Genomic DNA, 55,630 nt, shown 5'->3' with positions numbered 1-55,630 from the left:
GGTCGGATCCATGGCTGCAAGCGATCTGCGAAACCTTCTGGAACGTGCCCAGACTTGGCCTGAAGAGGCCCAGAAGGAGTTGGTTGCCATTGCCAGCGAAATCGAGAGTGAGCTGCTCGGCGGCGAGTATCTTGCAACGCAAGAGGAATTGCGAAGCATTGACGCGGCCTTGGCGTCGATAGATCGCGGCGAGGTCGCTACGGATGCCGAGGTTGCGGAGGCCTTCGCGAAATTTGCGCGGGGATGAAGATCGTCTGGACGCGAGGGGCGCTTGCTGATCTCGCGGACATCGCGACCTATTATGCCAGCAACGCCAGCCCTGTGATCGCGGAAGCTGTCGGCCAGAGATTCGTTGACGTCGTGGAACGTGTCCGTGTCGCGCCTTTCTCGGCGCTACGCGTTGCGCACCGTTCCGAGGTTCGTGTCGCAGCGGTCGTCCGCTACCCATTCCGGATATTTTACCGTGTCCGTGGCGACGTCATCCATATCGTCCACATCCGCCACACGTCACGGCGACCGGTCGCGGGGCTGAATGAGCCCGGAAGGCAATATGCCTAATCTAGAGCGTTATCGGTTCTGATTGAATGAGAACCGAAGCTCTGGATTCCGGTTTTGACGTCTAACCGAAATGTCCGTTTCGCGAGAGGGCGACGAATTGGAGAAAACGCCTCCGCTCCGCCCCCCTGCAGGAGGATTTTTCTTATTCGGTGCAAGCAGTTGCACCGCAGGGAAAGTTTATTCTACGTCATATTGCCCAACTGACGAGATGAACCTAAGATTCCCTGGACATGATCGATCCACTCTACGTCGCCTCGGGTTTCGGCGTCGGCCTGCTGGTCGGGATGACCGGCGTCGGCGGCGGTTCGCTGATGACGCCGCTGCTGATCCTGCTGTTCGGGATTCACCCATCGACCGCAGTCGGCACCGACCTGCTCTATGCCGCCGCCACCAAGACCGGCGGCAGCGTGGTGCATGGCTGGTCGCGCAGCGTGCACTGGCCGGCGGTGCTGCGGCTCGCCTGCGGCAGCCTTCCGGCGAGCGCGCTGACGCTGCTGGTGCTATGGAAGCTCGACCTCAAGAGCGATTCCGAGCGCAATCTCGTCAACCTCGTGCTCTGCTTCGCACTGCTGCTGACTGCGACCTCGCTGATCTTCCGCAGATCGATCATGGAGCGCTATCGCCGGCGCCTGGAGCAGGTCGATGACCGCACCACGGCGATCGCGACCGTCGTCACCGGAATCGTGCTCGGCGTGCTGGTTTCGATTTCATCGGTCGGCGCCGGCGCGGTCGGCGTCACCGTTCTGCTGCTGCTCTATCCGCGACTGCCGGTGGCGACCATCGTCGGCTCCGACATCGCCCATGCGGTCCCGCTGACGCTGATCGCTGGAATGGGGCATTGGGCGCTTGGCGACGTGGATTGGGCGCTGATGGGCGTGCTGCTGTTGGGCTCGCTGCCCGGCATCGTCGTCGGCAGCTTTAGCGCGACACGCGTGCCCGAGACGGTGCTGCGCCTGACACTTGCCTGCGTGCTGTTCGTGGTCGCCGGCAAGATCATGTTCGCGGAGCTGCACCTGTCCTCGGCATTCGAGACGGCGCTGGCCTGGACACACTGAACGGAGAACGGCGTCGTCCGATATCATCTTGTAGGGTGGGCAAAGCGAAGCGTGCCCACCACTTTTTTCCTCATTCGAACAAACGATGGTGGGCACGGCGCTGACGCGCCTTTGCCCACCCTACGGCACCGCCGAACTACTCCGCGGTCCAACCGCCGTCGATCGACAAATTCGTGCCGGTGATCTGCGCGGCATCGTCGCCGCACAGGAACAGCGCGAGGGCCGCGACCTGCTCGGAGGTGACGAACTCCTTGGTCGGCTGCGCGTCGAGCAGCACGTCGTTGATGACCTGCTCGCGCGTGAGATTGCGGGCCTTCATGGTGTCGGGGATCTGCTTCTCCACCAGCGGCGTCCAGACATAGCCCGGGCTGATGCAGTTGCAGGTGATCTTGCTGGTCGCGACCTCCAGCGCCACGGTCTTGGTCAGGCCGGCGATGCCGTGCTTGGCCGACACATAGGCCGACTTGAAGGGCGAGGCGACCAGCGAGTGCGCGGAAGCAGTATTGATGATGCGGCCCCAACCCTTCTTCTTCATGCCCGGGACGGCGGCGCGAATGGCATGGAAGGCCGAGGACAGGTTGATCGCGATGATCTGGTCCCATTTCTCCGGCGGGAATTCCTCGATCGGCGAGACGAACTGGATGCCCGCATTGTTGACGAGGATGTCGACCGAACCAAAACTCTTCTCGCCGAGCGCGATCATCCCGGCGATTTCGGCGGGCTTGGTCATGTCGGCGGGCGAATAGACCGCCTTCACGCCGAAATCGGACTCGATCTTGGTGCGCTCCTTCTCGATGTCCTCCGGCGAGCCGAAGCCGTTGATGACGACGTTGGCGCCGGCGGCGGCGAAGGCGCGCGCATAGGCGAGCCCGATGCCGCTGGTCGACCCGGTCACGACGGCGTTCTTGCCTGACAGACTACCCATATTACTCGCTCCTTTTTGGCGGGGGCACAGTGACGTCCCCCGTGAGATCGTAGGTCACCATGGTCTCGCCGGATTGCGGCCGCTCGAGCCAATCCTTGTGGCGCATCGACAGATGCACGTCACGCACGCCGGCTTCCCAATGCTCGACCATGGCGACATGCGAGAAATCGTAATCCTTGGACGAGGATTCGTAATTCTTGCTGCGGTAGATCAGGTGCACCACAGTAACGGTACTTTCGCGCGATACCTTGGCAAGGAATTCCACGGAAGGGTCGTTCTTGAGATAATCGGGCAATTTGGAAATCAGGTCGCGCACGGCCCTGCGGGCGTTGTGCACCTGCTTGTTCTTGTCGGTGTTCATCCGCGTGCGGCTCGAGAAGCGGATGTCCTTCTCGCGCTCGGTCGCCTCGAGCAGCGAGGTCGGCAGATCGCCGCGAGCGCTGAAAAGGTCGATCTGGAAGATGAGAAGATCGCGGTCGGTCTCGGCGTCCAGCACGTAGTCGAGCGGCGTGTTGGAGGCGATGCCGCCATCCCAATAATGCTCGCCCTCGATCACAACGGACGGAAAGCCGGGCGGCAGCGCGCCGGAGGCCATGATGTGCTCGGGGCCGATTTTCTTGCCGAGCTTCCTGAACTCGAAATTGTCGAAATATTTGAAGTTGCCGGAAGTGACGCCGACGGCACCGACCGACAGCCGCGTCTTCAGATCATTGATGCGGTCGAAATCGACCAGACGCTCCAGCGTCTTCTTCAGCGGTGCGGTGTCGTAATAGCTCTCGGCCTGCGGGCTGCCGGGCGGCCAGAGCGGCGCGGGCGGAATGCGCGGCGTGAAGAAGCCGGGCACGCCGAAGGTCGCGATCAATGCGGCGCTGGTCGAGTTGAACAGCTCGCGGCTGTGGTCGCTCTTGCCGATCGGCTTCCACGGCACCGGCGCGGAGACCATCTCCCAGAATTCCTTGAGCCGCTTGACGCGCGTCTGCCCTTCGTTGCCGGCGATGATCGCGGCATTGACCGCGCCGATCGAGATGCCGGCGACCCAGTCCGGCTCGAAGCCGGCATGGCAGAGCGACTGAAAGGCGCCGGCCTGATAGGAGCCGAGCGCGCCGCCGCCCTGGAGGACCAGGACACGTTGCGCGTTCGCGGGGATTGTTGCGACTTCTGGACTATGATCAATCATGCGGGAACAGTAGCAGATGGCGAGCGACCGTGGCGACAGTCTGCCGCGGCGTCAATGCATCCCGGGATCAAGTCTGGCTTATCGGGCGTCCGTCGAGGCCAGGATCATGGTCCAGAACACCTTGTATTTGGTGCCGGGAGCATAGCCCGCCGCGATGCCCAATTTTGTGACACCGCTCTTGAGCATGTTGGCGCGGTGCGGGGGCGAGTCGCGCCAGCCGGAAAACGCTTCCGCCAGCGTATGATAGCCGGCCGAGACGTTCTCGACCGCAACGGTCGCCGGATAGCCGCCGGCGCTGAGGCGCTTAGCCAGCGGCGCGCGGACGTCGTGGTCCATCTTGTTGGCGGCAGCCATGGCCTGGGACTGAGATTCGGCGAGACTCATCAGGGCAGGATCGATCACGACGGTGCCGAGCCCGTTGTTCTGGCGGTATTGCGAGATCATGATCGCTGCCGCCTGCGCATCGAGCTTTGCGCCCGGGACAGCCATATCGGCATACATCGAGGGCTGCTGGACCGGTGCCTCGTTGCCGGCACAGCCGGCGAGCAGCAAAAGGATGAGTATCGCGGCCGCGACGCGCATGAACAGGAGCCCCCAAATCAGGCGCCGTTGTTGCATACCAACCGTGGCTGAAAGGTGAATATTGAGGAAAAATTGACCCGTTGAGTGCGCTCAGGTGCCCGCAAAGATCCGGTAGCGGCGGGGCTCCAGGCCGATCGTGTCGCCGGCGCGCAGTTCCCTGTCGCGGGGAGCGTCAATCTCGATGGTTTCTCCGCCTGATAGTGCCACCTCGGCCCGCTGCACGGGACCGAAATTCCGGACATGCCGCACGGCGCCCTCAAAGGCACCGCTGCCGGGCGGGCCAACCAACATGTCGTGTCGCCGCACGAACAGTCTTGACGCGCCAGGCGCATGCCCGTCTGCCGCGAGCCGAAGCGGCCGGTCGCCGAGCGTGATGAGACCGTCCGCGATCAGGACCGGAAGCTCGATGGATTCGCCGATGAAGCTGTGGACGAAGGCGGTCGCCGGGCTCTCATAGACGTCATCGGGCGAGCCGATCTGCTCGATCTTGCCCTTGTCCATCACCACCACGCGGTTGGCGACTTCGAGCGCCTCCTCCTGATCATGGGTGACGAAGATCGAGGTGACGTTGATCTCGTGGTGCAGCGAACGCAACCATTTGCGCAGCTCCTTGCGCACCTTGGCATCAAGCGCGCCGAAGGGTTCGTCGAGCAGCAGGATGCGCGGCTCGATCGCGAGCGCGCGGGCCAGCGCGATGCGCTGGCGCTGGCCGCCGGAGAGCTGGCTCGGATAACGGTCGGCGAGCCAGTCGAGCTGCACGAGATCGAGCAGCTCCTTGACGCGCGCGCGGATGGTCGCTTCGTCCTTGCGGATCGCGCGCGGCTGCACGCGCAGCCCGAAGGCCACGTTCTCGAACACCGTCATGTGGCGGAACAGCGCGTAGTGCTGAAATACGAATCCGACGTGCCGCTCGCGCGCGCCCTGCGCCAACGCATCCTCGCCGTTGAAGGACACCTCGCCGGAATCGGGCCAGTCGAGCCCGGCGATGATCCGCAGCAGCGTTGTTTTGCCCGAGCCGGACGGCCCGAGCAGCGCGAGCAGCTCGCCGTCATTGACCTTGAGGTCGACGCCGTCGAGGGCTTTGAAACTGCCGAACTTCTTGACGAGATTCCTGACTTCAATGCTCACTTGCGTCATGTCCTTCGTCGAGGTGATTTTCCAGAACGGTCTTGGCGATCAGCGTGATCAGCGCCAGCATCGCCAGCATCGAGGCGATCGCGAACGCCGCGACGAACTGGTATTCGTTGTAGAGAATCTCGACCAGCAGCGGCATGGTGTTGGTCTCGCCGCGGATATGGCCGGAGACGACGGAGACCGCGCCGAACTCGCCCATCGCGCGCGCGTTGCAGAGCAGGACGCCGTAGAGCACGCCCCATTTGATATTGGGCAGCGTGACGCGGAAGAAGGTCTGCAGGCCCGAGGCGCCGAGCGAGATCGCGGCCTCCTCCTCCTGCGTGCCCTGCTCCTGCATCAGCGGGATCAACGCCCGCGCCACGAAGGGGAAGGTCACGAAGGTGGTCGCAAGCGCGATGCCGGGCACCGCGAACAGGATCTGGATGTCGTGATCGCGCAGCCAGCCGCCGAAATAGCCCTGCGCGCCGAACAGCAGCACGAAGACGAGACCCGAGATCACCGGGCTGACCGAGAACGGCAAATCGATCAGCGTGATCAGGAAGGTCTTGCCCGAGAATTCGAATTTTGCAATCGCCCAGGCCGCGACGAGACCGAACACGAGATTGAGACCAACCGAGATGGCCGCCACCACGAGCGTCAGCTTGATCGCGGACAACGCTTCCGGGTCGGCGAGCGCGGAGAGATAGGCGAGGACGCCCCTTGAGAAAGCTTGTGCGAAGACCAGGGCCAGCGGCAGCACGACGAACATGGTGAGAAAGATCACCGCCAGCGCGATGATGACGATGCGGACCGCCTTTGGCTCGGTGCGGAGATTGTTGCGTGCGGCCGCGGCATGCGCGCGTGCCCTGGCGTCCGGAGCCGAAAGTGAGACGGAATCTGCGATCTGCATCGTCATCGCATCCTCCTCAGCGCACAGGTATCCGGCTCTGCGCCCAGCGCTGGAGCCGGTTGACGGCGAAGATGATGACGAAGGAGACGACGAGCATGACGACGGCGATCGCGGTCGCATCGGCATAGCGGAATTCGGACAGCCGGATCACGATCAGCAATGGCGCGATCTCGGAGACATTCGGCAGATTGCCGGCGATGAAGATCACCGAGCCGTATTCGCCGACCGCGCGCGCAAAGGCGAGCGCGAGCCCGGTGAGCAGCGCCGGCCCGAGCGAGGGCAGGATCACGCGAATGATGGTCTGCCAGCGGCTGGCGCCGAGACTGCCCGCGGCTTCCTCGATCTCGGGATCGAGGTCCTGCAGCACCGGCTGCACCGTGCGCACCACGAAGGGAATGCCGATGAAGATCATGGCAACGAAGATGCCGACCGGCGTGAACGCCACCTTGATGCCGAGCGCGGCAAGCGGCGCACCCAGCCAGCCCTTCTCGGCGAACAGGGCGGTCAGCGCGACGCCGGCAACGGCCGTCGGCAGTGCGAACGGCACATCAACGATGGCATCGAAGAGGCGCCGGCCCGGAAAGCGGTAGCGCACCAGCGCCCAGACGATGATGCTGCCCATTACCAGATTGACGCAGGCCGCCGCGAAAGCGAGTCCGAACGACACCCGCAGCGCGTTCAGGGTGCGGCGGCTGGAGAGGATGTTCCAGAATTGCTCGGGGCTCAGCTCAAGCGATTTCAGGAACAGCCCGGCGAGCGGAATCAGGATGATCAGGGTCAGCCAGGAAAGCGTCAGTCCCATGGTGAGACCGAAGCCCGGCAATGTCCGGCGTCGTGCTGCGATTACGCTCACCAGGCCCCCTGCTAAACCCCTCCGACGGCGCCCGATCAGTTCTTGTAAATCTGGTCGAAGACGCCGCCGTCGGCAAAATGTTCCTTCTGCGCCTTGGTCCAACCACCGAAAACGTTGTCGATCGTGAATAGTTCGACCTTGGCGAAGGCGTTTTCGTATTTTTTCGCGATCTCGGCATCGCGCGGACGATAGAAATTGCGCGCGGCGATCTCCTGACCTTCCTTGGTGTACCAGTACTGAAGGTAGGCGTCGGCAGCGTTGCGGGTGCCTTTTTTATCGGCGACCTTGTCGACAATCGTAACCGGCGGCTCGGCGAGGATCGACAGCGGCGGCGCGACGATCTCGAACTTTTCGGGGCCGAATTCCTTAAGCGCGAGATACGCCTCGTTCTCCCAGGCGAGCAGCACGTCGCCGACGCCGCGCTCGACGAAGGTCACGGTGGCGCCGCGCGCGCCGGTATCCAGCACCGGAACCTGCTGGTAGAGTTTTCCGATGAAGTCCTTGGCCTTGTCGGCCGAGCCGTATTTCTTCTGCGCAAAGCCCCAGGCGGCAAGATAATTCCAGCGCGCACCACCCGACGTCTTCGGGTTCGGCGTGATCACGGCAACGCCCGGCTTGAGCAGATCGTCCCAGTCCTTGATAGCCTTGGGATTGCCCTTCCGCACCAGGAACACGATGGTGGAGGTATAGGGCGATGAATTCTGCGGCAGTCGCTTCTGCCAGTCGGCTGCGGTGAGCCCTTTCCCAGCGATGGCGTCGATATCGTAGGCAAGCGCCAGCGTCACCACGTCGGCCTGCAATCCGTCGATCACCGCGCGCGCCTGCGATCCGCTGCCGCCATGCGACTGCTTGATCTCGACGCTCTTGCCGGTTTCCTTCTGATAGGCAGCCGCGAACGACTTGTTGAACTCGGCATAGAGCTCGCGCGTCGGATCGTACGACACGTTCAGCAGATTGATGTCAGCAGCGAGAGCCGAGCTTGCCAAAGAAGCCGTCACGAGGAGGCCTGCCGCGAGCGGGACGATACGGCGCATCATGTCCATCTCCATTTACCTCGACGACATCTGTGTCATCGATGGCATGCGGGCATAACTCGGGTCGAAACGCGCTCAAGTCAACGGAACCGGATTTCCTTGTTCGTAGCCGGGCAGCGCGACTGTGCTACGAAATCTTCATCGTATGGATGCCGCATTCTGTCTTCGCTCGGCCGCGCCAGCGACCGGCGCGTGCGTCCTCGCCTTCGGCCGTTCTGCTGGTGCAAGGCATACACCCAACCGACAGAAAACCGGAGGCGGCCAGTGGATGACGCGGCAATTTGGCGCGGACGAAAATCGCTTCGAGTTCCTCACGCGAGACATTGGCGAAGGGGTTGAACTTCAACCTTGTGCCATCGTCTTCGACCACAGGAATGTCGGCGCGGGTACTGCCCTGGAAGCGCTTGCGACCGTTGAGCCATGCATCGAACGGTTTCAGCGCACGCGCCAGCGGCTCGACCTTGCGAATACGGCAGCAGGCATCCGGATCGGAGAACCAGAGGTCGCGATCGCCATCCTCGCGCGCCAGCGTCTCCTCCGCCGGCTTGATCGAGCGGACATCCTTCAGGCCGAGCATCGCAATCAGCGTATCGCGATAGGCAAGCGTCTCCTCAAACAGCCAGCCGGTGTCGAGAAAAATCACCGGGATCGCCGGATCGACGTCGGCCATGACCTTCAGCAGCGTCGCCGATTCTGTGCCGAAGGACGACACCAGCGCAAGCTTGTCGCGCCCGACCGTCTTCAGCGCAGCGGCGATGATTTCGGCGGGCGAGGCATCGCGCAAGGCGCGATCGAGCTCCTCCGCCGAAGGCAGCGCAGAGGCGGAGATTGACGAAACTGAAGACGCGATTGCGTTCACGTGCCGACACCCTCGGAATGACGCAGCTGCATGCGCCGGTGCAGCGCGGTGATGCGGCCATCGCCGGTCGGCTGGTAGAACACCGAATAGCGCTTCGCGGTCTGCATGAAGGCTTCCGCGTCGGCCTGCTTCTTGACCTCGAAGGAATCGAAGCCGGCGCGCAGCATGAACACGAACTGGTCGCGCAGCACCTGGCCCGTGGCCCGCAATTCGCCGCGGTAGTTGTAACGCTCGCGCAGCAGCCGCGCCTGGCTGTAGGCGCGCCCGTCGCGGAAGGTCGGGAAGACCAGCGCGACCACGGCGATCTTGCCGAGGTAGGGCACCAGTTCGGCGATGTCGCGATTGTTCGGCCAGATCACGCCGACCTTGCCGGCCCGCTTGAGCAGCGTATCCACCTCGCCGATGAAACGCTCGGCCGGGACCAGGACATCGCCGCTCTCGGGTAGCGGCGTGTCGACGGCGAGCTTGACGAAGCTGTCGTCGGCGATCTTTCCGCCGTTAACGAGTGGCATAGACGCGCTCCTTGAAGGGTTCGACGCCGAGGCGCTTCACCGTGTCCATGAACAGCTCTTCGGGCCGCTCGCGCAGCGCCAGATAAGCTTCCACGATGTCCTCGACCACGTCGGCGACCTCGTCGAACTTGACGCCTGGACCGATCAGATTGCCCAGCGCGGCGCTCTCGTCGGCGCGGCCGCCGATGGTGATCTGGTAGACTTCCTCGCCGTTCTTCTCGACGCCGAGAATGCCGATATGGCCGACATGGTGATGGCCGCAGGCATTGATACAGCCGGAGATGTTGATGTGGAGCCGGCCGATCAGATTGGCGAGTTCGTGGTTGGCGAAGCGCCGCGTCAGCTCCTGCGCGATCGGAATCGAGCGCGCATTCGCCAGCGAGCAATAGTCGAGGCCCGGACAGGCGATGATGTCGGTGATCAGATTGACGTTCGGGGTTGCCAGCCCGAGCTTGTCGAGCGCCTTCCACAAGCCCGGCAGGTCGCGCTTGGCGACATGCGGCAGCGCCAGGTTCTGCTCGTGGCCCACGCGAATCTCACCGAAGGAATATTTGTCGGCGAGATCGGCGAGCGCATCCATCTGCTCGGCGGTGGCATCGCCCGGAGGCGCGCCGATCGGCTTCAGCGAGATCGTGACGATGGAATATCCCGGGTTCTTGTGCGGGGCGACCGAGTTCTTGCGCCATGCCTCGAAATCCGGATCGGCCGCGGCCTGGCGCAGTTCGTCCGGATTGTGCGGCAGCTTCTCGTAAGCGGGGTAGGTGAAACGCGAGCGGATGTCCTCGATCACCTCGTCGTCGATCTGGAGCGAGGAGTTGCGGATATGCTGCCACTCCTCCTCGACCTCGCGCGAGAATTTTTCGATGCCGAGCTCGTGCACCAGGATCTTGATGCGCGCCTTGTAGATGTTGTCGCGGCGGCCGTACTGGTTATAGACCCGCAGGATCGCCTCGATGTAGCTGAGGATGTCGCGGCCGTGGACGAAGTGCTTGATGGTCTTGGCGATGAACGGCGTGCGGCCGAGACCGCCGCCGACCAGCACCTCGAAGCCGGTTTCGCCCTTCTCGTTCTTGATCAGACGCAGGCCGATATCGTGGATCTTGATCGCGGCGCGATCGTGATCCGACGCGGTGATCGCGATCTTGAACTTGCGCGGCAGGAACGAGAATTCCGGATGCAGCGTGGTGTGCTGGCGGATCAGCTCCGACCAGATACGGGGATCCTCGATCTCGCCGGGCGCGACGCCGGCCCACTGGTCCGAGGTGACGTTGCGCATGTTGTTGCCGGAGGTCTGCATCGCATGGATGCCGACCTCGGCGAGATCAGCCAGCGCGTCCGGCAGTTCGGCGAGCTTGATCCAGTTGAACTGGATGTTCTGCCGCGTGGTGAAATGGCCGTAGCCGCGGTCGCATTTGCGCGCGACGTGGGCCAGCGCCCGCAACTGGTTCGACGCCAGCGTCCCGTAGGGGATCGCGACACGGAACATGTAGGCGTGCAGTTGCAGATAGACGCCGTTCTGAAGCCGCAGGATCTTGAACTCGTCTTCGGTGAGCTCGCCGGAGAGGCGGCGCTTCACCTGGTCGCGGAATTCCGAGACGCGCTCGTTGACGAGCGTGCGATCGATTTCGTCGTAAGCGTACATGGGAGAATGCCTTAAACCTGGACCGGCTGTCCGATGGTCACGCCGGTGCGGCGGATCTGTTCGCGCAGATTGCCGGGTTCGACCTTGCCGTCGGCGCCGACCTGTACCGGGGCGATATAGGGACCGATCGCGCCGACGTCATCGGCCACGGACTCGGCAAGCAACGCTTTCGCCTCGTCGGAGTTGCGCACGATCGCAGCTTCCGACAGGTCCGCGGACCAGCTCTTGGCGGCGGTACGGTACACCACGATGCCGTCCCAGGTGCGATTGGCGGTCACGACCGAGGGGCCGGCGATCTTGATCTTCTTCTGTTCAAGCGGGGAGGTCATTCGGCTGCATCCAATAGGTCAGAGATGATTTGCTTTGGGGTTTTCTCGGCGGTTTCGCGGCGAAGCGAGCCGGCATGCCGGACCACGTCGCCGATGATGAGAATGGCGGGACCGCCATGGGTCCGGCGCACCAGTTCGGGCAGGTCGCGCAGCGTGCCGATCGCGCCTTGCGCATCGGGACGCGTGACGCGGGCGAACACGCCGACGGGCGTCTCCGGCGAACGGCCGGCGGCCAGGAGACCGGCGCGTATGGCCGGCGCAGCCGTCATGCCCATGTAGACCACGACGGTCATCCTGGTGTCGGTCAGCGTCGACCAGTCCACGACTTCCGCGTCGCGCGCCTTGTGCGCGGTGAGGAAGGTGATGCGGGTGGCTTCATGACGGTAGGTGAGCGGCACCTCGAAATCGGCGGCGCCGCCGAGCCCTGCGGTGATGCCGGGAATGATCGAATAGGCAACGCCGGCGGCACGCAGGGCTTCGACTTCTTCGCCGCCGCGACCGAACACGAAGGGATCCCCGCCCTTCAGCCGCACCACGCGCTGGCCGGATTGCGCGGCCTCAATCATGCGCTTGTTGATGGCGTCCTGCCCGATGCCGGGCTTGCCGACGCGGCGTCCGACCGGCACGCGCGTGGTGTCGCGGCGGATGCGATCGAGAATCTCGGGCGAGACCAGCTCGTCATGGAAGACGATATCGGCGTCCTGGAGCGCGCGCAGCGCCTTGATGGTGAGCAGATCCGGATCACCCGGACCGGCGCCGACCAGCGCGACCGAGCCTTCCGGCTTGTCGGCCCGCGCGAACGCGGATGGATCGGAGATCGCCTTGAGCGCAGCGTCCGCCTCGCTTTTGCGGCCGGCCAGAACGGCGGCGCCGATCGGGCCGTCGATGATGCGCTCCCAGAAGCGGCGGCGCAGCGGAAACTCGGCAATACGTTCGTTGATGGATTTGCGGAAGCCGCCGATGAATTCGGCCAGCTCGCCGATGCGCGCCGGCAGCAGCGCCTCGATCTTTTCGCGCACGCGCCGCGCCACCACCGGCGACGTGCCGCCGGTGCCGACGGCGACGACGACATCGCCGCGATCGACGATCGCCGGGAAGATGAAGCTCGAATGCGCGAGATCGTCCATGACATTGACCGGCAGGCCGAGTGCCTTGGCGCGGGCCGACATCGCCACGCCGACATCGCCGGCGCCGGCGCAAACGACGGCGATGATGCCCGAGAGATCGGCGGTCAGCGGGTCGGCGGCCGCGATGTTGATACGCGCCGCGTCCTCGGAGCTCAGACCCAGGTCCTGATTGCCGTCGATCGCATGCACGCGGATGCGCGCACCGGCAGCGGCCAGAACGCGCAGCTTGGCGCGCAGAAGCTCACCCGCACCGATGAGGACCACCGGACCGGCCTTGAGATCGAGGAACACCGGCAAGAACCGCATACGATACTCGCTCCCCCCAGATCCGGGGTTGACTGGAATTATTTTCTATATATGTGTCGTTTCTAGCGCGCAAAGAGAAAATTTTTTCTTCTCTCTTGCACCGCAACTATAGAATTTTCGCCTCCAAACGCAAAGTGGCAGAGATGCATCTTCTCAAGGACAATTCCACCGCTGGCGGGCTGAGCAGCCCCGCTCTCGCCGAGCGCGTGCCCGCGCAAGAATTTTCTGCCGACCTGGCACCGAGCATGGACCATCTCGACCAGCTCGAGGCCCAGAGCATCTATATCTTCCGCGAAGCCTTCGGCCGCCTCAAGAAGATTGCCCTGCTGTGGTCGCTCGGCAAGGACTCCAACGTCATGATCTGGCTGGCGCGCAAGGCGTTCTTCGGCCGTCTGCCGTTCCCGGCCCTCCATGTCGACACCGGCAAGAAGTTTCCGGAGATGTATCGCTTCCGCGATCACTACGGCAAGGAATGGGATCTCGATCTACGCGTCGAGCCCTGCCCGCCGATTGATGCCGTCGACCCAACGTTGCCGCCGGCTGCCCGTTCCGCCGCGCGCAAGACCGAGGGCCTCAAGATGGCGCTCGCCAAATACGGTTTCGACGGACTGATCGCCGGCATCCGCCGCGACGAGGAGGCAACGCGCGCCAAGGAGCGCGTGTTCTCGCCGCGCGGCTTGGAGGGCAATTGGGACGTGCGCGATCAGCCGCCGGAGTTCTGGGACCATTTCAATGCGTCGCCGCCGCAAGGCGCGCATTTGCGCATCCATCCGATCCTGCATTGGACCGAGTCCGATATCTGGGCCTACACCAAGCGCGAGAACATCCCGATCATCCCGCTGTATCTGTCGCAAAACGGCAAGCGCTATCGCTCGCTGGGTGATCAGGACATCACCAATCCGGTCGCCTCAAACGCGTCGACCATCGACGAGATCCTGATCGAACTCGAGCAGACCAAGGTGCCGGAACGTTCCGGCCGCGCGCTCGATCACGAGACCGAGGACGCTTTCGAGCGCCTGCGTGTCGCCGGCTATCTCTGATCAAGGACGCGAGCGTCGTATGAACATGATCGTCACCCCCGCTTCGCCCGCCACCCCGAACGGCACCACGCGTCCGCAGGTCCGCATCGTCATCGTCGGCCATGTCGACCACGGCAAGTCGACGCTGGTCGGCCGCCTGCTGCACGAGACCGGCAGCCTGCCCGACGGTAAGCTCGACATGCTCAAGGCCGTCAGCGCGCGGCGCGGCATGCCGTTCGAATGGTCGTTCCTGCTCGACGCGCTCCAGACCGAGCGCGACCAGGGCATCACCATCGACACCACGCAGATCCGCTTCCGCACCAATTCGCGCGACATCGTGCTGATCGACGCACCCGGCCACGCCGAATTCCTGCGCAACATGATCACCGGCGCCTCGCAGGCCGACGGCGCGGTGCTGATCATCGACGCGCTCGAAGGCGTGCGCGACCAGACAAGGCGGCACGGCTATCTCCTGCATCTGCTCGGCGTGAAGCAGGTCGCGGTCGTCGTCAACAAGATGGACCGCGTCGACTTCTCCGCCGAACGCTTCAAGGAGATCAGCGACGAGATCTCGGCGCATCTGCAAGGCCTCGGCGTGAAGCCCACGGCCGTGATCCCGATTTCCGCCCGTGACGGCGACGGCGTCGCCGAGCGCACCGACCGCATCGACTGGTACAAGGGTCCGACCGTGGTCGAGGCGCTCGACCGGCTCGAGCCGGCGCGGCCGCTGGAAGCGCTGGCGCTGCGCCTGCCGGTGCAGGCGATCTACAAATTCGACGATCGCCGCATTGTTGCGGGCCGGATCGAATCCGGCAGCCTGGTTGCCGGCGACGAAATCGTGATCATGCCGGCCGGCAAGATCGCCAGGATCAAGACGGTCGAGAGCTGGCCGGTGACGCCGGTCGCAGGACGTCAGGGCGCAGGCCGCTCGGTCGGCATCACGCTCGACCGCGAGCTGTTCCTCGAACGCGGCGATATCATCGCGCATACGAACAGCGCGCCGCGCGAGACGCGACGGCTGCGCGCGCGGATCTTCTGGCTGCACGACAAGCCGCTGGCCAAGGGCGACCAGCTCCTGGTTCGCTGCGGACCGAAGGAAACCCGCGCCACTGTCGTCGCAATCGAGAAGGCGGTCGATCCCGGCGAGCTGTCGAGCGTCGAGAACAAGGCGATCGGGCGCAACCATGTCGGCGAGATCGACATTTCCCTTTCGAATCCGATTGCCACCGATCCCTACACCGAGAATCCGCGCACCGGCCGTCTCGTGATCGAGGTGTCCGGGCGCATCGCCGGCGGCGGTCTCGTGCTGTCGGTCGACGCCGGTCAGCGCGCTCTGCCCGTCGACATCGTGCCGGTGGAATCCGCGCTGCGGCCCGACGAGCGCTCCGCGCGCTATCGTCACAACGGCGCCGTGGTCTGGCTCACCGGCCTCCCCGCCTCCGGCAAGTCGACTCTCGCAAAAGCGCTGGAGCGGCGGCTGTTCAGCAATGGCGGCTCGCCGATCCTGCTCGACGGCGATACGCTACGCGCCGGGCTCAACAGCGATCTCGGCTTCTCGGCCGCCGATCGCAGCGAGAACATCCGCCGTCTCGCCGAAGTCGCGACGCATCTCGCCCGCAACGGCCACATCGCCATTGTCGCCGCCGTCTCGCCCGCCCGCGAGGACCGCGCCACCGCGCGCCGCATCGCCGACACTGCGTTCCGCGAGATTCACGTCGCGACGCCGGCGGAAATTTGCGAGGAGCGCGACCCCAAGGGCCACTACAAGAAGGCCCGCGCCGGCACGCTCGCGTCGTTCACCGGCATCGGCAACGACTACGAGACGCCGCAAGCCGCTGAGCTCGTGATCGACACCTCGACGCGGACGGTCGCCGAGGCGGCGGACGAGATCGAACGGATGCTCAAGACGACCGGCGTGCTGTTCGACGAACTCGTGGACCTCGCCGCGAATATTTGAGCCGGGCTGCTGCCCCGACCCGTGCTGTCGTCCTGGCGAAGGCCAGGACCCATACCGCGTGATTTATCGGTTGGGACGGCAGCAGTACCGGGACGAGTCTTCGCCTAACTCCTCCCTGGGGTAATGGGTCCTGGCTTTCGCCAGGACGACGCCGGGGAGAGATCGCGCCGAATGCTTCAGCAGCGGGCATCAAGGGCACGGCGCGTCCGCGCTCCCCACCTCGTCTTGACATTTTGACAACTTTTGGGGGCCTTCTCACGGCCCCGATTTTGGGGCTAATAAGACCCCGAAAGCCGCTCCTTGGAGCGCATTTTGCTGCTGTCGGGTCAAAAGCAGCCAAAAACAGCCATTTCCAACAAGAAAGCCCATCATGAAACGCGTCGACGCCCACGGATTGAAGATCGCTCCCGTCCTGTTCGATTTCATCGCCAAGGAAGCGGCCCCGAAGACGGGGATCGCGCCGGATGCGTTCTGGGCCGGGCTCGCCGCCATCATCAAGGAGTTGGGGCCGAAGAACCGCACGCTGCTCGCGGTGCGCGACACGTTGCAGGCCAAGATCGACGACTGGCACCGCGCCAACAAGGGCAAGGCGTTCGACCTCAACGCCTATACGGCCTTCCTGAAGGAGATCGGCTATCTCGTCCCGGAGCCGGCGACGCAGAAGGTCGAGACCGAAAATGTGGACGAAGAGATCGGCAAGATCTGCGGCCCGCAGCTCGTCGTGCCCCTGACCAACGCACGCTACGCGCTGAACGCGGCGAATGCGCGCTGGGGCTCGCTCTATGACGCCTTCTACGGCACCGACGCGATCCCGCACGATTCATCCGAGAGCGGCAAGGGTTACAACAAGGCGCGCGGCGACAAGGTGATCGCCAAGGCCAAGGCCTTCCTCGATGCCGCCGTGCCGCTGGCGACCGGCAGTCACACCGACGTCACCGCCTATAGCGTGGTCGCGGGCCAGCTCGCGGTGAAGCTGAAGAGCGGCAACGCCACCGCGCTGAAGAACGCCGCGCAATTCGCGGGCTTCCAGGGCGACGCAGCCGCACCGAGCGCGGTGCTGCTCGCCAACAACGGCCTGCATGTCGAGGTGAAAATCGACCGCACCAGCGCGATCGGCAAGGACGATCCGGCCGGCGTCGCGGACATGGTCATGGAGTCCGCGGTCTCCACGATTCTCGACATGGAAGACTCGGTCGCTGCGGTCGATGCCGAGGACAAGGTGCTGGTCTACCGCAACACGCTCGGCCTGATGAACGGCACGCTGTCGGCCGATTTCGAGAAGGGCGGCAAGACGCTGACGCGCTCGCTCAATGCCGACCGCAGCTACAAGACGCCTGACGGCAAGGGCGAGGTCAAGCTGCACGGCCGCAGCCTGCTCTTGATGCGCAATTGCGGTCACCACATGTTCACCGACGCGGTGCTGGACGAAAAGGGCGAGGAGATTCCGGAAGGCCTGCTCGACGCTGCCGTCTCCGGGCTTCTTGCTGTCCATGACTTGAAAGGCAACTCCAAGGTCAAGAACAGCCGCACGGGATCTGCCTATATCGTCAAGCCGAAGATGCACGGTCCCGACGAGGTGTCGCTGACCTGCGAGATCTTCGACCGCGTCGAGAAGATGCTGTCGCTGCCCGAGAACACGCTCAAGGTCGGCATCATGGATGAGGAGCGGCGCACCACCGTCAACCTCAAGGCCTGCATTCAGCGCGCCTCCAAGCGCATCATGTTCATCAACACCGGCTTCCTGGACCGAACCGGCGACGAGATCCACACCTCGATGGAGGCGGGTCCGATGATCCGCAAGAACGAGATGAAGGCGCAGCCCTGGATCAAGTCCTATGAGGACTGGAACGTCGATATGGGCCTGACCTGTGGCCTGCCCGGCCATGCCCAGATCGGCAAAGGCATGTGGGCCGCGCCGGACAAGATGGCGGACATGCTGGCGCAGAAGCTCGCCCATCCGCAGGCCGGTGCCACCACCGCCTGGGTGCCCTCGCCGACCGCCGCGACGCTGCACGCGCTGCACTACCACCAGGTCAACGTCACCGCGCGCCAGCAGGAGCTCGCCAAGGGCGGCCCACGCGCAAACCTTTCCGACATCCTCACCATCCCGGTGTCGAAGTCGAACTGGGCGCCCGACGACGTCAAGCAGGAGATCGACAACAACTGCCAGGGCATCCTCGGTTACGTCGTGCGCTGGATCGACCAGGGCGTCGGCTGCTCCAAGGTGCCTGACATCCACGACGTCGGCTTGATGGAGGATCGTGCCACCTTGCGCATTTCCAGCCAGCACCTCGCCAACTGGCTGCACCAGGGCGTCATCACCGAAGCCCAGGTAATGGAATCGCTCAAGCGCATGGCGGTCGTGGTCGACAAGCAGAACGCGGGCGATCCCATCTACAAGCCGATGGCGCCCGGCTTCGACGGCACAGCCTTCAAGGCGGCTAGCGACCTCATCTTCAAGGGGCGCGAGCAGCCGAATGGCTACACCGAATACATCCTCACCGCCCGCCGCCGCGAGGCCAAAGGGGCGGGATAGGCCCGAATAGGCGAGCACCAAAAGCCCCGGCTCACGCCGGGGCTTTTTTGTTGGCGCAGCAGCCCGGATGGAGTGGAGCGTAATCCGAAGCCGCTATCGATTGGGGCAAGACCCGGATTGCGCTGCGCTCCATCCGGGCTACGAAAGCGCGGCTAGAACACGGCCAGATATTTCAGTAGCGACACGATGCCGATGATGATGACGACCACGCGCGCGATCTGCTTGGCGCGGCCGTCCATCGGCAGCATGTTGATGAGATAAAGTACGAGAATGACGACGAGAAAGGTGACGAGTACGCCGACCAGCATCGCTAGGACCCCCCTTTAGGCAAAATTGCTGACCCTCTCCTAACGCGCAACTCCCGGCTTGGTTCCATCGACGCAACCCTCTGCAACTTCTAGTAAATACGTACTTCTACGATCAGCCGGCCGGCCTAAAACTTTACCCTTTTCTTTGAGATGCGGAAACCGTTTGGGCCGTGAGCCGCAAACGGCATGCGATTGCCTCGTCTTACGGGCCCCTTTTTCTGTTGTTGCCGGGGCGACTTCACGAACTTTGTATTGGGAATTGGGGGGACTTCGATGCTGAATCGTCTGACCGTATCCGCGCTGCTGAAGGCGGTGATCGCGATCACGTCGGTCTGCGTGGTGATCGTGCTCTCCCTTACCGCCTACGAGTCCTGGGATCGCCTGAAGACCGCCAATCGCATCTCGCAGATCGCCGACACGTCCGCCGATCTGTTCAAGGCGATGCACAATCTGCGCACCGACCGCTCGACCACGGTCCGCCTGCTGAACGCGACCGAGCCGATGGACGGCGAAATCGAGAAATATCTGCGCGCCCTGCGCGATGCCCAAATGCCCGCCATGGCGCGCGCGCTCGCGCTGCTGCCGGCCATGGACTTTCCGCAATCGGGCACTCTGGTACCGGAGCTCGCGCGCCTCTATAAGCTGCTGATCGAGGAGCAGAAGCAGTTCTGGGAGGATGTCGCCAAGCCGAAGGACCAGCGCCGCGCCAGCCTGCCCAAGGAATACATGGAAACGACGCAGGGCCTGCTCGACACGCTCGACAAGCTCTCGAACACGTTGGCCGCCACCGTCAATCACCTGGACGCCGCGATCGACCAGTTGCTGTCGATCAAACAGAACGCCTGGCTGCTCCGCAACACAGCAGGCGAAGCTTCGCTGATCGTCTCGACCGGGCTGGCCGCCGGCAAGATCACGCCGGAGGGCCGCTACGCCTATACCCAACATGTCGGCGGCACGAGCGCGATGTGGAAGGCGCTGGAGTTGTCGACGGCCGGCATGCAGTTGCCGGCGGGGCTCGCCTCCGCGATGGCCTCCGCCAAGACCTCCTATTTCGAGCCGCAGTATCTGGCCTTGCGCGACCGTCTCGCGGACGCGCTGGTCAAGGGTGAGAAGCCCGAGATGACGGCGAACCAATGGAGCCCGCTCACGGTCGGCCGGATGGCGAGCGCGGTCGCAGTGGCAGAAGGTGCGCTCGATGCCGCCAAGATCCACACGCAGGAGCAGCGCGGCGCCGCAGAGCGCGCACTGATCGTGCAGCTTACGCTGCTGGCGCTCGCCGTGGGGCTTGCCGTCGGCGCGATCATGCTGGTCAGCCGCCGCGTCATCACTCCGCTCAACACCATCCGCGACGCCATGCTGAAGGTCGCCGGCGGCGACCTTGCCGTCGACAGCGGCTATCTCGATCGCAACGACGAGATCGGCGCGCTTGCCGGCGCGCTGGAGACCTTCAAGCAGCAGGCCAACGAGAAGCTCACGATCGAGGCGCAGGAGCGCGAACGCAATGCGGGCGCCTCCGCGCGCCAGCGCGCCGTCGAGACCTATGTCGGCGAGTTCGAGGGCGCGGTGCGCAAGACGCTCGGCGAGTTGAGCGAAGCCTCCGGCGAGATGCGCAAGACCTCGGGCGATCTCTCCGCGGTGTCGCGGCAGACCAACGACCGCGTTCAGGTCGCGGGCAAGGCCTCCAACGACGCCTCCATGAGCGTCGACAGCGTCGCCGCCGCAGCGGAAGAGCTCAGCGCCTCGATCAACGACATCAGCCAGCAGGCCGCGCATGCCGCGGGTATCGCCAGCCGCGCCGTGACCCAGGCCCGCGAGACCGACGGCACGGTGCAGGGACTTCAGAAGTCGGCCGGTCGCATCGGCGAGGTCGTGGGCCTGATCAACACCATTGCGCAGCAGACCAATTTGCTCGCGCTCAACGCCACGATCGAGGCCGCCCGCGCCGGAGAAGCCGGGCGTGGCTTTGCCGTGGTCGCCTCCGAGGTGAAGTCGCTGGCGAGCCAGACAGCCAAGGCGACCGAGGAGATCTCCGAGCAGATCGCCGACATCCAGAAGGTCGCGGGCGACGCCATCAGCGCGATCCAGACCATCGGTGGCATCATCGGCGAAGTGAACGAGGTCGCGACCGCAATCGCTGCCGCCGTGCAGGAGCAGGGTGCGGCCACGCAAGAGATCACCCGCAGCACTCAGTTTGCGGCGCAGGGCACCAAGAACGTCTCGGACAACATCACCGGCGTCAAATCCGATGCTGACGCTGCTGCCGCCGCCGCCGACAACGTGAAGCATGCCTCCGAGATGCTGGAGAGCCAGAGCCGCCAGCTCGGCCATGAGGTCAGCGACTTCCTCGGCAAGATACGCGCAGCGTAGCGTGGGTATATGGGAACGACGAGCCACACATGCCGGTGTCGTCCTGGCGAAAGCCAGGACCCATAGCCACCCCACTCTGCAAGGGGCAGGCTGGTGGTCAGCGGTGTGGGGGCAACACCGGCATTTGGGGTAATGGGTCCTGGCTTTCGCCAGGACGACCTTGAGGGCTACTCCTTCGCCACCACCGGCACTTGGCGGAATCTTGCGCGCACCGAATCCGGCAGCGGGGAGAAATTCATCGCGACACCGCGGCGGTCGTTGGCATTGCGGCTGGCGACCACCAGGCCGTCGGCGCCCGCGACGATGTCACCCTTGCGCAAGGTGGGATCGTCGTCGACCTTGACCTGAGCGAGCCCGACCGGATCCTTGCCGTTGCAGGTGCAGCCTGAGACAATCTCATTGCGATAGCGGAACGCGTTAGGCAGGTCGGAATAGGATTTCCCCTTCTCCGTCGTCGCGTCGTCGATGTTGCCGCCATAGACCAGCGAAGTCTCCGAGGCCGGGCAGAAGCTCTTGCAGGATTGCGCCTTGCTCTCGGAATCGTTTCCCTGCGCCGGGAAATAACGTCCGTCGCAGCCGCGCACGCAATAGGCCGTGCCGCCGCCATAGGACGCCCGCTGACGCGGCGTGTCGTAGCGTGGCGTGTCATCGGTCTGGAACGGCATGCGAATCTCGGGCGCCGGTCGCCCGCGGAAGCCGCCGAACAGCGCCGAGAAAAAGTCCTCCGCATGGGCCGATGGCGTGAGCGCGAGGCCGACGGAGGCAACGGCGACGAACGCCACCGCGCCACCGGCGAGTTTGCCGATCGAACGTCTCTTCATGTGACCTCACACGATCCTTAGTTCACGGCCGAATTCGAAACGTTCAGCGCCTGCCGGCCCGAGGGCAGCGCCGTCACGGCCGGGCGCTTGCGCACGGAATCGCTACCTTTCGCCATCAGCGGCGCGTTCTTCGGCAGCACGACGACCTTGGCGCCGACATTGACGCGGCCGAACAGGTCGGTGACGTCCTCATTGGTCATGCGGATGCAGCCGGACGAGACGAACTTACCGATCGTGGTGGGATCGTTGGTGCCATGGATGCGGTATTCGCTCGACCCGAGATACATCGCACGCGCGCCGAGCGGATTGCCGGGGCCGCCAGCGACGAAGCGAGGCAGATAAGGTTGTCGCGCAATCATCTCAGCCGGCGGATGCCAGTCCGGCCATTCCGCCTTGCGGCTGACGCTCTGCACACCCGACCAGGTAAAACCCTCGCGCCCGACGCCGACGCCATAACGGATGGCGCGGCCCTGGCCGAGCACGTAATAGAGATAAGTATTGTTGGTATCGATGACGATGGTACCGGCCGGCTCGCTGCGGTCGAAGCTGACAATCTGCCTGCGCAGGCGATCGGGCAGCGCGGCATCCTCGTCGGCGGCCTGGGCGTTCGGGCTTGCATAGCCCTGATTCGCATAGCCTTGGTTCGCATAGCCTTGGTTTGCATACCCTTGGCTCGCATAACCCTGCGAATAGCCCTGGTCCTGCGGGTAGGGCTGATGCGGATAGGTGTAGCCCAGCGTCTGTGCGCTCGCGGCGCCGAACGGCACTGCCAGCAAAGCGGTTGCGAACGCGAATGCGGTGATGCGGCGCGGCGATAAGCGGCGTCGGACTGCAGAGAGCTTCGTCATGTGCTGCCCCGTTGGATGCCTGCATCAGGGTGATGCGCTGGTTCGATCAACGCGGTCGAACCGCTACAAGTTCCGCTGCGGGATGCAGCAGCGACGTCACAGTCAAGCGAGCCCTTCTTCACGAAGCCGCGATGGAACCCGCAGGGCGCTTGGACGTTCTCCCTGATCATAGGCGCGAGGACCGAAGACTCCGTGCCGGAGAGGTATTGTGCGCGTCCTTCCCAGTGAACGTATGATTCCCGGCAACGGCGAAGGCACTCCGCTTCCCGAGAGCCACGGCGAACTCCCCCCGGTGATCCGCCGCACAGAGCTCGTCGCCTTCTCGCTCGCCGGGCTGCTCCTCATCGCAATCGTCGCGGTACTCTATGTCGGTAAGGCGTTCTTCCTGCCTGTCGTGATGGCGTTCGTCACCGGCACGATGCTCTCGCCGGCAGCGACCTTTCTGGAGAACCGGAAAGTGCCGCGCGGGCTTGCCGCCGTCTTGATCGTGTTCGCGGTGACCGCCGTGGTCGGCTTCATCGTCGCGCTGATCGCCTCGCCGGCGATGGAATGGAGCTCGCGCCTGCCCGAACTCGGCACCCAGCTGAAAGACAAGGTCCACGTGTTCGACCGGCCGCTGGCGCTGTGGCGAGAGCTGCAGACGATGCTCGGCGGCTCGGAGGGATTGCCGAGCTTCCAGATGCCGAAATTCGATTGGGTGCAGCCGACGATCGAATTCCTGTCACCGACCTTTACCGAATTCCTGCTGTTCTTCGTCACGCTGATCCTGTTCATCGCCAGCTGGCGGGACCTGCGACGGGCGATGATCATGACCTTCAGCGATCATGAGGCACGGCTGCGCACGCTTCGCATCCTCAACGAGATCGAGGTCCATCTCGGCAACTATCTCTTGACCGTGACTCTCATCAATGTCGGCGTCGGCGTCGCCGCCGGCATCGTCTGCGCGCTCACCGGAATGCCCAATCCGGCTGGCCTCGGCGCGCTCGCGGCCACCCTCAATTTCATTCCGATCATCGGACCGGTGGCCATGTTCGCCATTCTGGTCGTGGTGGGACTGGTCACCTTCCCAACCGTCAGCGGCGGCCTGATGGCGGCGCTCGCCTTTGGCGGCATCACCTTCCTGGAGGGACATTTCGTCACGCCGACCATCATTGGCCGGCGGCTGGCGCTCAATGCGCTCGCGGTGCTGCTGGCGCTGGCGTTCTGGACCTGGCTGTGGGGCCCGATGGGCGCGTTCCTGTCGTCGCCGCTGCTGATCGTCGCCCTGATCCTGAAGGAGCATCTGTCGCCGCAGGATTCGCCGCAGCTCCCGCAGGACTGACCGGTTTCCGTGAACGGAACTTACCCGACGACGAAACGTTTCCCGGCTGTCTCAACCGTCAACAGCTCGGAGCCCCCGATGTCCACCACCAATGCCGAAGCCGGGATGAGAGACTGGACCGACAAAGCCACCCGAGAACGCCTCGAGAAGGATGTAGCAGCCGTGAAAAGCGATATCGCCGCCCTCACCGATCAGATCACCGACGCGCTCAATACTTTTGCCAACTCCTCCGGCAAGCAGGCCCGCCGCGGCTATCGCCAAGCGCGCGAAAACGTGGATTCCGCGATCGACGACATGTCGGAGCGCGGCAGCGCGATGATGGGCGCGGCACAGGAGGCCTACGGCTCGATCGAGGAGACGCTGGAGGACGCGATCAGCCAGCGGCCGCTCGCGACCGTCGGGCTCGCGCTCGGCATCGGCTTTCTGATCGGCGCGGCCTGGCGCCGCTGAGGTCGCGAATGGGTATCGAGACGGTGGCGCAGCGGCGCCGCCGGCGCCGGCTTGTGGGGATCTGAGGAGCAAGACCATGTTTCAGCGCATCATCGACGGGATCAGCGCATCCACCGGCAGCGCTGTGCGGCTGACCTCGTTGGCGGCAGGCGCGGCGTTCGCGCTCTTCATCACCACCTGCTTCCTGTGCGCAGCGGCGTTCATCTCGGTGCTCGAGAAATATGGTCCGGTGCAGGCCTGCCTTGCCGGTGCAGGCGTTTTCTTTCTCCTGACCCTGACCGCGGCGGTGAGCTATTGGGTCTACAAGCGGCAGCTGCGCAAGCAAGCTTATATCGCGGCCGAGCGCGCCACGAAGTCGGCGGCCTCGAGCATGCTCGCGGACCCCATGCTGCTCGCCACCGGACTCCAGATCGTTCGCGCCATCGGGATCAAGCGGCTGTTGCCGATCCTGGCGATCGGCGGTGTCGCCCTCGGAATCATGGCGAGCCGCGCCGGCGTACCCGACGAGGCCTCGGCCGAACCTGCCGAGTAGCAGCTAGCACGCCTTAGAAAGTTTCGTCCCAGGTCCCGTATACGCATCTATCGAATCGGCACCAGTGGCCCCGCGCCGATTTTGCGCCGTTGCCTGCGCCATCACGCAAACGCTACTCGGATAGGCAGGCGGTTGCCGGTAAAAGCAGCGCCCCTGATTCCAAAAAGCCATTTTTTTCGATGAAACCGTCCGTCCAGGCGAACCTCGCCGCATTCCATCACGACCCTCGTCTCTATTTGACGCTCGGCATCGCCAACTGGTCGGTTTTCGTCGACCACATCCCGAACAACGTCGTCAATTTGCTGACGCTGCGCAACTTCGGCTTCAGCGGCGCCGCAGACTTGTTCGTGTTCGTGGTGGGCTATGGCGTCGCGATCATTCACGGCAGGATAGCACTGGAGCGCGGCTACGTCGTCGCGGCGACGCGCATCTTTCGCCGCGTCTGGCGGCTGTATGCCGCTTATGTCGTGCTGTTCGTGATCTATATCGACACCATCGCCTACGTCGCCTCGCAATCGAAGGCGCCCGAGATCATCCACGAATACAACATATCGGGAATTCTCGAGCACCCGCTGCGCATCCTGGTGCGTGGCCTCGTGCTCCAGGAGGAGCCGCTGAATCTCGACCTGTTACAGCTTATGATCCCGCTGATGGCCTTCTTTCCGTTCGCGCTGTGGGGCCTGTTGCGGCGTCCGAACCTGATGCTTGCGGCATCGGTCGCGCTGTACGTTGCGGCGCGCTGGTTCGACTGGAATTTCCGGGTCTATCCGGACCAGGATTGGACCTTCAACCCGTTCTGCTGGCAGATGCTGATGGTGCTGGGCGGCTGGTTCGCCGTGACCGGTGCGTCGGGCCGCGCGCTGCATGGCCTGTCCTGGCTGCGCGTGCTTGCGGGCGCCTATCTCGTATTCGCAATGGCGATCACGCTGATGCGCCACTCGCCCGCGCTTGCCGCCTACTTGCCGAACATCGTGCTCGACAATATCACGCCGACCGACAAGGAAAACCTCGCACCCTATCGCGTGGTCCACTTCCTCGCACTCGCTTTCCTCGCGACATATCTCGTCCCGGCCGATCATCCCGCCCTGCAATGGAGACCGTTACGGGCGGTCATCAGATGCGGCGAGGAATGGCTCGCGGTGTTCTGCGTCGGCGTGTTCCTGTCCCTCGCCGGCCATCTCGTCCTGATCACCGGCGCCAATCTGGTGGTGATGCAGATCGCCGTGAGTCTGGCCGGCTTCGCGGCGATGGCCGCGGTCGCATATTACATCGGCTGGTCGAAGCGGCAGGACCTGCCCGCGGCCTTGCGGCAGCAGACCTAACTCGACACCTTCCGATTCCGCTAGGCCGGCCGTCACGGCTGGGCTATGCGGAGCGGCAGCGGATTGCGCGAGGAGGCCGGCGTGGTGATGGCGAATGGCGGGAGTGAGGGAGCCGACAGCGCGCCCCGGCGCGGCCGGCCGAGGTCGATCGAGACCACCAACGCCATTCTCCAAAGCGCCTATGCGCTGATGGCCACCACCGGCCTTGCCGCCACCACCATCGACGCAATCGCGCGCCACTCCAGCGTCTCCAAGATGACGATCTACAAATGGTGGCCGTCCCGCGAAGCCTTGCTGATCGACGCCTTCCTTCACCATGCCGCGCAGATGCTACCGCTGCCGCCTGCAAGCTCGGGCAGCCCCGCCGCGCGCGCACGCCGCCATGCCGCGGCCTACGCCGAAGCGCTCCAGGGCGAGTTCGGCAAGGTCCAGCTCGCCGTCATCTCCGAATGCATCTCCAAGACCGGCTCGGCGGAGCTGTTCTACGCCCGCTACCTGCAATTCCGCCGCGACGCACTGATCGAGATGATCGCCGCAGGCCAGAACGACGGCAGCATTCTGGCGGAAGCGCCGCCCCAGGATCTCTACGACGCGATTTATGGCAGCCTGTTCTACCGCTACGTCTTCGGCATCGCGCCGATCACGCCGGCCTACGCGCGGACTCTGGTTGACCTCGTGCTGCGCCCGAAGAGTTAGGGCGTTTTCCGCGCCGGCCGGATCGGTGCTGACAGCTTGTCGGTGCGGTCGCGCTCGGTCATGTCCTCGACCGTCTCCATCGGCGCGGTCAGCTCGTAGACATAGGAGACGTCGGTGAAATAGCGCTTGGCGGTGCCGCCGAGCGCCTCGGGCGCGACGCGGTCCAGCAGGATCAGGCCGAAATCGGAATCGGGGCGGCGCGTCGCTTCGCTGGTGTTGAACTCCTCCCAGCGGAAATAGAAGACCTCGCCGGCCCCCTCGTTCGTCACCGTCCAATTGGCCGTGATGTGCGGATGCTTGCCGACCAGCGACAGGCCCTCGTCGGAGTGCGAGGCGAGCTCGAAGAACAGCAGCGACAGGCTCTGCGCTGCACGCGCGCTGACTGCGATATCAGGACCGGTGACGGCGATTCGGTCGGCATGCGGGATGGCGCGCGCCTCGAACAGGCCCTTCAGCTTGACCCCCTGCCACTGGCTCTCGCTGAGCAGTGAGACGACGTTGGACATGGCGTGGATGCGGCCGATCAGGAGCTCGCGCGCGACATCGATGTCCGAGCCATGGCGCAGCGTGCGGGTCACGATCGACTGGATCACTGCCAGGATGTTTTTGACCCGGTGGTTGAGCTCGTCGATGACAGCAGTCAACCGGCGCTCGAAGCCGATTCTGACCTGGATTTCCCGGCTGAGCCGCAAATTGTTGTAGGCGACATAGCCGAACAGGCCGCACACCATCGCGGTGATCGCAAAGCCGATCGCCGCCACGATGATCGCAGTCTGCTCGGCGCGGCGCGCCGAATTGGTCTTGGCGTAATAGCCGAGCTGCCAGTCGCGACCACCGAAGCTCACCGTGCGCGTCGCCGACGGCGCCGGCCCCTCAGCCGCTGTCGTTCGGGCCGAGACCACGCCTTGATCGTTGGCGACGAGTTCGCCCCCCTCCCGGCGCGGATCCTTCAGTGCGACCGCGAACAACGACATGTCGTCGTTGGTCAGCATCAGGGAAGAGAGCTCGTAGGAAAATGTGATGAAGCCCGCCGGCTCCGTCGCGCCCTCGGGGATGACGGGAGCGGCCACAATGATGCCGATCGGCCCGCCGCTGCGCAGGAGGGCAACCGGTTCTGAGGCAACCGATCTCTTCTCCACTCTGGCGCGCGCCAGCATGGCGCTGCGCACCTGATCCTGGTCGTAGCTGCGGCCGGGCAGCCCCTTGGTCTCGTTGCTGCGCGGCTCGAGATCCATCAGCACGTCGATCGGCTGGGTGACACCTGCGGGATCGATCGGCTTGTCGTCATAGGTGCGGATTCGCGGATTGGGGAAGCCGGCGCTCGCGATGGCGGCCTGTGCTGCGGCAAGTTCGTTCGGCTTCAGGCGGGCGACCCAGCCCGCCACCACGAAATCGGTCTTGAAGGCGTAGATGGCCGAGCGCAGCGGCTCGAGCATGTTTGGCTTGAGCACCGACGGCGCCCGGAACAGGCCGGAGGCAACCCGCGCGAGCAGTTCGCGCTCGGTGAGCCGGTCCTGGACGAGGCTCGCATGGACGTCGATCGCGCGCGCCAGCGCGATCCGGTCCAGCGCCAGCTCCTGGTCGTGGACGCGATAGGCCGCAAGCCCGGAGAGCAGGGCTCCGAGAAGAGCAATAAAGCCGATGATGAAACCCAGCCGGACCACGCGACTACTCAGGCGAAAGCAGGAGGTCGGCAATAAACACGGAGCATATGGACGCCGCTCGAACGGGCACGTGCCGAAACAGGGTGGACCCCAATGGCCGGGATAATGAAGGAGGAGACATCGGTACGCAACTTGGTCGCCTGAGAAGCTTAAATCGGCCCGCCGCTGGTCCGGCCGGGACGGATTTGCTCCGGGCACCGGAGGTAATCAATTGCCGTGACCGAAATTTGTTCCGTGGACACGGCTCTGCCCATGGCGTTAACGGGGGGAAACGCCTGCGTTAGGTGGTCGCGCCGGTCAGCCGGCCCGTTTCAAGCCGCCTTTGGCCTCAATGAAGCCGATGATGCGGTCCAGCCCCTGGCTCTTCTTCAGGTTGGTCATGACGAACGGCCGCTCGCCGCGCATGCGCCTGGCGTCCGTCTCCATCTTTTCCAGGGAGGCGCCGACATGGGGCGCCAGGTCGATCTTGTTGATGACAAGGAGGTCGGACCGGGTGATGCCGGGGCCGCCCTTGGACGGGATCTTGTCGCCGGCCGCCACGTCGATGACGTAAATGGTGAGATCGGCGAGCTCGGGGGAAAAGGTGGCAGCGAGGTTATCGCCGCCGGATTCGATCAGCACGAGATCGAGCCCGGGAAACTTGGCGCGCATATCCGCCACCGCGGCGAGATTCATCGAGGCGTCCTCGCGGATCGCGGTGTGCGGACAGCCGCCGGTCTCGACCCCGGCAATGCGATCCGGCGTCAGCGAACCCGAGCGCACGAGAAATTCCGCATCCCATTTGGTGTAGATGTCGTTGGTGATCGCCGCGATGTCGTAGCGCTCGCGCATGGTCTTGCAGAGCAGGTCCATCAGCGCGGTCTTGCCCGATCCGACCGGACCGCCGATGCCGACGCGCAAGGGACCGTGAGATGTAGGCATTGAGTCTTTCCTATCGTCGTCCTGGCGAAAGCCAGGACCCATTACCACTGAACCCGATTGTCACGGCACGCTGGAGCCGCATCTGTGCATAGCCACGCGCACTCGTGGTTATGGGTCCTGGCTTTCGCCAGGACGACGGCGGAGAGCAACTCACCCTGCTCATGACCGAAACAGCCGCGTATATTGCGTCTCGTGCCGCAGGCTGGCGAGGTCGGCGCGAAACGTCGCGCCGCCGACATCGTCCAACGTCGCATTCAGCGCACGATGTGCCGTCGTGGCAACCGCGGCTTCCAGCTTCACCAGCACGCGCTGGCTGTCGGTCTGGCCGAGCGGGATGAGCCGGCTGGCCGCGGAAATCCAGTTCGAGACCAACGCATGCAGGAAGGCGTGCAGCGTCGGTGCCAGCGGCACGCCGTGCATCGCGGCGACCACGCCAACGGCAACGGGATAGACCAGTGGCGTGCGGCATGCCGCAACCATGGCATCCAGCCCGTCGGCATCCCACGCTGCGCGGGCCATGTCGATGAAGGCACGGCCCTGCGATGTCGTCTCCAGTTGCCGCTCGCGCGACGGCACGAAGGCCGCGGCGAGCTCGGCGATATCGCTCAAGGTGTCGCCCTCGCCCGCTTCAGTGGCGCGATAGGCGTGGACCAGAAAAATCGCATCGCAGAAGCCCGAGCCATCGCGAAGCATCGCGTCGAGCCAGTCCGCCAGCGACGCGACGTCGGTGATGTCGCCGGCCTCGACCGCCCATTCGATGCCGCTGGAGTAGGAAAAGCCGCCGACGGGAAACGCGGGCGACAGCCAGGTCATCAGCCGGTACAGCGCCGCCGCCTCGCGCTCCGCGAGGTCGCGGGCCGCGACCGGCTCATTTGTGGTTATGAGCATGCTTGTGGCCGTGGTGATGATCGGGGTGATCGCAGTGCTCGTCGTGCTGGTGATCGTGACCGTCGCCATGTGCGGCATGATCATGATGGTGATCATGATGGTGATCATGATGATCATCGTGGCCATGATCGTGATGCGCGTGGTCGTCGTGTCCATGCGCATGACCGGCATCGGCATAGGCGCCGCCCTCGGGATCGAACGGCGCCTCGATCTCGATCACGCGCGCACCGAGGCCCTTCACCATGGCTTCGATGACGTGGTCGCGGCGGATGCGCAGGCCCTTGGCCATGATCTGCGTCGGCAGATGGCGATTGCCGAGATGCCAGCCGACGCGAATAAGGTGGTGCGGATCGTGGCCGCGAATCTCGAGCAACGGCTCGGGCGCGGCGACCACCTCGACCAGTCGGCCGTCCTCCAACACCAGTGCATCGCCGCCGCGCAGGGCGACGGCATTCTCCAGGTCGAGCAGGAACTCGAGCCCCCGCGTTCCCGTCATCGCCATCCGGCGGCGGTGTCGATCGTCGAAATCGAGCACGACCGTATCCGCCGGCGCTTCCGCGAAGCGGTGTTGTCCCCTGACCTGCGTCGCCCGGATCATGCGCTTTTACCCCGTTACCGTGTCTCGACCTTCTCGGGCGTGATCACTTCGATCTTCGGCGGCGCCGTAAAACACTTCACCGCGACGCGGCCGAACGTCTTCATGTGCTCCATGGCGCGATGCGGCACCAGTGCTTCGGCATTCTCCCACTGCTCGACGAACACCATCTTGGCGGGATCGGTGACGCTCTCATGCAGATCATAGGCGATATTGCCGGGCTCTTTCCGCGTCTCCTTGATGCAGACGGTGGCAGCTGCAATGAATTCGGCGCGCGTTTCAGGCTTGATGGTCAAGGTGGCGACGACGTAGATCACGAGAAATCCTCCCGGCTTTTCTTCTGGGCTTCAGATACCCGGCGGGACCTTAGACCAGGCGGGATCGAACGCAAAACCCGGAAAAGCTGCCCCCGGATATGCGACCAGGACATGTTCCTGAGACATGCGTTGAGGCGCTATTTCAGTACATGAAATATCGCTGCGCCATCGGCAGCACCTCGGCGGGGGCGCAGGTCAAAAGCTCGCCGTCGGCGCGGACCTCATAGGTCTCCGGATCGACTTCGATATTGGGCGTGGCGTCGTTGTGAATCATGCTCTTCTTCGAGATCCTGCCGCGGGTGTTCTGGACCGCATAGAGCTTCTTGTCGATGCCGAGCTTACGCGCGAGGCCGCCGGTGATCGCGGCCTTCGAGGTGAACACCACTGAGGATGCGGTTATCGCCTTGCCGAAGGCGCCGAACATCGGCTGATAATGCACCGGCTGCGGGGTCGGGATCGAGGCGTTGGGATCGCCCATGGGAGCGGCGACGATCATGCCGCCCTTGACGACGCAATCGGGCTTGACGCCGAAGAAGGCCGGCGACCACAGCACGAGATCGGCGAGCTTCCCCTTCTCCACCGAGCCGATCAGCTTCGAAACGCCATGGGCGATCGCGGGATTGATCGTGTATTTGGCGATGTAGCGCTTGACGCGGAAATTGTCGTTGTCCTTGCCCTTATCCTGCGGCAGCGAGCCGCGCTGCTTCTTCATCTTGTCGGCGGTCTGCCAGGTCCGGATGATGACCTCGCCGAGGCGGCCCATGGCCTGGGAGTCCGACGAGATCATCGAGAGCGCGCCGAGATCGTGCAGGATGTCCTCGGCCGCGATGGTCTCCTTGCGGATGCGGCTTTCCGCGAACGCCAGATCTTCCGCGATCGAGGGATCGAGGTGGTGGCACACCATCAGCATGTCCAGATGCTCGTCGATGGTGTTGCGCGTGAAGGGCCGCGTCGGGTTGGTCGAGGACGGCAGCACGTTCTTGAGCCCCGCGACCTTGATGATATCGGGGGCATGACCGCCGCCGGCGCCCTCGGTGTGGAAGGCGTGGATGGTGCGGCCCTTGAAGGCTTTGATGGTATCCTCGACGAAGCCGGATTCGTTGAGCGTGTCGGTGTGGATCATCACCTGGATGTCGTAGTCGTCGGCGACCGACAGGCAGGTGTCGATCGCGGCCGGCGTCGTGCCCCAGTCCTCGTGCAGCTTCAGCGCACAGGCCCCGGCCTTGATCATCTCGACCAGCGCGGCGGGCCGCGAGGCGTTGCCCTTGCCAGAGATGCCGAGATTGACCGGGAAGGCGTCGAACGACTGGATCATCCGCCCCATGTGCCACGGCCCCGGCGTGCAGGTCGTGGCGAACGTGCCATGCGAGGGGCCGGTGCCGCCCCCCAGCATCGAGGTGACGCCCGACATCAGCGCATGCTCGATCTGCTGCGGGCAGATGAAGTGGATGTGGCTGTCGAAGCCGCCGGCGGTGAGGATCTTGCCTTCACCCGCGATCACGTCGGTGCCGGGGCCGATGATGATGGTGACACCTGGCTGAATGTCGGGATTGCCGGCCTTGCCGATGCCGGCGATCATGCCGTCCTTGATCGCGACGTCGGCCTTCACGATGCCCCAGTGATCGACGATCAGCGCATTGGTGATGACGGTGTCCGCCGCGCCCTGCTTGTTGGTGACCTGCGACTGACCCATGCCGTCGCGGATCACCTTGCCGCCGCCGAACTTCACCTCCTCGCCGTAGGTGGTGAAATCCTTCTCGACCTCGATGATGAGGTCGGTGTCGGCCAGCCGCACCTTGTCACCGGTGGTCGGGCCGAACATGTCGGCATAGACCGAACGCTTTATTTTGACGGACATCACAAGCCCCGTTTGCCTTTGAATTTTGGACCGGTGCTCACAGCGAGGTCCTCGCTGTGAGCACCGTATCGTCGAATGTCGTATCGAGCCAAGAGTTGCCGCCGCGGCAACCGGCGACAACCTGCTCGGCCCAGTCGGTGTAGTCGACGAGATCGTCACGTTCCTCGGCCGTCGGATCGGAATGCACGCGCGCGCCGATATTGCTGATCTTGTCGGCGATCTTGATCAGCCTGGCGCCAGCCGATTTCTTCGGTGCGTCGAGCACCTGACGCCGCCGCCGCTCCGGCTTAGGCAGGCTCATATCGTCGGTGCATTCCTCGACAAGCGACGCGACACGGTCGGAGAATTTTTGCGCGAGCTCCTCGCGCGTGGTGTCGGTGTCCTCGATCGCATCGTGCAGCCAGCCTGCGGCAACGAGTTCGGCGTCGGCGCCGTCGGTCGCGGTGGCAAGCAGGTTCGCGACCTCGGCGAGGTGGTTGATGTAGGGCTCATGACCACGGCCCTTGCGCGCCATGCCGTTGTGACGGCGCGCGGCGAGCTCGGCGGCTTCGGAGACGAGGCGGACAGGTGACAGCATGGCAAAGTCCTCCGTTTTCGCCTCAACCATGCCGCGCCACGCTCGTTCCTGTGGATTTCACAGCTTCCCCATCACGTCGCCGCGGAAGCCGTAGATGGTCTTCTTGCCGGCCACCGCGACGAGCTGAACGTCGCGGGTCTGGCCGGGCTCGAAGCGAACGGCGGTGCCGGCGGCGATGTCGAGGCGCATGCCGCGGGCTTTCTTGCGGTCGAACTTCAGCGCCGGGTTGGTCTCGAAGAAATGGTAGTGCGAGCCGACCTGGATCGGGCGGTCACCGGTGTTGGCGACCGTCAGCGTCACGGTCTTGCGGCCGGCATTGAGCTCGATCTCGCCGTCCTGGATGAAGAGTTCGCCGGGAATCATTCTATCCTCCTCGTCATTCGGGGGCCCGCGCAGCGAGAACCCGGAATCTCGATCAACAATCTCTGGATTCCGGGTTCGCCCTTCAGGCGCCCCGGAATGACGAATTCAAAACTACCTGATCGGCTCGTGCACGGTGACGAGCTTAGTGCCGTCCGGAAAGGTCGCCTCGACCTGGATGTCGTGGATCATCTCGGGAATGCCCGGCATCACCTGGTCGCGCGTGAGGACCTGCGCACCCGCTTGCATCAGCTCGGCGACGGTGCGGCCATCCCGCGCGCCTTCGAGGATGAAATCGGAGATGAGCGCGATCGCCTCCGGATGGTTGAGCTTGACGCCGCGATCCAGCCGGCGGCGGGCCACGATCGCCGCCATCGAGATCAGAAGCTTGTCCTTTTCGCGCGGAGACAGGTTCATACGAAATCTCTTCCGTTCACTTCGTCAATTCAGCCAGAGCCGCGGCAGCGCCGCACCGGTGCGCGCCAATACGGCCATCATGTCGCCACGCAGGCGCGCCGCATCTTGGGCACAGAACCGCGCCATTGCAAAGCCATTCCAGGCGGACATCCCGACCTCACCGGCGAAGGATTCCGAGGCCTCGCGGAGACGCTCGATCAGGGCCTCGTCGCCGGGCACGATCAGCGCCGTCCCGATCGCAGCGCCGCCCTTCGCCACCGCCGATCGCGCAAGCTTTGCGCCGATATTGCCGTCGAGCCTGACGGTCTCGGCGAACACTAGCTTGCCGCCGCGACGCAGTCGCCAGCGGTCGACGAACTCGCCCTGCTCCATCCGCTCACCCATCGCGGTACGGCCGAACACCACGATCTCGCACAGCAGGAGCGAGGCAGTCGCATCGAGGTCTATGTCGAAGCGACGGCGCACGCGCGCCCGGTCGAACAGGATCGTCTCCTGCGGCAGCCAGCCGAGATGTGCGCCTGCGGCAACCTTCAGCGCTATATTGAGCTCCGCCGCCTGCCCTGGCGCGCGATAGACCTTTTCCGCGGCCGCCGTCGTCAGCGTCAGCTTCGCACCATCTGCGGCCGCGATTTCGATGTCGAAGCGATCGCCGCCGGCGACGCCGCCGGCCGTGTTGACGAACACGCCGGAGAGCCCCTCGTCCTCCGGCGAAGGGAAGCGCACGCGCAGGGAGCCGGACTCATGCAAGATCCCGCGACGTGTCACACCGTCGCGCGCGTGGACGTCGAAGCGCACCGCTCCGCGGGCACGGTTGGCGTCGAACACCGAAGATGTCGCTAAAACGTCGCTGCGCATCCGCCTCCCCAGCCGGTCGCGGCAGAATGGCCTACAGCGCCATCTGGCGGCTGATTTCGCTCGCGTCGAGATTGGAGCGATCGCAGGTGAACTTCACCGCGCCGCGATCCATCACCGCAAAACTGTCGCCGAGTTCGCAGGCAAAGTCGAGATATTGTTCGACCAGCACGATGGCGATGTTGCCGAGATTGCGCAGGTACGAGATGGCGCGGCCGATATCCTTGATGATCGAGGGCTGGATGCCCTCCGTCGGCTCGTCGAGCAGCAGCAGCTTTGGCCGCATCACCAGCGCACGCCCGATCGCGAGCTGTTGCTGCTGGCCGCCGGAGAGATCGCCGCCGCGCCGGCCGAGCATGGATTGCAGCACCGGGAACAGCGAATACACGTCGTCCGGAATGTGCTTGTCCTCGCGCCTGAGCGGGCCGAAGCCGGTCTTGAGATTCTCCTCGACCGTCAGAAGCGGGAATATCTCGCGCCCCTGCGGCACGAAGCCGATGCCCTTGCGCGCACGCTCATAGGGCTTGAGGCCCGTGATATCGCTGCCGTCGAGCACGATCGCGCCCGAGGAGATCGGGTACTGCCCGACCATGGCACGCAAGAGCGAGGTCTTGCCGACGCCATTGCGCCCGAGCACGCAGGTGACCTTGCCGGGCTCGGCCGCGATCGACACGCCGCGCAGCGCCTGCGCCGCGCCGTAGAACAGGTTGATGTCCTTGACCTCAAGCATCGCTCACCGCCCCAGATAGACTTCGATGACCCGCTCGTTGGACGAGACCTGGTCGATGGTGCCTTCGGCGAGCACGGTACCTTCGTGCAGGCAAGTGACCTTGACGCCGAGTTCGCGCACGAACGTCATGTCGTGCTCGACCACCATCACGGTGTGGGTCTTGTTGATTTCCTTGAGCAGCTCGGCGGTGAGATGCGTCTCGACGTCGGTCATGCCAGCGACGGGCTCGTCGACGAGAAGCAGTTTTGGATCCTGGGCGAGCAGCATGCCGATCTCAAGCCACTGCTTCTGGCCGTGGCTGAGGCTGCCGGCGAGACGGTTGCGGGCCTCGGTAAGGCGGATCGTTTCCAGCACCTTGTCGATCTGCTCGGATTCCGCCCGGCTGCCGCGCCAGAACAGCGTAGCCTTGACGCTGTGGTCGACATTGAGCGCGAGCAGCAAATTGTCCTGCACGGTCTGGCTCTCGAACACGGTCGGCTTCTGGAATTTGCGGCCGATGCCGAGCTCGGCGATGCGGGTCTCGTCAAGCCGCGTCAGGTCCGTGACGCCGTCGAACAGCACGGTGCCTTCGTCGGGCTTGGTCTTGCCGGTGATGATGTCCATCATCGTGGTCTTACCGGCGCCGTTCGGGCCGATGATGGCGCGCATCTCGCCGGGCTCGAGCGTCAGCGAGAGGTTGTTAATGGCGTGGAAGCCGTCGAACGAGACGTGCACGCCGTCGAGATACAGCATTGCGGAGGTCGCGCGGGTGTCCATGACGTTCATTGCGCCTCCTCCGCCATTTTGGGTTCGGCGACGCCATCTTCGGCCGCGGCGCTCGCAATGGTCGCGGCGTCGCGCCTTTCCTTCGACGAGTCCCACCAGGCGTTGAAAGTGCCGACGATGCCCTTGGGCAGCAGCAGCGTCACCAGAATGAACATCGCACCCAGCATGAACAGCCAGTACGGCGCGAGCATGCCGGAGGTGAAGAACGTCTTTGCGTAATTGACGACGACGGCACCGAGCGCAGCGCCGACCAGCGTACCGCGGCCGCCGACCGCAACCCAGATCACCGCCTCGATCGAATTGCCGGGCGCGAATTCGCTCGGGTTGATGATGCCGACCTGCGGCACATAGAGCGCGCCGGCGACGCCTGCCATGCAGGCCGACACCGTGAACACGAACAGCTTGTAGGATTCGACGCGGTAGCCGAGGAAGCGCGTGCGCGATTCGGCATCGCGCACCGCGATCAGCACCTTGCCGAGCTTGGACGAGACGATGGCGCGGCAGATCAGGAAGCCGGCGATCAGCGCCAGGCAGCTCAGCGCGAACAGCGCAGCACGGGTGCCTTCTGCCTGCACGTTGAAGCCCAAAATGTCCTTGAAGTCGGTCATGCCGTTGTTGCCGCCGAAGCCGAAATCGTTGCGGAAGAAGGCCAGCAGCAGCGCATAGGTCATCGCCTGGGTGATGATCGACAGATACACGCCCGTGACGCGGGAGCGGAAGGCGAGCCAGCCGAAGCAGAAGGCGAGCAGGCCCGGCACGATCAGCACCATCAGCGCGGCAAACCAGAACATGTCGAAGCCGTACCAGTACCAGGGCAGCTTCGAATAGTTCAGGAACACCATGAAGTCAGGCAGGATCGGGTTGCCGTAGACGCCGCGGCTGCCGATCTGCCGCATCAGGTACATGCCCATCGCGTAGCCACCGAGCGCGAAGAAGGCACCGTGGCCGAGCGAGAGGATGCCGCAATAGCCCCAGATCAGGTCGATCGAGAGCGCCAGGATGGCGTAGCAGACATATTTGCCCCAGAGCGCGACGAGATAGGTCGGCACTTGCAGGAACGAACCTGCGGGCAGCAGCAGGTTGGAGAGCGGGATCAGGATGCCGCAGGCCACGACGACCGCAAGGAAGATCGTCGCGCCGCGGTCCAGCGATCGCGTCAGCATGTGAGGGGTCATGCTTCCACCGCACGGCCCTTGAGCGCGAACAGGCCGCGCGGCCGCTTTTGAATGAACAGGATGATGAGAACGAGGATGGCGATCTTGCCGAGCACGGCGCCGGCGACCGGCTCCAGGAATTTGTTGGCGATGCCGAGCGTGAAGGCGCCGACCAGCGTGCCCCAGAGATTGCCGACGCCTCCGAACACGACGACCATGAAGCTGTCGATGATGTAGCTCTGGCCGAGATTGGGGCTGACATTGTCGATCTGCGACAGCGCCACGCCGGCGATGCCGGCAATGCCCGAGCCGAGGCCGAAGGTCAGCGCATCGACGCGCGAGGTCGCGATGCCCATCGAGGCCGCCATGCGGCGGTTCTGCGTCACCGCGCGCATCTCAAGCCCTAGCGCCGTGTAGCGCAGCATCGCGAGCAGAATGACGAACACCGCGAGCGTGAAGACAAGGATCCAGAGCCGGTTATAGGTAATCGTGATCTGGCCGAGCTCGAACGCGCCGCTCATCCAGGAGGGGTTGCCGACCTCGCGGTTGGTCGGGCCGAACATGGTGCGCACCGCCTGCTGCAGCACCAGCGACAAGCCCCACGTCGCCAGCAGCGTCTCCAGGGGACGGCCATAGAGAAAGCGGATGATGCTGCGCTCGATCACGACGCCGAGCGCGCCCGCCACCAGGAAGGCGAGCGGCACCGCGATCAGCAGCGAATAGTCGAACAGGCCGGGATAGCGGGTGCGGATCACCTCCTGCACCACGAAGGTGGTGTAGGCCCCGATCATCACCATCTCGCCATGGGCCATGTTGATGACGCCCATCACGCCGAACGTGATGGCAAGCCCGATTGCAGCAAGCAGCAGCACCGAACCCAGCGAGAGGCCGTACCAGGCATTCTGCACCATCGACCAGACCGCGAGCGAACTCTGGATCGAGCCGATTGCGCTCGCGGCAGCCTTGGTCACCGAGGCCGGCTGGTCGCCCATGCCGGTAAGCAGCGCCATCGCCTCCTGGTCGCCGCGCGCCTTGATGGTGGCAACGGCTTCGAGCTTCTCGACCTCGGTGGCATCAGGCTTGAACAACAGGATCGCCGCGCGGGCGTCGCCCAGCGCAGCTTTGACGGATCGGTTGGTTTCCTTGGCGAGCGCGCCATCGACGGCTTCGAGCGACGTCTCCTCATGCGACTTGAAGACGGATTGCGCGGCCTGCAGCCGCGCTCCGATGTCCGGTGACTGCAGCGTCAGGCTGCCGATCGCGGCATCGACGCTGCGGCGCAAGCGGTTGTTGAGGCGGACCGCGCTTGCACTGTCGGGCACGCTCGCCACAGCCAGGCCGGTCGCGGCATCGATCGACTTGCCGTCGGTGCCGGTGACGTAAACCTTCTTGCTATCCGGGTCGGCCATGAGTCGGCCGTCCTGAAGCGCGCTGATGATGGGGAAAGCCAGCTTGTTGCCGCTGCCCGCGACCACGCCGATCGCCTCTTCCGTGTCGGAATAATCGTCGTTGGCGAATTTGGCGACCGCATCCTCGAACGGGCCGGCCAAGGCCGGCAGTGCGAACGCGATCAGGAACAACGAGAGCAGGAGCGAACAGAGGCGGGCGGACAAATTGGCTGGCACTGTGAAAGACCCCGGCAGAAAAGGGTGGAGAAGGCGGCGGGATCGCCGCCTTCTCCGATCGTGCAATGGAGCGTCAGATCCGGATCAGGAGCCCGAACCGAGGCACTTGTTGGTCTTGGTGTTGAAGTTGCCGCACTTCTTGCCGACCCAGTCGCCGACCAGGTCCTTGGAGCCATCGAGCTCCTTCGACCAGGCGTCGCCTGCGACAAGACCCGGGGTCTTCCACACCACGTCGAACTGGCCGTTGGCTTTGATTTCGCCAATGAACACCGGCTTGGTGATGTGATGGTTCGGGAGCATCTTGGAGGTGCCGCCGGTCAGGTTCTTGGCTTCGATGCCCGGGAGCGCATCGATCACCTTGTCCGGATCGGTCGACTTCACCTTCTCGACCGCCTTGACCCACATGTCGAAGCCGATCACGTGCGCTTCCATCGGATCGTTGGTCACGCGCTTCGGGTTCTTGGTGTAGGTCTGCCACGCCTTGATGAACTTCTCGTTCTCCGGCGATTTGATCGACTGGAAGTAGTTCCAGGCGGCGAGATGGCCGAGCAGCGGCTTGGTGTCGATGCCGGCGAGTTCTTCCTCACCCACCGAGAACGCGACGACCGGGATGTCCTTCGCCTTGATGCCCTGGTTGCCGAGCTCCTTGTAGAAGGGAACGTTGGCGTCGCCGTTGATGGTCGAGACCACCGCGGTCTTCTTGCCGGCCGAGCCGAACTTCTTGATGTCGGCCACGATCGTCTGCCAGTCGGAATGACCGAACGGCGTGTAGTTGATCATGATGTCTTCCTGGGCGACACCCTTGGACTTCAGATAGGCTTCCAGGATCTTGTTGGTGGTGCGGGGATAGACGTAGTCGGTGCCCGCGAGCACCCAGCGCTTCACCTTCTCGTCCTTCATCAGATAGTCGACGGCGGGGATCGCCTGCTGGTTCGGCGCGGCGCCGGTGTAGAACACGTTGCGCTCGCTCTCCTCGCCCTCGTACTGCACGGGGTAGAACAGGATGCTGTTCAGCTCCTTGAACACCGGGAGCACCGACTTGCGCGACACGGAGGTCCAGCAGCCGAACACCACCGAGACCTTGTCCTTGGTGATCAGCTCGCGCGCCTTCTCGGCGAACAGCGGCCAGTTCGAAGCGGGATCGACGACGACGGCTTCGAGCTTCTTGCCGTTGACGCCGCCCTTCTTGTTCTGCTCGTCGATCAGGAAGAGGATGGTGTCCTTCAGCGTGGTTTCGCTGATGGCCATGGTGCCGGAGAGGGAGTGAAGCACGCCGACCTTGATGGTGTCGTCCGCGGCTTTCGCACCAGAAATGGAAGCCAGACCAAGCATCAGTCCGGCGGTCGCGGCGAGAACGCCACGGCGGCTAAATGGCGCCGCTATATCGTGAGTGGATTTGCTATGCATGAGTGTCTCATCTCCCTGACGCAGACGTGAAAAACGCTGCGAAACGGCCCCAACGGCCGCCTGCGATTAACGGATTCGCAAGAACCGTGCCATGGATTAGACACCAACTAAGCCATTGGCTTTGCTGCTAAAATGGACGGAAAACAAAGCCTCGCCATGACCGCGCCGCCTAAACACTGAGCAAATCGAATGTATGCGAATGTGGCAGACGGGCTATTTTTTGAGCAAATTTGCCACTCTGGCTAAATTTCCGGCACAACTATTTCTGCACCGCGATCGCCATTTGGGGTGAGCCTGCCTTGAAAGCGCCGCCTCAATGTTCCATATGGAGGGCAAGGTCTCTTGCGAATCAGAGACCGTTGCGAGCCGCGTGTTCTTAAGCCCTTACGGGCGTCTGGCTTGCCCCATCCCATCAAGCCATCCGACACCCCAAACACGCAGGTGTCCCTCTCGACACCCTTTTGCGCGCGCCGCGCCGAATGCGCCGGGCGCCCGCTTTTGACATGGAAAGAACCCATCTTTTGACTTCGTTTCAGGATTTCGGCCTCGCCGAACCCATCGCTCGTGCTCTCACCGAAGAGAACTACGTCACCCCCACCCCGATCCAGGCCCAGACGATTCCGACCGCGCTGACCGGCCGCGACGTCGTCGGCATCGCCCAGACCGGAACCGGCAAGACCGCGTCCTTCGCGCTGCCGATCCTGCACCGCCTGCTCGAGAATCGCATCAAGCCGCAGCCGAAGACGACCCGCGTCCTGGTGCTGTCGCCGACGCGCGAGCTGTCCGGCCAGATCCTTGACAGCTTCAACGCCTATGGCCGCCACATCCGTTTGTCCTCGACACTCGCCATCGGCGGCGTGCCGATGGGCCGTCAGGTCCGCTCGCTGATGCAGGGCGTCGAGGTGCTGGTCGCCACCCCCGGCCGTTTGCTCGATCTCGTGCAGAGCAACGGACTGAAGCTTGGAAGCGTCGAATTCCTCGTGCTCGACGAGGCCGACCGCATGCTTGACATGGGCTTCATCAACGACATCCGCAAAATCGTCGCCAAGCTGCCGATCAAGCGGCAGACGCTGTTCTTCTCGGCCACCATGCCGAAGGACATCGCCGAGTTGGCCGACGCCATGCTGCGCGACCCCGCCCGCGTCGCGGTGACCCCGGTCTCCTCGACCGTGGAGCGCATCCAGCAGCGCATCATCCAGGTCGACTTCTCCGCGAAGCCGGCCTTACTGGCCAAGCTGCTGAAGGACGAGCCGGTCAACCGAGCCCTGGTCTTCACGCGCACCAAGCACGGCGCCGACAAGGTCGTAAAGACACTCGAGAAGGCGGGAATCCCCGCCAGCGCCATCCACGGTAACAAGTCGCAGAACCATCGCGAACGGACGCTAGCCCAGTTCCGCACCGGTGAAATCCGCACGCTAGTCGCCACCGATATCGCCGCTCGCGGCATCGACGTCGACGGCATCACCCACGTCATCAATTTCGACCTCCCCAACGTGCCCGAGACTTACGTGCACCGCATCGGCCGCACCGCGCGCGCCGGCGCCGAGGGCACCGCGATCTCGCTGGTCGCGGGCGGCGAGGAACTTGCCTATCTCCGCGACATCGAGCGGTTGATCAAAGTGACGCTGCCGCGCGAAGACCACCGCACCGACGCGGGCCGCCGCGATGCGGGTCCTCCCCCGTCCCAGCAACGTCAGGGCCGGCCCAGCCGCCCAGGCCAGCGTCCGCACGGCGCACGGCATGGCGACGGGCGGCGTGCCGACGAAAGGCATGCTGACGGTCGTCACCACAGTGCCGCCAAGCAGGGCGACGGAAGGCCCGGCGAGGGACGTCATGGCGACGCCAGGCGTGCTGACGCACGGCCCGGCAGTGGCCCGAAGGCTTCGAAGACTCCTCGTCGCGACCACACCGGAGGCAAGGCGCATTCTTCGCCAAACGGCCGTCCGGAACAGCGTTCCGCGCATAGCGCCGGGGCGTCTGATGGGATACAAGGCGTTGCCTTTTTGCGCCGCGAGAGTCGGCCGAACGGCCAACCGAACCGCAAACCCCATTCGCACTAGCCGTCCACGACCTGGAGAAATTCATGGCTAAGGAAGAGCTGATCCAGTTCGAAGGACTGGTCACCGAAATCCTCCCCGACGCGCGCTACCGCGTGCAGCTCGACGCCGGACACGAGATCGTCGCCTACACCGCCGGCAAGATGAAGAAGAACCGCATCAAGACTCTGGCGGGCGACCGCGTGACGGTGGAGATGTCGCCCTATGACCTCGAAAAGGGCCGGCTGATTTTCCGCCACAAGGACGAACGTCCGAGCGGGATGGGCGGACCTCCGCGTCCCGGACAGCGCGGCGGCCAGTTCCGCCGCCGCTAGGGGCTCGGCGCGCGAGCGCGAACCTAAGATTCCGACCTGCATGCTGATCCGCCGTGACCATCACGGCGGATCAAAAAATCGTGCACGTCAGCATTGTTTTGGAGCTCTGTTTCCAATAAAATGAACTAATCGATTTTCGGCCGGACGACATTAGCATCCACCGGTACAGCCGGTTCAGACACGCTGACGACCCTTCCAAAAATTCGATCTAACCTGTCCGCGCAAGCGGGCTCTGACATTGTGTTATCTGAGAAGGGACTACCCCCATGAGCATGGGAACCGTGAAGTGGTTTAACGCGACCAAAGGCTTCGGCTTCATCCAGCCCGACGATGGCGGCCAGGACGTGTTCGTCCACATCAGCGCTGTGGAACGTGCGGGCCTCGGCACGCTGCGCGAAGGTCAGAAGATCTCCTACGAGATCGTGGCCGACCGCCGTTCCGGTAAGTCGGCAGCGGACAACCTTCGTTCCGCCGGTTGAGCCTACCGCTTACGGCCCCGATCGGCTCGAGCGAACAAATCAAAAGAAAAGGCCGGGCGCGATGCCCGGCCTTTTTTCTAGTTTAGGGGGCACGGCGACGGTACACCGTCGTAAGGAACGCAGGTGACCTGGCGCGGCCGCGTGTAGGAGACATCGCTCAGCGTGATGCCCGACTTCAGGACGAATTTGACGGAAGGCGTGTAGAGGTAACTCGCCTCACTGTAAATGAGGTAGGTCTTCGCGATCAAGAGCGTCGGCGGAATCATCGAGGTGACCGTGGTATCAGGCGCCAGAGACGGAGGCGCGTCCGTCACCGTGGCCTGCGTCGCGCCGTTCGCAATGGTGGCGGACTTGCTCCATTTAATCGTGGCGACTTTGCTTGAGTCGATATAGATCTGGGCAACCGTACCGTTCACGAGCGTAGCGTCATACGGCATGATCATCGATATGCTTGCCGTGAACGTGTCCTGCATGGCCGGACCGTTGGTCGCGATCGACTGCGACGTCAAGTCGGACAGCGTCCGTGCAATCATCGTAACTTTGCGATCGATCGCCACGGCCGATGAAAATTCGACGGTACCGAAGAACATCACCAGCATCAGCGGCACGATGACCGCGAATTCGGTCGCCGCGATCGCGCGCCTGTCGGCGACGAAGTCGCGGACGGAACTACTGGCATTTTTCCAGATATTTGCAATCGCCTGCATCGGTGGGCTCGGATCCATCTGTCTCAGAAGGGTTCATTCTTGAAGGCCGCAGTCGCAATCAGCAGCCGCTTGTTGCTGCAGCCCATGTTGAAGCCAAGGCCCGTGACGAAGAGCGGCCACTGATAGAACAGCCGCACCACGACGACCTGGTTGGCGGCCCCGGCACTGTACTGCACGCCAGTTGGATTGAAGCTGCAGGAATCGCCATAGTTGGTGAGGCTTAGCGCTCCGAACGAGCTTGTACTCACGACGTCGACGTAGAGCTTGGTGCAATCAAACAGCGCCGGGATCTGGTTGCAGACGTAAGCCTTGAACGTCGTTTGCGAGCAGGGTGTGCTCACGCCGGACACCGCGCAGGCTGTTAGCGTGCCGGTTTGCGCCTGCCCGGTCAGCAACACGCGTGCAGAATTCTGCGCGGCACTCTCGAGCACCTGGCTCGCCAAGAACATCAGCGCCGACTCGATGATGGCGAACAGCAATGCGAAAAACATCGGCGCGACGAGCGCGAACTCGACGGCTGCGGAGCCGCGGCGGCTGCCGCGAAACCGGCGCAACGTGGCGAGGAGTGTGAATCTCGTAGGTGCAGGCGAAGGCATCAAATTCCCCAGCAGCAGCAGCAATCATCTGCCATGTTCAATAGCGGAAACTGATTGTTTAAGTGTTTCAGGCGATCCGCACCCGGCGGCCCGGGCCGTTAAGGACGGGTTAACCGCAAACGACCCAGGGCACGGAGACGAGGGCATGGGGCGGGGCATGGAGACGAGGACGCGGAGAGAGAAACTCGCGCGCGTGCGTCGGGCGAGGACGATCCTTGCCCCGGCAAACCTGCCAATCAAACTCGCTGGTTGGTCTTACTTGGTTAGTCTTGCTCAGTTCGTCTTGGTCAGTTCGTCTTGGCGCCCGCACCGGCATTGCCGCTGGCCGTGCTGCTCAACGAACCGGCCTGACTCATCGTGTTGTTGAAGTAGGTGTCGCTGTCGCCGAGCGTCACGCGACGCTGGCAAATCGGCATGCAGCTGTAGGACTCGCGGTCGATCCCGCGATAGACGGTGACGAGCCGATCGCTCGGACCTTCGACCTGGATCTGGCGATCGACCAGGATCTCGCCGCCCCGATCGAGCGCGATGAAATTGGTGGCGCCATAGCCCTTTCCGGTCACGACGATCATGCCACCGGGCTGGAGCGTGACGTCGGCGATCATGGGATTGCCGACCACGATGGTCGCCACCTTGCCGGGCAACCGCACCAGCTTGGCCTGGTCGACATTCACGGCAATGGCATCTGCGGTCGGCTCGGCAATGACGACAGCCGGCGATGCTAGCACCGCGGCCGCAACCAGAAGACAGACGCGCGCACGACGGCGCAGCAATTGTTTACGCATACTCTTACCCCCGGGACGTCACAAACCGGCAGAAGCAATCACATAACAGCCGAGCCGGTGCCCGACCCGGCTAACCTGCCCTCAATTCGTGAACGTTCCGCAAATTCGCCGACTATTGTTTGAACGGACTGGCGTTTCGCGGCCCTCGAGAACCTAGCGGCGGAACGGATAGGCAAGCTGCCCTCCGATTTCCTTCGGCATGGTGGCTTCATCCTTGCCGTAATCCTGCGGCAGTTGCCCCTCGGGCATGCGGAAAGTGCCGAACAGCACATCCCAGATCGGGAACGTGCCGGCAAAATTGGTGTCGCCGCCCTCTGCTAGCGAGGTGTGGTGCCAGCGGTGGAACACCGGCGTCGCCAGCACATATTTGAACGGCCCGAAGGTCCAGTTCAGGTTGGCGTGCACGAAGGCCGAATGGAAGGTCGTGAACGGGGCGAGCCAGACCATGGCGTTCGGCGAAATGCCGGCCATCAGCAGCACGACGTCGACCGCGATCGTACCAAGCACGAGATTGACTGGATGGAAGCGGGCCGCAGAAATCCAGCTGATCTCCTCCGAAGAGTGATGGATCGCGTGGTACTTCCAGAACCCCCCGCCGTGGAACAGCCGGTGCAGCCAGTACAGCATGAAATCGGACAGCACCAGGAACAGCATGGCCTGGACCCAGAGCGGCAATAGCGCCAGCGGGCCGTGGCCATTGTCGTAGAAGGCGATGAGCTCGTCGGCATCATGGATGTTGAAGACGAAGCTCGCACCGACGATCAGAAGGCCGATCCGCATGACGCGTGCGAACACCGGAACGACAAACCAGTAGCAGATGTCCGTGACGATCTCCCGCTTGCGCCACCAGGGTGCGCCGGGATTGCAGGCCCAGACATGCTCGAGCACGGTGAAGACCACCGCGAGCGCGAAGGTCGTGGGGATCACCTTCGCGATGGTCTCGCCGAGCATCAGGGCGATTTCCATGGGCAGGCTCGACATCGTCGCCTCTCTTGCGAATTGCTGGTCCTACCTACGCGTACTCCCCTAAATTTAAGGGACGGTGAAGCCGGTGCCGCGCTTGCTGCGCATTCGGAACTGGAACGAATTGCAGATGGCGGCCTTAAGGCGAAATTCACTCTGGCCAGCGGCAAGCGCGTTTGCCCGATCTAATTAACTCTCCCGAAAGAGCTCGGATCTCATGGTCATTGCGTCAAGCACAACGCCGAACGAGGCGATCCCACCCCAGATGGAGTTTTGTTCATGAAGAACCTCATTGCGCGTTTCGCGAAAGATGAATCCGGCGCCACCGCCATCGAATACGGTCTGATCGCCGCCGGCATCGCGCTGGCCATCATCACCGTCGTCAACAATCTCGGCACCACGCTCAACGCCAAGTTCACCTCGATCAGCAGCTCGCTGAAGTAAGCGATCGACGAACGACGGCAAAAGCCCCGGGCCTCCGGGGCTTTGTGTTTCAGACGGCGAGTTCCAGTGGCGTTGAGCAAGTACAGAACCGATGCCGCGGTCGCGGCAAATGCGGCGGAGGCCACGCAGACCGGCTCGCCGGTCTACTGGGTCTGCCTTGCCCTGCTGCTTGCGACCGTCGCGCTCGCCGCACGCATCGCCTCCCTTTGGTGAGCACGCCTTCGGCTGGTTCCACCCCTCGAGCCGCTGCCGCCGTTTTCGGTTTGTTTAGCACTGCCGGCTAGAATCCGGCGACGCCAGCTCCGCGGCGAACCCAGGCCTCAAGACGCAGCCCATGATCCTCGACCTTGCGCGCCTTCTGCTCTTCCCGGCCCTGATGGCGTTTGCCGCCGCAAGCGACCTCTTCACGATGACGATCTCCAACCGCGTATCGCTGGCGCTGGTCGCCGGCTTTTTCGCGCTCGCTCTCGCCGGTGGCATGGCACCTTACGAGATGCTGAGCCATGTCGGCTCAGGCACGCTTGTCCTGGTCGTGGCCTTCACCTGTTTTGCGATGGGTTGGGTCGGCGGCGGCGATGCCAAGGTCGCGGCCTCCGTCGCACTTTGGTTCGGTTTCGCACAGCTGATGAACTTCCTGCTCTACGCCTCGCTGTTCGGCGGGGCGCTGACGCTGCTCCTGCTCCAGTTCCGGCAGTGGCCGCTGCCTTACGGGCTCGCCGGCCAAGCCTGGCTCGCGCGGCTGCACGCCAAGGAGAGCGGCATTCCCTATGGCATCGCGCTCGCACTGAGCGCGCTGATGGTCTACCCGGAGACCGAATGGGTGAAGGCGATCGATCTCGCTCACCTCGCATTGCGCTGAACGCATCGGGTAAACCCGGCGTTAAGGCGATTTAGATACGCCTCATTAACCATGCTTTGACGAATAGCTGGTCAACTGCCGATTACGGCGGCGTCAGCGTCGCGGCGTTTGGTGGAAAGTGAAGCGTATGAATAGGGCACGCATTGTCGTCCTGACGGTCGCCATCTGCGCCGGCGGTGTCGCCGCGTATCTGGCGAGCGGCTCGGACAATTCTGCGCCGCCTCCGGCTCCGGTCGCGCAGCTTCCCACCGTCGACGTCCTAGTCGCCAAGAACGACATCGGCCTCGGCCAGACCGTCAAGCCGGAAGACGTGCAATGGCAGACCTGGCCGTCCGCGACCGCCAGCGCCACCTTCATTCGCCGCAACGAGCGCCCCGAGGGCGTAACCCAGGTCACCGGCTCGATCGCACGATCCCCCTTCATCCAGGGTGAGCCGATCCGCGACCAGAAGCTGGTCAAGGCGGAAGGCTCCGGCTTCATGGCAGCAATCCTGCCCACCGGCATGCGGGCGATCTCGACCGAGATCTCGCCGGAAACCGGCGCAGGCGGCTTCATCCTCCCCAACGACCGCGTCGACGTGCTTCTGACGCGCCGTCTCAAGAACCCGGACCAGAGCAGCGGCGCTCCCGATGTGGTCACGTCCGAGATCATCCTGGCCAATATCCGCGTCCTGGCCATCGACCAGGCGCCGAAGGAGAAGGACGGGCAGAACGCGGTGGTCGGCAAGACCGTCACCCTCGAGCTCAATCCTGCGCAGACTGCGACGCTCTCCTCGGCACGCCAGAGCGGCACGCTGTCGCTGGCGTTGCGCAGCATCGTCGACGTCAAGCTGAGCGAGATCACGCTCGATGATTCCGCGCAGAAGCGCGATGGCGTCTCGATCATTCGGTACGGTATCCCAAGCTCGACGGCGAAGGCACGATGAGGACTGTCGACATGAAATGCAGGGCGAATTTGGCGACGATGCGAACCTCTGTGGTCCGCGCCCTGTCGTTTTCGGCCGCCGTCGCGCTCGCGCTCAACCCGGTGCTGACCCCTGTGGTCGCCGCCGATTATCGCCCTGTGGCGCAGGCTGCGGCCGACGGTCAGATGAACGCGCGATTCCTCTCGCTCGGCATCGGCAAGTCGATCGTGATCGACCTTCCGCGTGACATCAAGGACGTGCTCGTCGCCGATCCCAAGATCGCCAATGCGGTCGTCCGCTCGGCGCAGCGCGCCTACATCATCGGCGCCTCGATCGGCCAGACCAACATCGTGTTCTTCGATTCAGCCGGCCAGCAGATTGCGGCCTATGACATCGCGGTCAAGCGCGACCTCAACGGCGTGCGGGCCGCGCTGAAACAGGTCCTGCCGAATTCAGACATCCAGATCGACGGCCTAGGCGACGGCATCATCCTGACCGGTTCGGCCGCGAATCCAGCCGAAGCCCAGCAGGCCAACGACCTCGCTGCGCGCCTCGCCGGCGGTCCCGAGAAGGTCGTGAACTCGATCGTGGTCCGCGGCCGCGACCAGGTCATGCTCAAGGTGACAGTCGCCGAAGTGCAGCGCAGCATCATCAAGCAGCTCGGAATCGACCTCACCGCCAACCTCAGCTACGGCACCTCGGTCGTCACCTTCAGCAACTCCAATCCGTTCACGGCTCTCGGCCATAACCTCGTCGACAGTAACAACCTGACCACCAAATTCGGCGGGGCGCCGTCGGTGCAGGCCACCCTGCGAGCGATGGAAACCGCGGGCGTGATCCGGACGCTGGCCGAACCGAACCTGACCGCGATCTCCGGTGAATCGGCAACATTCATCGCCGGCGGTGAATTCCCGGTGCCCGCCGGCTACGCGTGCGACCCCACCACGCACGTTTGTACCACCCAAATCAGCTTCAAGAAGTTCGGCATCTCGCTCAACTTCACCCCCGTCGTTCTCACCGAGGGCAAGATCAGCCTGCGGGTGATGACCGAGGTCTCTGAGCTCTCGAACGAGAACGCGATCACGCTGTCCCAAGCCGTGACCTCGACCTCGGTCAACTCGCTTACGGTGCCCTCGATCAAGACCCGCCGCGCAGAAACCTCGCTGGAAATTCCCTCCGGCGGCGCGATGGCGATGGCCGGCCTGATCCAGCAGCAGACCAAGCAGGCGGTCAGCGGACTGCCGGGTCTGATGCAGCTCCCGGTCCTCGGCACGCTGTTCCGCAGCCGCGACTTCGTCAACAACGCGACCGAGCTGGTCGTGATCGTGACGCCCTATATCGTTCGCGCAGTTGCGCAAAAGGATCTGTCGCGGCCGGATGATGGCTTCTCCGCGCCTGCGGATCCGCAGGCCGAACTGCTCGGCAACATCAACCGCATCTACGGCGTGCCCGGCCGGAGCGAACCGGCCAAGAACTACCGTGGCACCTACGGCTTCATCACCGACTGAGGCGGAACGGGGACTTCATGAAGATCACTAGACCACCCCAGATTCGCAGGCGCGCCATCCACCTCGGCGGCGCGCTCGTCGGCATGGCGCTCGCCCTTGGCGGTTGCCAGCACGACGAAGCGGTCACGGCCTCCATTCCCGACGACTACAAGCAGCGCCATCCGATCGCCATCGAGGAGCAGAATCGCTCCATCGTCGTCTTCGTCGGCCATGCCCGCGGCGGCTTGACCGCGGCCCAGCGCGCCGACGTGATGGGCGTCGCTTCGGCCTGGATGCACGAAGGCACCGGCGCGATCCGGATCGACGTGCCGTCCGGCACGCCCAACGCGCGTCCGGTCGCGGACACCATGCGTGAAATCCAGGCGATCCTGTCGGCGGCGGGCGTTCCGCCGCGCGGCGTCAGCGCCCGCTCTTACCAACCGGAGGACAAGCGCTTCCTGCCGCCGATCCGGCTCACCTATTCCAAGATCGCGGCGGTCGCGGGCCCCTGCGGCCTGTGGCCGGAAGACATCGGCCCTTCGATGAAGAACAAGAGCTGGTTCGAGAACAAGGACTATTACAATTACGGCTGCGCCTATCAGCGCAACCTCGCGGCGATGGTCGACAATCCGTCGGATCTCGAGCAGCCGCGGCCCGAAACGCCGTCCTACACGCCGCGGCGGACCGCCGCGTTCGAGAAGTATCGCAAGGGAATGCCGACGGCGGTCGCCTATCCCGAGGCCGACAAGGCCAAACTCAGCGACACCGGCAGATGATCAGCTACGCTCGCCAGCCCCAAGAAGAACAGTCCGAGGCATCGCTCCCGCCGGTCGAGGAGCATATTGCGCCGGCGCCCCGCGTTTCCGTCCAGGCTTTCTGCGAGACCGTGGAAACGGCGGCCGCCGTGCAGTCGGCCGGCGAAGATCGCCGTCTCGGCAAGGCCCATCTGAAGATCCAGATGGGCGGTATGGCGGCTGCGGTGGAAGCCTACCGCTCGGCACCCACGCCGAACGTGATCGTGCTCGAAAGCGACGGCCGCAACGACCTCCTGGGCGGGCTCGACCATCTCGCGACCGTCTGCGACGCCGGCACCCGCGTGGTCGTGATCGGCCGCATCAACGACGTCACGCTCTACCGCGAGCTGGTGCGCCGCGGCGTCAGCGACTACGTGCTCGCGCCGGTCGGCGCGATCGACGTCGTGCGCTCGATCTGCAACCTGTTCTCGGCGCCGGAAGCCAAGGCCGTCGGCCGCATCATCGCCGTGGTTGGCGCCAAGGGCGGCGTCGGCGCGTCAACTATCTCCCACAATGTTGCCTGGGCGATCGCCCGCGATCTCGCGATGGACGCGGTCGTCGCCGACCTCGACCTCGCCTTCGGCACGGCCGGGCTCGACTATAACCAGGATCCGCCGCAGGGCATTGCCGACGCCGTGTTCTCGCCCGATCGCGTCGACACCGCCTTCATCGACCGCCTGCTGTCGAAATGCACCGACCACCTCAGCCTGCTGGCGGCGCCGGCGACGCTCGATCGGGTCTATGATTTCGGCGCCGACGCTTTCGATGCCGTGTTCGACACGCTGCGCTCCACCATGCCCTGCATCGTGCTCGACGTTCCGCACCAATGGTCGGGCTGGACCAAACGCGCCCTGATCGGGGCGGACGACATCCTGATCGTGGCGGCGCCCGACCTCGCCAATTTGCGCAACGCCAAAAACATGTTCGATCTCCTGAAAGCCGCGCGCCCCAACGACCGGCCGCCGCTCTACTGCCTGAACCAGGTCGGCGTGCCGAAACGGCCCGAAATCGCCGCGGCGGAGTTCGCCAAGGCGATCGAGAGCCAGCCCGTCGTCTCGATCCCGTTCGAGCCGCAGATCTTCGGCTCGGCGGCCAATAACGGCCAGATGATCGCGGAAATCTCGGCCAACCATAAGTCGATCGAGATGTTCCTTCAGATCGCCCAGCGCCTGACCGGCCGCAGCGAAACGAAGAAGCAAAAATCGTCCCTGCTTTCACCCCTGATTGACAAGTTGCGGGGAAAATAGGTCGCCGCATGGAGTTTTTAAGTGTTCGGTAAGCGTAGCGGAACAGACGCCGACGCCCGGGCCCCGAAGCCCGGTGCCGTGTCGCCAGAGCCTGCCCAGGCTCCGGCGCCCGCCGTGTCGCGCTTGCCGCAGCCGACAGTCTCGTCGCCGCCGCTTGCCCCGGCGAAGCCTGCGCCGACCATGGAAGCCCGCCGCTCGGACAATTATTACGAGGTCAAGGCGACCATCTTCGGCGCGCTGATCGAAGCCATCGACCTCGCCCAGCTCGCCAAGCTCGATTCGGAGTCCGCGCGCGAGGAAATCCGGGACATCGTCAACGAGATCATCGCGATCAAGAACATCGTGATGTCGATCGCCGAGCAGGAAGAGCTGCTCGACGACATCTGCAACGACGTCCTCGGCTACGGTCCGCTGGAGCCGCTGTTGTCGCGCGACGACATCGCCGACATCATGGTCAACGGCGCCGACACCGTCTACATCGAGGTCGCCGGCAAGATCCAACGCACCGGTATCCGCTTCCGCGACAATCAGCAGCTCCTCAACATCTGCCAGCGTATCGTCAGCCAGGTCGGCCGGCGCGTCGACGAATCCTCGCCGATCTGCGACGCGCGCCTGGCCGACGGCTCCCGCGTCAACGCCATCGTGCCCCCGCTGTCGATCGACGGCCCCACGCTGACCATCCGCAAGTTCAAGAAGGACAAGCTGACGCTCGATCAGCTCGTCAAGTTCGGCGCAATCTCGCCGGAAGGCGCGGAAATCCTCCAGATCATCGGCCGCGTCCGCTGCAACGTGCTGATCTCCGGCGGTACCGGCTCGGGCAAGACCACGTTGCTCAACTGCCTGACCAACTACATCGAGCACGACGAGCGCGTCATCACCTGCGAAGACGCCGCCGAACTCCAGCTCCAGCAGCCGCACGTAGTGCGACTGGAAACCCGCCCGCCCAACATCGAGGGCGAAGGCCAGGTCACCATGCGCGAACTGGTGCGCAACTGCTTGCGTATGCGTCCCGAGCGCATCATCGTCGGCGAAGTCCGCGGACCCGAGGCGTTCGACCTGCTCCAGGCCATGAACACCGGCCATGACGGCTCGATGGGCACGCTGCACGCCAACAATCCGCGCGAGGCGCTATCGCGCTGCGAATCCATGATCACGATGGGCGGCTTCTCCCTGCCTTCACGCACCATCCGCGAGATGATCTGCGCCTCGATCGACGTCATCGTCCAGGCAGCGCGGCTGCGCGACGGTTCGCGCCGCATTACCCACATCACCGAAGTGATGGGCATGGAAGGCGACACCATCATCACCCAGGACGTCTTCCTCTACGACATGGTCGGCGAGGACGCCAACGGCAAGATCATCGGCCGGCACCGGTCGACCGGAATCGGCCGCCCGAAATTCTGGGAACGCGCCCGCTATTACGGCGAAGAGAAGCGCCTTGCCGCGGCGCTCGACGCCGCGGAAGTGGCGCCGCCGACGTGAGCAGGTCAGCACAGCCATGAACATGCAAGTCCTTGCCCTCGCCTTCCTTGCCACCGCGACCGTCGGCGGCCTGGCCTGGGTCTTCCTTTATCCGATGCTGTCCGGGGAACGGAAGGCCGAGAGCCGCCGCGCCTCGATCTCGCGCGCCGAGGCGCCCACGGCCCGCGCCGAGAAGACGCAGCGCTCGCGCCGCGAGCAGGTCGAAACCTCGCTCAAGGATCTCGAGGCGCGGCGCCAGCAGGAGAAGAGCGTATCGCTCAGTGTACGCCTGTCGCAGGCCGGCCTCGACTGGACGCCGCAGAAATTCTGGGTCGCATCCGCCGTCGTGGCGGGCGTGCTGTTCGCAGTCGCCTTGTTCATCGGCGGCGGCCTGCTCGGTGCCGCCGGCTTCGCTTTTGCCGGCGGGCTCGGTCTGCCCCGCTGGGCGCTCGGCTTCCTGAAGAAGCGCCGTGAAAACAAGTTCCTGGCCGCCTTGCCCGATGCCGTCGACGTGATCGTCCGCGGCATCAAGGCGGGCCTGCCGCTGTTCGAATCGATCAAGGTGGTCGCCGCCGACGCGCCAGAGCCGCTACGCTCCGAGTTTCTGTCCATCATCGAGACGCAGGCGATCGGCATGCCGCTCGGCGAGGCCTGCACGCGACTCTACGATCGCATGCCGCTGCCCGAGGCCAATTTCTTCGGCATCGTCATCTCGATCCAGCAGAAATCGGGCGGCAACCTCTCCGAAGCGCTCGGCAACCTCTCCAAGGTGCTACGCGACCGCAAGAAGATGAAAGAGAAGATCCAGGCGATGTCGATGGAAGCCAAGGCCTCGGCCGGCATCATCGGCTCGCTGCCGCCGATCGTGATGTTTCTCGTCTACCTCACGACGCCGGGATACATCTCGATGCTTTGGACTCATCCCACCGGCCAGCTCATGCTGGTCGGCTGCGTCGTCTGGATGTCGATCGGCATCATGGTGATGAAGAAGATGATCAATTTCGACTTCTGATGGTGCCTTATGGTAGAGTTCCTCGTTGCGAAACTTCACGACGTTCACTTCATGACGATGCTGCTGGCGGCCATCGCCGCCAGCGCCACCGTCTATACGCTGGTGATGCCGCTGTTCGCCGGCGAGGGCCTTTCCAAGCGCATGAAGGCGGTTGCGAACGAACGTGAGCGCATCCGGCAGCGCGAGCGCGAGCGCCTCCACAAGAGTGAAAAAGTCTCGCTGCGACAGACGC

At 64.1% G+C, this 55,630-nt stretch carries 59 protein-coding genes (1 of these 59 running past the window's edge); 25 read left to right on the top strand and 34 right to left on the bottom strand.

The window, feature by feature from the left end; genetic code table 11:
• The first annotated feature begins 10 nt into the window (after nt 1–10).
• From AC0L30_RS07845 to AC0L30_RS07835, 3 genes are all read left to right on the top strand, one after another.
• Entirely contained in the window at nt 11–247 is a 237-nt protein-coding gene (locus tag AC0L30_RS07845; RefSeq protein ID WP_219682885.1) for a hypothetical protein, read from the top strand.
• On the top strand, nt 244–558 hold the full coding sequence (locus AC0L30_RS07840; protein WP_354200422.1) for a type II toxin-antitoxin system RelE/ParE family toxin: 315 nt from the start codon (nt 244–246) through the stop codon (nt 556–558). Before AC0L30_RS07845 ends, AC0L30_RS07840 begins: the two co-directional genes overlap by 4 nt.
• Nucleotides 559–788: 230 nt before the next feature.
• Complete coding sequence (locus tag AC0L30_RS07835) at nt 789–1,613, top strand: sulfite exporter TauE/SafE family protein (RefSeq protein WP_007599859.1); 825 nt, start codon at nt 789–791, stop codon at nt 1,611–1,613.
• A 136-nt stretch (nt 1,614–1,749) separates the two neighbouring features.
• Here the strand turns inward: AC0L30_RS07835 and AC0L30_RS07830 are convergent, their stop codons facing one another.
• From AC0L30_RS07830 to cysG, 12 genes are all read right to left on the bottom strand, one after another.
• Entirely contained in the window at nt 1,750–2,538 is a 789-nt protein-coding gene (locus AC0L30_RS07830) for a 3-hydroxybutyrate dehydrogenase (RefSeq protein WP_007599857.1), read from the bottom strand.
• A gap of 1 nt (nt 2,539) precedes the next feature.
• Nucleotides 2,540–3,715, bottom strand: coding sequence for a patatin-like phospholipase family protein (locus AC0L30_RS07825; RefSeq protein ID WP_354200423.1), 1,176 nt, complete (start codon nt 3,713–3,715; stop codon nt 2,540–2,542).
• A gap of 78 nt (nt 3,716–3,793) precedes the next feature.
• On the bottom strand, nt 3,794–4,297 hold the full coding sequence (locus tag AC0L30_RS07820) for a CAP domain-containing protein (RefSeq protein ID WP_219682889.1): 504 nt from the start codon (nt 4,295–4,297) through the stop codon (nt 3,794–3,796).
• Nucleotides 4,298–4,387: 90 nt separating this feature from the next.
• On the bottom strand, nt 4,388–5,425 hold the full coding sequence (locus AC0L30_RS07815) for a sulfate/molybdate ABC transporter ATP-binding protein (RefSeq protein ID WP_354200424.1): 1,038 nt from the start codon (nt 5,423–5,425) through the stop codon (nt 4,388–4,390).
• Complete coding sequence (cysW, locus tag AC0L30_RS07810) at nt 5,415–6,326, bottom strand: sulfate ABC transporter permease subunit CysW (RefSeq protein WP_473404105.1); 912 nt, start codon at nt 6,324–6,326, stop codon at nt 5,415–5,417. Before cysW ends, AC0L30_RS07815 begins: the two co-directional genes overlap by 11 nt.
• 10 nt (nt 6,327–6,336) lie before the next feature.
• A complete protein-coding gene (cysT, locus tag AC0L30_RS07805; RefSeq protein WP_354200646.1) occupies nt 6,337–7,122 on the bottom strand; it encodes a sulfate ABC transporter permease subunit CysT in 786 nt (261 codons plus the stop codon).
• 86 nt (nt 7,123–7,208) lie between these two features.
• On the bottom strand, nt 7,209–8,222 hold the full coding sequence (locus tag AC0L30_RS07800) for a sulfate ABC transporter substrate-binding protein (protein WP_088941139.1): 1,014 nt from the start codon (nt 8,220–8,222) through the stop codon (nt 7,209–7,211).
• A 112-nt stretch (nt 8,223–8,334) separates the two neighbouring features.
• Nucleotides 8,335–9,066, bottom strand: coding sequence for a phosphoadenylyl-sulfate reductase (locus AC0L30_RS07795; protein ID WP_354200426.1), 732 nt, complete (start codon nt 9,064–9,066; stop codon nt 8,335–8,337).
• Nucleotides 9,063–9,578: a DUF934 domain-containing protein gene (locus tag AC0L30_RS07790; RefSeq protein ID WP_007599845.1), complete on the bottom strand. Its 516-nt coding sequence runs from the start codon at nt 9,576–9,578 to the stop codon at nt 9,063–9,065. Before AC0L30_RS07790 ends, AC0L30_RS07795 begins: the two co-directional genes overlap by 4 nt.
• Nucleotides 9,565–11,220 (bottom strand): nitrite/sulfite reductase, encoded by a 1,656-nt coding sequence (locus AC0L30_RS07785; RefSeq protein WP_473404104.1) that lies wholly within the window; start codon nt 11,218–11,220, stop codon nt 9,565–9,567. Before AC0L30_RS07785 ends, AC0L30_RS07790 begins: the two co-directional genes overlap by 14 nt.
• An 11-nt stretch (nt 11,221–11,231) precedes the next feature.
• Nucleotides 11,232–11,549 carry a DUF2849 domain-containing protein gene (locus tag AC0L30_RS07780; protein WP_007599842.1) on the bottom strand — a complete coding sequence of 106 codons (318 nt, stop codon included), beginning with the start codon at nt 11,547–11,549 and terminating at the stop codon, nt 11,232–11,234.
• Nucleotides 11,546–12,982 carry a siroheme synthase CysG gene (cysG, locus tag AC0L30_RS07775; RefSeq protein ID WP_007599840.1) on the bottom strand — a complete coding sequence of 479 codons (1,437 nt, stop codon included), beginning with the start codon at nt 12,980–12,982 and terminating at the stop codon, nt 11,546–11,548. The genes AC0L30_RS07780 and cysG overlap by 4 nt, the downstream gene beginning before the upstream one ends.
• 245 nt (nt 12,983–13,227) lie before the next feature.
• Here cysG and cysD point away from each other — a divergent pair, with 245 nt between their 5' ends.
• The 3 genes from cysD to AC0L30_RS07760 all read left to right on the top strand — a co-directional run bounded on the left by cysD (nt 13,228) and on the right by AC0L30_RS07760 (nt 18,494).
• On the top strand, nt 13,228–14,022 hold the full coding sequence (cysD, locus tag AC0L30_RS07770; protein WP_026232781.1) for a sulfate adenylyltransferase subunit CysD: 795 nt from the start codon (nt 13,228–13,230) through the stop codon (nt 14,020–14,022).
• A 19-nt stretch (nt 14,023–14,041) separates the two neighbouring features.
• Nucleotides 14,042–15,958: an adenylyl-sulfate kinase gene (cysC, locus tag AC0L30_RS07765; RefSeq protein WP_473404103.1), complete on the top strand. Its 1,917-nt coding sequence runs from the start codon at nt 14,042–14,044 to the stop codon at nt 15,956–15,958.
• A 370-nt stretch (nt 15,959–16,328) separates the two neighbouring features.
• The gene (locus AC0L30_RS07760) at nt 16,329–18,494 is read left to right on the top strand and encodes a malate synthase G (RefSeq protein ID WP_354200427.1); all 2,166 of its coding nucleotides are present in this window, start codon (nt 16,329–16,331) and stop codon (nt 18,492–18,494) included.
• Between the two features lie 152 nt (nt 18,495–18,646).
• Here AC0L30_RS07760 and AC0L30_RS07755 read toward each other — a convergent pair whose 3' ends face one another.
• On the bottom strand, nt 18,647–18,802 hold the full coding sequence (locus AC0L30_RS07755) for a Thivi_2564 family membrane protein (RefSeq protein WP_007599832.1): 156 nt from the start codon (nt 18,800–18,802) through the stop codon (nt 18,647–18,649).
• 273 nt (nt 18,803–19,075) lie between these two features.
• Here AC0L30_RS07755 and AC0L30_RS07750 point away from each other — a divergent pair, with 273 nt between their 5' ends.
• Entirely contained in the window at nt 19,076–21,169 is a 2,094-nt protein-coding gene (locus AC0L30_RS07750) for a methyl-accepting chemotaxis protein (RefSeq protein WP_219682894.1), read from the top strand.
• Nucleotides 21,170–21,336: 167 nt separating this feature from the next.
• Here the strand turns inward: AC0L30_RS07750 and AC0L30_RS07745 are convergent, their stop codons facing one another.
• Together AC0L30_RS07745 and AC0L30_RS07740 are read right to left on the bottom strand one after the other, a co-directional pair.
• Entirely contained in the window at nt 21,337–21,990 is a 654-nt protein-coding gene (locus tag AC0L30_RS07745) for a DUF2865 domain-containing protein (protein WP_219682895.1), read from the bottom strand.
• A 17-nt stretch (nt 21,991–22,007) separates the two neighbouring features.
• Nucleotides 22,008–22,838: a L,D-transpeptidase gene (locus tag AC0L30_RS07740; RefSeq protein ID WP_354200428.1), complete on the bottom strand. Its 831-nt coding sequence runs from the start codon at nt 22,836–22,838 to the stop codon at nt 22,008–22,010.
• Between the two features lie 208 nt (nt 22,839–23,046).
• On the opposite strand from AC0L30_RS07740, the gene AC0L30_RS07735 reads away from it, so the two are divergent.
• The 5 genes from AC0L30_RS07735 (at nt 23,047) to AC0L30_RS07715 (ending at nt 27,159) form a co-directional block, all read left to right on the top strand.
• Complete coding sequence (locus AC0L30_RS07735) at nt 23,047–24,159, top strand: AI-2E family transporter (protein WP_354200429.1); 1,113 nt, start codon at nt 23,047–23,049, stop codon at nt 24,157–24,159.
• A 78-nt stretch (nt 24,160–24,237) separates the two neighbouring features.
• Nucleotides 24,238–24,609, top strand: coding sequence for an ElaB/YgaM/YqjD family protein (locus AC0L30_RS07730; protein ID WP_007599824.1), 372 nt, complete (start codon nt 24,238–24,240; stop codon nt 24,607–24,609).
• Nucleotides 24,610–24,685: 76 nt separating this feature from the next.
• Nucleotides 24,686–25,141 carry a hypothetical protein gene (locus AC0L30_RS07725; protein ID WP_007599822.1) on the top strand — a complete coding sequence of 152 codons (456 nt, stop codon included), beginning with the start codon at nt 24,686–24,688 and terminating at the stop codon, nt 25,139–25,141.
• Nucleotides 25,142–25,320: 179 nt separating this feature from the next.
• The gene (locus AC0L30_RS07720; protein ID WP_219682898.1) at nt 25,321–26,463 is read left to right on the top strand and encodes an OpgC domain-containing protein; all 1,143 of its coding nucleotides are present in this window, start codon (nt 25,321–25,323) and stop codon (nt 26,461–26,463) included.
• Nucleotides 26,464–26,550: 87 nt separating this feature from the next.
• A complete protein-coding gene (locus tag AC0L30_RS07715) occupies nt 26,551–27,159 on the top strand; it encodes a TetR/AcrR family transcriptional regulator (RefSeq protein WP_198288318.1) in 609 nt (202 codons plus the stop codon).
• Here the strand turns inward: AC0L30_RS07715 and AC0L30_RS07710 are convergent.
• The 15 genes from AC0L30_RS07710 to urtA form a co-directional block, all read right to left on the bottom strand.
• Nucleotides 27,156–28,823, bottom strand: coding sequence for a CHASE domain-containing protein (locus AC0L30_RS07710; protein ID WP_219682899.1), 1,668 nt, complete (start codon nt 28,821–28,823; stop codon nt 27,156–27,158). The two genes, AC0L30_RS07715 and AC0L30_RS07710, sit on opposite strands and share 4 nt — an antisense overlap.
• Nucleotides 28,824–29,120: 297 nt before the next feature.
• The gene (gene ureG / locus AC0L30_RS07705) at nt 29,121–29,744 is read right to left on the bottom strand and encodes an urease accessory protein UreG (RefSeq protein ID WP_007599817.1); all 624 of its coding nucleotides are present in this window, start codon (nt 29,742–29,744) and stop codon (nt 29,121–29,123) included.
• 159 nt (nt 29,745–29,903) lie between these two features.
• A complete protein-coding gene (locus tag AC0L30_RS07700) occupies nt 29,904–30,632 on the bottom strand; it encodes an urease accessory protein UreF (protein WP_354200647.1) in 729 nt (242 codons plus the stop codon).
• On the bottom strand, nt 30,613–31,230 hold the full coding sequence (locus AC0L30_RS07695) for an urease accessory protein UreE (protein WP_473404102.1): 618 nt from the start codon (nt 31,228–31,230) through the stop codon (nt 30,613–30,615). The genes AC0L30_RS07700 and AC0L30_RS07695 overlap by 20 nt, the downstream gene beginning before the upstream one ends.
• A 14-nt stretch (nt 31,231–31,244) precedes the next feature.
• Nucleotides 31,245–31,544 (bottom strand): putative quinol monooxygenase, encoded by a 300-nt coding sequence (locus AC0L30_RS07690; protein ID WP_354200431.1) that lies wholly within the window; start codon nt 31,542–31,544, stop codon nt 31,245–31,247.
• 142 nt (nt 31,545–31,686) lie between these two features.
• Nucleotides 31,687–33,402: an urease subunit alpha gene (gene ureC, locus AC0L30_RS07685; RefSeq protein WP_007599814.1), complete on the bottom strand. Its 1,716-nt coding sequence runs from the start codon at nt 33,400–33,402 to the stop codon at nt 31,687–31,689.
• 37 nt (nt 33,403–33,439) lie between these two features.
• Nucleotides 33,440–33,979 (bottom strand): HD domain-containing protein, encoded by a 540-nt coding sequence (locus tag AC0L30_RS07680; protein WP_007599813.1) that lies wholly within the window; start codon nt 33,977–33,979, stop codon nt 33,440–33,442.
• A gap of 57 nt (nt 33,980–34,036) precedes the next feature.
• Nucleotides 34,037–34,342, bottom strand: a complete 306-nt coding sequence (locus AC0L30_RS07675; protein WP_007599812.1) for an urease subunit beta — start codon at nt 34,340–34,342, stop codon at nt 34,037–34,039.
• Nucleotides 34,343–34,453: 111 nt separating this feature from the next.
• Entirely contained in the window at nt 34,454–34,756 is a 303-nt protein-coding gene (locus tag AC0L30_RS07670) for an urease subunit gamma (protein WP_007599811.1), read from the bottom strand.
• Between the two features lie 24 nt (nt 34,757–34,780).
• Complete coding sequence (locus tag AC0L30_RS07665) at nt 34,781–35,611, bottom strand: urease accessory protein UreD (RefSeq protein ID WP_007599808.1); 831 nt, start codon at nt 35,609–35,611, stop codon at nt 34,781–34,783.
• Nucleotides 35,612–35,642: 31 nt separating this feature from the next.
• Nucleotides 35,643–36,338, bottom strand: coding sequence for an urea ABC transporter ATP-binding subunit UrtE (gene urtE, locus AC0L30_RS07660; RefSeq protein ID WP_007605420.1), 696 nt, complete (start codon nt 36,336–36,338; stop codon nt 35,643–35,645).
• A gap of 3 nt (nt 36,339–36,341) precedes the next feature.
• On the bottom strand, nt 36,342–37,103 hold the full coding sequence (gene urtD, locus AC0L30_RS07655) for an urea ABC transporter ATP-binding protein UrtD (protein ID WP_007599801.1): 762 nt from the start codon (nt 37,101–37,103) through the stop codon (nt 36,342–36,344).
• Entirely contained in the window at nt 37,100–38,278 is a 1,179-nt protein-coding gene (gene urtC, locus AC0L30_RS07650) for an urea ABC transporter permease subunit UrtC (protein ID WP_007599799.1), read from the bottom strand. Before urtC ends, urtD begins: the two co-directional genes overlap by 4 nt.
• Nucleotides 38,275–39,882, bottom strand: coding sequence for an urea ABC transporter permease subunit UrtB (gene urtB, locus AC0L30_RS07645; protein WP_007599798.1), 1,608 nt, complete (start codon nt 39,880–39,882; stop codon nt 38,275–38,277). The genes urtC and urtB overlap by 4 nt, the downstream gene beginning before the upstream one ends.
• Before the next feature lie 84 nt (nt 39,883–39,966).
• Nucleotides 39,967–41,289, bottom strand: a complete 1,323-nt coding sequence (gene urtA, locus AC0L30_RS07640; protein ID WP_007599797.1) for an urea ABC transporter substrate-binding protein — start codon at nt 41,287–41,289, stop codon at nt 39,967–39,969.
• 479 nt (nt 41,290–41,768) lie between these two features.
• Here urtA and AC0L30_RS07635 point away from each other — a divergent pair, with 479 nt between their 5' ends.
• The 3 genes from AC0L30_RS07635 to AC0L30_RS07625 all read left to right on the top strand — a co-directional run bounded on the left by AC0L30_RS07635 (nt 41,769) and on the right by AC0L30_RS07625 (nt 44,139).
• Nucleotides 41,769–43,349, top strand: a complete 1,581-nt coding sequence (locus AC0L30_RS07635) for a DEAD/DEAH box helicase (RefSeq protein ID WP_051058446.1) — start codon at nt 41,769–41,771, stop codon at nt 43,347–43,349.
• Nucleotides 43,350–43,372: 23 nt separating this feature from the next.
• Complete coding sequence (infA, locus tag AC0L30_RS07630; protein WP_007599789.1) at nt 43,373–43,660, top strand: translation initiation factor IF-1; 288 nt, start codon at nt 43,373–43,375, stop codon at nt 43,658–43,660.
• 266 nt (nt 43,661–43,926) lie between these two features.
• The gene (locus tag AC0L30_RS07625; protein ID WP_007599788.1) at nt 43,927–44,139 is read left to right on the top strand and encodes a cold-shock protein; all 213 of its coding nucleotides are present in this window, start codon (nt 43,927–43,929) and stop codon (nt 44,137–44,139) included.
• A gap of 77 nt (nt 44,140–44,216) precedes the next feature.
• On the opposite strand, the gene AC0L30_RS07620 is transcribed toward AC0L30_RS07625, so the two are convergent.
• From AC0L30_RS07620 to AC0L30_RS07605, 4 genes are all read right to left on the bottom strand, one after another.
• Nucleotides 44,217–44,846 carry a TadE/TadG family type IV pilus assembly protein gene (locus AC0L30_RS07620; RefSeq protein ID WP_007599787.1) on the bottom strand — a complete coding sequence of 210 codons (630 nt, stop codon included), beginning with the start codon at nt 44,844–44,846 and terminating at the stop codon, nt 44,217–44,219.
• 23 nt (nt 44,847–44,869) lie between these two features.
• Nucleotides 44,870–45,442 carry a TadE/TadG family type IV pilus assembly protein gene (locus AC0L30_RS07615; RefSeq protein WP_007599786.1) on the bottom strand — a complete coding sequence of 191 codons (573 nt, stop codon included), beginning with the start codon at nt 45,440–45,442 and terminating at the stop codon, nt 44,870–44,872.
• 287 nt (nt 45,443–45,729) lie between these two features.
• Entirely contained in the window at nt 45,730–46,227 is a 498-nt protein-coding gene (locus AC0L30_RS07610) for a pilus assembly protein N-terminal domain-containing protein (RefSeq protein WP_007599785.1), read from the bottom strand.
• Between the two features lie 153 nt (nt 46,228–46,380).
• Nucleotides 46,381–47,208, bottom strand: a complete 828-nt coding sequence (locus AC0L30_RS07605; protein WP_219682903.1) for a sterol desaturase family protein — start codon at nt 47,206–47,208, stop codon at nt 46,381–46,383.
• Nucleotides 47,209–47,469: 261 nt separating this feature from the next.
• Here AC0L30_RS07605 and AC0L30_RS07600 point away from each other — a divergent pair, with 261 nt between their 5' ends.
• The 10 genes from AC0L30_RS07600 to AC0L30_RS07555 all read left to right on the top strand — a co-directional run.
• Nucleotides 47,470–47,634 (top strand): Flp family type IVb pilin, encoded by a 165-nt coding sequence (locus AC0L30_RS07600; protein ID WP_007599783.1) that lies wholly within the window; start codon nt 47,470–47,472, stop codon nt 47,632–47,634.
• Between the two features lie 72 nt (nt 47,635–47,706).
• Entirely contained in the window at nt 47,707–47,847 is a 141-nt protein-coding gene (locus tag AC0L30_RS07595) for a hypothetical protein (protein WP_198288341.1), read from the top strand.
• Nucleotides 47,848–47,968: 121 nt separating this feature from the next.
• Entirely contained in the window at nt 47,969–48,493 is a 525-nt protein-coding gene (locus AC0L30_RS07590) for an A24 family peptidase (RefSeq protein WP_007599781.1), read from the top strand.
• Nucleotides 48,494–48,620: 127 nt separating this feature from the next.
• Nucleotides 48,621–49,418, top strand: a complete 798-nt coding sequence (cpaB, locus tag AC0L30_RS07585; protein ID WP_219682905.1) for a Flp pilus assembly protein CpaB — start codon at nt 48,621–48,623, stop codon at nt 49,416–49,418.
• Nucleotides 49,419–49,429: 11 nt separating this feature from the next.
• Nucleotides 49,430–50,905, top strand: a complete 1,476-nt coding sequence (locus tag AC0L30_RS07580; RefSeq protein WP_007599778.1) for a type II and III secretion system protein family protein — start codon at nt 49,430–49,432, stop codon at nt 50,903–50,905.
• Between the two features lie 17 nt (nt 50,906–50,922).
• Nucleotides 50,923–51,660 carry a CpaD family pilus assembly protein gene (locus AC0L30_RS07575; RefSeq protein WP_007599776.1) on the top strand — a complete coding sequence of 246 codons (738 nt, stop codon included), beginning with the start codon at nt 50,923–50,925 and terminating at the stop codon, nt 51,658–51,660.
• Nucleotides 51,657–52,925, top strand: a complete 1,269-nt coding sequence (locus AC0L30_RS07570) for a CpaE/TadZ family protein (RefSeq protein WP_007599774.1) — start codon at nt 51,657–51,659, stop codon at nt 52,923–52,925. Before AC0L30_RS07575 ends, AC0L30_RS07570 begins: the two co-directional genes overlap by 4 nt.
• A gap of 21 nt (nt 52,926–52,946) precedes the next feature.
• Nucleotides 52,947–54,407: a CpaF family protein gene (locus AC0L30_RS07565; protein WP_354159461.1), complete on the top strand. Its 1,461-nt coding sequence runs from the start codon at nt 52,947–52,949 to the stop codon at nt 54,405–54,407.
• Nucleotides 54,408–54,423: 16 nt separating this feature from the next.
• Nucleotides 54,424–55,398, top strand: coding sequence for a type II secretion system F family protein (locus tag AC0L30_RS07560; protein WP_473404101.1), 975 nt, complete (start codon nt 54,424–54,426; stop codon nt 55,396–55,398).
• A gap of 9 nt (nt 55,399–55,407) precedes the next feature.
• Nucleotides 55,408–55,630: the beginning of a type II secretion system F family protein gene (locus AC0L30_RS07555; RefSeq protein ID WP_007599767.1), read on the top strand. 752 nt of this gene lie beyond the right edge of the window; the window shows 223 of its 975 coding nt (coding positions 1–223); it begins with the start codon at nt 55,408–55,410; its stop codon lies off the right edge, out of view.

It is taken from the genome of Bradyrhizobium sp. MI1.11 (assembly GCF_055811255.1).
The sequence above is the reverse complement of the archived record's forward strand: the minus strand, read 5'-3'. Positions and strand labels throughout refer to the sequence as shown.

Excerpts from the sequence above, each read along its gene's own strand:
- AC0L30_RS07695 (WP_473404102.1), bottom strand. The coding sequence starts at position 31,230 with ATGATCCGGGCGACGCAGGTCAGGGGACAACACCGCTTCGCGGAAGCG.
- urtE (WP_007605420.1), bottom strand. The coding sequence starts at position 36,338 with ATGCTTGAGGTCAAGGACATCAACCTGTTCTACGGCGCGGCGCAGGCG.
- cpaB (WP_219682905.1), top strand. The coding sequence starts at position 48,621 with ATGAATAGGGCACGCATTGTCGTCCTGACGGTCGCCATCTGCGCCGGC.
- ureG (WP_007599817.1), bottom strand. The coding sequence starts at position 29,744 with ATGCCTACATCTCACGGTCCCTTGCGCGTCGGCATCGGCGGTCCGGTC.
- AC0L30_RS07675 (WP_007599812.1), bottom strand. The coding sequence starts at position 34,342 with ATGATTCCCGGCGAACTCTTCATCCAGGACGGCGAGATCGAGCTCAAT.
- AC0L30_RS07635 (WP_051058446.1), top strand. The coding sequence starts at position 41,769 with ATGCGCCGGGCGCCCGCTTTTGACATGGAAAGAACCCATCTTTTGACT.
- AC0L30_RS07780 (WP_007599842.1), bottom strand. The coding sequence starts at position 11,549 with ATGACCTCCCCGCTTGAACAGAAGAAGATCAAGATCGCCGGCCCCTCG.
- AC0L30_RS07615 (WP_007599786.1), bottom strand. The coding sequence starts at position 45,442 with ATGCCTTCGCCTGCACCTACGAGATTCACACTCCTCGCCACGTTGCGC.
- AC0L30_RS07590 (WP_007599781.1), top strand. The coding sequence starts at position 47,969 with ATGATCCTCGACCTTGCGCGCCTTCTGCTCTTCCCGGCCCTGATGGCG.
- AC0L30_RS07670 (WP_007599811.1), bottom strand. The coding sequence starts at position 34,756 with ATGAACCTGTCTCCGCGCGAAAAGGACAAGCTTCTGATCTCGATGGCG.
- AC0L30_RS07745 (WP_219682895.1), bottom strand. The coding sequence starts at position 21,990 with ATGAAGAGACGTTCGATCGGCAAACTCGCCGGTGGCGCGGTGGCGTTC.
- AC0L30_RS07575 (WP_007599776.1), top strand. The coding sequence starts at position 50,923 with ATGAAGATCACTAGACCACCCCAGATTCGCAGGCGCGCCATCCACCTC.
- AC0L30_RS07605 (WP_219682903.1), bottom strand. The coding sequence starts at position 47,208 with ATGTCGAGCCTGCCCATGGAAATCGCCCTGATGCTCGGCGAGACCATC.
- AC0L30_RS07755 (WP_007599832.1), bottom strand. The coding sequence starts at position 18,802 with ATGCTGGTCGGCGTACTCGTCACCTTTCTCGTCGTCATTCTCGTACTT.
- AC0L30_RS07570 (WP_007599774.1), top strand. The coding sequence starts at position 51,657 with ATGATCAGCTACGCTCGCCAGCCCCAAGAAGAACAGTCCGAGGCATCG.
- infA (WP_007599789.1), top strand. The coding sequence starts at position 43,373 with ATGGCTAAGGAAGAGCTGATCCAGTTCGAAGGACTGGTCACCGAAATC.
- urtC (WP_007599799.1), bottom strand. The coding sequence starts at position 38,278 with ATGACCCCTCACATGCTGACGCGATCGCTGGACCGCGGCGCGACGATC.
- AC0L30_RS07845 (WP_219682885.1), top strand. The coding sequence starts at position 11 with ATGGCTGCAAGCGATCTGCGAAACCTTCTGGAACGTGCCCAGACTTGG.
- urtD (WP_007599801.1), bottom strand. The coding sequence starts at position 37,103 with ATGAACGTCATGGACACCCGCGCGACCTCCGCAATGCTGTATCTCGAC.
- AC0L30_RS07825 (WP_354200423.1), bottom strand. The coding sequence starts at position 3,715 with ATGATTGATCATAGTCCAGAAGTCGCAACAATCCCCGCGAACGCGCAA.
- AC0L30_RS07720 (WP_219682898.1), top strand. The coding sequence starts at position 25,321 with ATGAAACCGTCCGTCCAGGCGAACCTCGCCGCATTCCATCACGACCCT.
- cysG (WP_007599840.1), bottom strand. The coding sequence starts at position 12,982 with ATGCGGTTCTTGCCGGTGTTCCTCGATCTCAAGGCCGGTCCGGTGGTC.
- AC0L30_RS07600 (WP_007599783.1), top strand. The coding sequence starts at position 47,470 with ATGAAGAACCTCATTGCGCGTTTCGCGAAAGATGAATCCGGCGCCACC.
- cysT (WP_354200646.1), bottom strand. The coding sequence starts at position 7,122 with ATGGGACTGACGCTTTCCTGGCTGACCCTGATCATCCTGATTCCGCTC.
- AC0L30_RS07620 (WP_007599787.1), bottom strand. The coding sequence starts at position 44,846 with ATGCAGGCGATTGCAAATATCTGGAAAAATGCCAGTAGTTCCGTCCGC.
- AC0L30_RS07785 (WP_473404104.1), bottom strand. The coding sequence starts at position 11,220 with ATGTACGCTTACGACGAAATCGATCGCACGCTCGTCAACGAGCGCGTC.
- AC0L30_RS07730 (WP_007599824.1), top strand. The coding sequence starts at position 24,238 with ATGTCCACCACCAATGCCGAAGCCGGGATGAGAGACTGGACCGACAAA.
- AC0L30_RS07820 (WP_219682889.1), bottom strand. The coding sequence starts at position 4,297 with ATGCGCGTCGCGGCCGCGATACTCATCCTTTTGCTGCTCGCCGGCTGT.
- AC0L30_RS07625 (WP_007599788.1), top strand. The coding sequence starts at position 43,927 with ATGAGCATGGGAACCGTGAAGTGGTTTAACGCGACCAAAGGCTTCGGC.
- AC0L30_RS07840 (WP_354200422.1), top strand. The coding sequence starts at position 244 with ATGAAGATCGTCTGGACGCGAGGGGCGCTTGCTGATCTCGCGGACATC.
- cysD (WP_026232781.1), top strand. The coding sequence starts at position 13,228 with ATGGACCATCTCGACCAGCTCGAGGCCCAGAGCATCTATATCTTCCGC.
- AC0L30_RS07610 (WP_007599785.1), bottom strand. The coding sequence starts at position 46,227 with ATGCGTAAACAATTGCTGCGCCGTCGTGCGCGCGTCTGTCTTCTGGTT.
- AC0L30_RS07790 (WP_007599845.1), bottom strand. The coding sequence starts at position 9,578 with ATGCCACTCGTTAACGGCGGAAAGATCGCCGACGACAGCTTCGTCAAG.
- AC0L30_RS07800 (WP_088941139.1), bottom strand. The coding sequence starts at position 8,222 with ATGGAGATGGACATGATGCGCCGTATCGTCCCGCTCGCGGCAGGCCTC.
- AC0L30_RS07725 (WP_007599822.1), top strand. The coding sequence starts at position 24,686 with ATGTTTCAGCGCATCATCGACGGGATCAGCGCATCCACCGGCAGCGCT.
- cysW (WP_473404105.1), bottom strand. The coding sequence starts at position 6,326 with ATGACGATGCAGATCGCAGATTCCGTCTCACTTTCGGCTCCGGACGCC.
- urtA (WP_007599797.1), bottom strand. The coding sequence starts at position 41,289 with ATGCATAGCAAATCCACTCACGATATAGCGGCGCCATTTAGCCGCCGT.
- AC0L30_RS07740 (WP_354200428.1), bottom strand. The coding sequence starts at position 22,838 with ATGACGAAGCTCTCTGCAGTCCGACGCCGCTTATCGCCGCGCCGCATC.
- AC0L30_RS07835 (WP_007599859.1), top strand. The coding sequence starts at position 789 with ATGATCGATCCACTCTACGTCGCCTCGGGTTTCGGCGTCGGCCTGCTG.
- AC0L30_RS07750 (WP_219682894.1), top strand. The coding sequence starts at position 19,076 with ATGCTGAATCGTCTGACCGTATCCGCGCTGCTGAAGGCGGTGATCGCG.
- AC0L30_RS07680 (WP_007599813.1), bottom strand. The coding sequence starts at position 33,979 with ATGCTGTCACCTGTCCGCCTCGTCTCCGAAGCCGCCGAGCTCGCCGCG.
- ureC (WP_007599814.1), bottom strand. The coding sequence starts at position 33,402 with ATGTCCGTCAAAATAAAGCGTTCGGTCTATGCCGACATGTTCGGCCCG.
- AC0L30_RS07580 (WP_007599778.1), top strand. The coding sequence starts at position 49,430 with ATGAAATGCAGGGCGAATTTGGCGACGATGCGAACCTCTGTGGTCCGC.
- AC0L30_RS07760 (WP_354200427.1), top strand. The coding sequence starts at position 16,329 with ATGAAACGCGTCGACGCCCACGGATTGAAGATCGCTCCCGTCCTGTTC.
- AC0L30_RS07700 (WP_354200647.1), bottom strand. The coding sequence starts at position 30,632 with ATGCTCATAACCACAAATGAGCCGGTCGCGGCCCGCGACCTCGCGGAG.
- AC0L30_RS07830 (WP_007599857.1), bottom strand. The coding sequence starts at position 2,538 with ATGGGTAGTCTGTCAGGCAAGAACGCCGTCGTGACCGGGTCGACCAGC.
- cysC (WP_473404103.1), top strand. The coding sequence starts at position 14,042 with ATGAACATGATCGTCACCCCCGCTTCGCCCGCCACCCCGAACGGCACC.
- AC0L30_RS07715 (WP_198288318.1), top strand. The coding sequence starts at position 26,551 with ATGGCGAATGGCGGGAGTGAGGGAGCCGACAGCGCGCCCCGGCGCGGC.
- AC0L30_RS07665 (WP_007599808.1), bottom strand. The coding sequence starts at position 35,611 with ATGCGCAGCGACGTTTTAGCGACATCTTCGGTGTTCGACGCCAACCGT.
- AC0L30_RS07560 (WP_473404101.1), top strand. The coding sequence starts at position 54,424 with ATGAACATGCAAGTCCTTGCCCTCGCCTTCCTTGCCACCGCGACCGTC.